We start from the raw sequence: 57,671 nt of genomic DNA on the forward strand, positions 1-57,671 counted from the left end.
GCACCACGATCCGCCGTGGAAAGCGCGACACCAGCCAGGCGAATAGCGGCGTGAGCACCAGCATGGCGGCAAACGAGGCGGCGAAGAACCAGGGCAATTGGGTGGAACCCACCGCGGCGGAGAGCTGCTCGCGCACCGGGCGCAGCATGTAATAGGCGGCCAGCACGCAGAAGAAGGCCAGGAACGACCAGCTCGCAGCGCGCCATTCGCCACCCTGCACCCGTTTTCCGGTCGATGGTTCCACGCCGTGCCCGCCTCATGTGCAGCGGGCACGGTAGCCGATCGGGATGTCCGTCGCCATGACGCGCACGATGCCCGGCGCCGTTCGCTGCTCACCGCCCCATCCAGGAAGCGCGCTGCCTCCGCGCCGGAGCATTTGCTCTACCCTCGCCGCCTACCTTCGCCCGACGGCGCTTCCGGAACAGGTCAGCAGTGGCTTTCGACTACATCATCATCGGCGCCGGCTCGGCCGGCTGTGTGCTCGCCAACCGCCTGTCCGAAGACTCCGACTGCAAGGTGCTGCTGCTCGAAGCCGGCCCGCGCGACCGCCACCCCTTTATCCACATGCCTGCCGGCCTGGCCAAGCTGGTCGGCAAAAAGGGCGTGAACTGGGATTACCACACCGCGCCCGAGCCGCAGCTGGACAACCGCACCCTGTGGTGGCCCCGGGGCAAGGTGCTGGGCGGTTCGAGTTCGATCAACGCCATGTGCTACATCCGTGGCGTGCCGCAGGATTACGACGAATGGGCTGCCCAGGGTGCCGACGGCTGGGACTGGGAAAGCGTCCTGCCATGGTTCAAGCGCAGCGAAGGCAACCAGCGCGTCCTTCGACAGGCTCACGATGAGCGTGAATTCGATGCGCTGCATGGCGGCGAAGGTCTGCTCACGGTGTCCGACCTGCGCTACGTCAACCCGCTTTCACATGCCTTCATCGAGGCGGGAACACAGGCGGGCTTCACACACAATGCCGACTTCAACGGACCCCGGCAGCACGGTGTCGGCCTGTACCAGGTCACCCAGCGCGACGGCGCGCGCTGTTCGGCCGCGACCGCCTACCTCGGTCCCGAGGTCAGGCAGCGGCCCAATCTGACCGTCCACACCGGTGCACTGGTCAACCGCATCACCTTCGAGAACGGCCGCCGCGCCAACGGCGTGACCTATTCGATGCTCGGCCAGGCCTTCCACCAGGAAGCCGTGCGGGAAGTGATCGCCTGCGGGGGCGCGATCAACTCGCCGCAGCTGCTGATGCTTTCGGGCATCGGCCCCACCGACGAACTCGCCCGCCACCGGATCCCCGTGATCGCAGCTTCGCCCAACGTGGGCCGCAACCTGCAGGATCACCTCGACATCTGCACCCTGCAGCACTGCGTGCGCGGCGTGAGCTACGACCGGGTCAGCGACCTGAAGATCGCGTTCGACTACTACCTGCGCGGCCGCCGCGGCCCAGGGACCAGCAACATCGCCGAGGCCGGTGGCTTCGTGCGCTCGCGCCTGGCGCCGGACCAGCGCGCCGACATCCAGTTCCATTTCGTACCGGCGATGCTCGACGACCACGGCCGCCATCGCCTGCGCGGCGACGGCTACACCCTGCACGCCTGCTTCCTGCGACCGCGCAGCCGCGGCCGCATCTCCCTGGTCAGCAACCGGGGCAGCGACAGGCCCCGGATCGAGGCCAACTACCTCAGCGATGCGGAAGGCTTCGACCTGCGGATGATGGTCGAATGCGCCAAGGCCTCGCGCGAGATATTCGCGCAGAAGGCCTTCGATCCGTACCGCGGCACGCCGATCTTCCCCGCCCGCAACGATCTGAGCGACGACGAGCTGGTCGAGTTCATCCGCGCCAAGGCCGAAACTGTGTACCACCCGGTCGGCAGCTGCCGCATGGGCGGCGATGATGAGTCGGTCGTCGACCCGCAACTGCGGGTACGCGGCGTGGAAGGCCTGCGCGTAGTTGACGCCTCGGTGATGCCGACCCTGATCGGTGGCAACACCAATGCTCCCACGATCATGATCGCCGAGCGCGCCGCACACCTGATCCGCAACCCATCCTGACCGGTTCAGCGAGGCGAATGGCCGCCGATCGTTCCCGCTTGCAGCCAGCGAAACTGAATACGGAGCGGCTGATCACGAACCTTTATGGCGCTTGGTCGAGAACCGTTTTCCTGTGACTAATCTGGCGCAAAATCGGCTCCCCGCTCTCCGCCATGAGGCTTATGCCGTGATCCGATCCATCCTGAGCTTCTCCCTGTTGTCCGCACTTTCCTTCGGCGCCCACGCCGCCAGCAACAAGCAGATCGGCGTGAACGTGCTGCTCAATACCGATGCCACGCCGGCGATCCTCGCCAAGCTCGGCAGCTACGGCACCGTGCGTGATGTCGTTGTCGAAATCGACGCAGTGACCGTGCGCACAACCGAAGCGGGCCTGGCAACCATCCGCACGCTTCCGTTCGTCGTCGCCGCCAGTCCGGACGCCGTGCGCAACGGTGCGCCGGTGGACACGGTCTCGGCAACCAATTTCAGCAATGGCATCAATACCTGGGACCTGGATGCGGTCGACGTCACCAACCGCGGCGTTGCCGGCCGCGTGACGCCCTACGACGGCAGCGGCGTCTACGTTGCGGTCCTGGATACCGGCCTGCTCGACAGCTGGCGCCAGTACTTCCCGCAGCAACGCATCGCCACCGAATTCGCCAAGGCCTTTGGCGGCGGCGGCGGCGAGGCGGGCAACGTGTCCGACCCCACCAACAAATGGGAACACGACCAGAACTCGCACGGCACCCATGTCACCAGCAGCATCCTGGGCTACAACCTCGGCGGCACCAGCGTCAACGGCGTGGCACCGGGCGCACGCGTGATCCCGGTCAAGGTGCTCAACCAGAATGGGTCGGGCTGGTCGTCGGTCATCGCGCGAGGCATCGTCTATGTCGCCGACCTGAAGGCCGACGGCGCACTGGGCCAATGGCCGGTGGTGATCAACATGAGCTTGGGCGGTTCGCGCCTGGATGCGGTGGAGAAGGCCGCGATCGACTATGCCATCGGCAAGGGCGTGGTGATCGTTGCCTCCGCCGGCAACTCCGGCACCGCGGGCATGGGCTATCCGGGCGCGTACGCGCCGGTGATCTCGGTCGCCGCCAGTGGCTGGAACGGGCAGTGGAAGCCGGGCAGCGACGGCAATCCGGGCAACTGGTGGAACGCCGACGATGTCGCCGATCCCACGACGGCCTCCGATTTCCATATCGCCGGCTTCTCCAGCCGCGCCAAGACCGGACAGGACCTGGACGTCGCCGCGCCGGGCTCGTGGGTCGTCGGCCCCTATCAGGTCAACAGCGGCCAGACGTCGTATTACTACCTCAGCGGCACCTCGATGGCCGCGCCACACGTGGCGGGCATCGCCGCGCTGATGCTGCAGAAATCGCCCGACCTGGTGCAATCCGACGTCGAAGGCCTGATGGAGGCGTCGGCGATCGCGCTGCCTGCCGGCTGCGCGATGCTTTCCCAGCCATCGGGACCGGCCACGCAGACCTGCTGGGGCGCCGATGCCACCGGTGCCGGCATCCTCACTGCGGAAGCCGCGCTCGCCAACACGCCCTGAGCGGGACCGCTCGATGAACGACCGCCCGGCGCAAGCCGGGCGGTTTCGTTTATGCGCCAAGCCGCGCGGAGCTCGGCATTCCGTAACCCACTGCGCTCGACACCGGGCATTTTTGCGAAAGACTGACGCGACTTCGTACGTCATCCCATATCGGGTGACCGTCCACTCCCTGTCGATCCCGTTGGGCCACCTGCTCACGGAGCACTTCGCCAGCACGGCCTCGCAACTGTCCAAAAACCCGCATCCTGCGCCGCTCCGGGCGCACACTGCCTGGCGTTGGCAGCCCCGACATGCGTGTTTCAGGCTGTGGACATCGAGTTCGATGGCATTGGGTGATCTCACGAGACGTCTGCTCTCGTGACCCCAACCAGGCGGCTTCACCGGACGAGCGCGCGCGTCCACTACCATCCAGGGTCCGATCCTGCCGACCACCCTGATGCCGCTTTCCCTGACGCGTGGCCTGCGCCGGTTCCTGAGGCGGCTGACGCTGCCCGAGGAGGGGGATCGTCAGGAACCCCCGCTGCGCTCCCAGCTGTTCAGCGCCGAGCAGATGCAGCGGCACGGCCGTGCGTTGGCCAAATCCCACTGCCTGCGCGAGGACACCGCGCGCGACCAGCTGCTGGCGCGGCTGGCCGACAACGCGCTGGTGCTCGACCGTGCCTCGGGCCTGCTCACCGGCGCGGTGCAGTCCGGCCGCAGCCTCACGCCCGCAGGTGAGTGGCTGCTCGACAACTACTATCTGATCGAAGAGCAGATCGGCATGGCGCGCCGGCACTTGCCGCCCCGTTACAGCCGCGAACTTCCGCAGCTTGCCAACGAGAACATGTCCGGCCTGCCGCGCGTCTACGACATCGCGCTCAATGCCATTTCCCACGGCGATGGGCGGGTCGATGCCCCCGGGCTGAGCCGTTACCTGACCGCTTACCAGACGGTGACACCGCTCACCCTGGGCGAATTGTGGGCGGTGCCGATCATGCTGCGGCTCGCCCTGATCGAAAATCTGCGGCGGATCGCCGTGCGCCTGATCGACGATCGCCACGACCGCAACCAGGCCGACCTGTGGGCGGACCGGTTGACCGCGGCCGCGGAGAGCGATCCCAAATCGCTCGTGCTGGTGATTGCGGACATGGTGCGCTCCGAACCGCCCCGCACCAGTTCGTTCGTCGCCGAGTTCGCGCGCCGCCTGCAGGGCAAGAGCGCCGCGCTTGCGTTGCCGCTCACCTGGGTGGAGCAGTGGCTGGACGATTTCGACCAGAGCATCGAACAGCTCGTCCAGGGCGAAAACCAGCAGCAGGCGGCGGCACAGGTGTCGATGAGCAATACCATCGGCAGCCTGCGGTTCCTCGCGACGATGGATTGGCGTGAATTCGTCGAAACCCTGAGCGTGGTCGAACAGACGCTGCGCCAGGATCCTTCCGGCACCCACGGCGAAATGGATTTCGCCACCCGCGACCACTACCGGCACATCGTCGAGCGGATCGCGCGCCGGGGCGGACTGAGCGAAATTGCGGTAGCCGAAAAGGTGGTGGAATTCGCGCAGGCGCGCGCGGCCCTTGCCGGAAAGGACGATCTGGCCGCACATGTGGGCTATTACCTGATCGACGACGGCCGGCCGGCGATCGAGCAGGCCCTGGGCCTGCGCGGCGCGTTGCCGAGAATCCGCCGCACCGCGCGCCGCGTGCCGTTGTTGGCCTACATCGCACCGGGCGTTGTGATCGTGGCGCTGTGCACGCTGGGACTGTTCACGCAGGCACCTACGGCGCTGGGCGCGGGCTGGCTGTGGCTGGTGGCGGTACTGTCGGTGGTGGCGTACAGCGACCTGGCAGTCGCGCTCGTCAACCGCGCTGCGACGATGTTCATGCCGCCTCGGGCATTGCCCCGGCTCGACTTCAGCGCGGGCATCCCCACGCAGATGCGCACCCTGGTCGCTGTGCCCACCCTGGTCGGCAGCGTCGAAGGCGTCGAAGCGCTGCTCGAGGCCCTGGAGGTGCGCTTCCTCGCCAATCGCGACGACAACCTGCACTTCGCCCTGCTCAGCGACTTCTTCGATGCCGACGCGGAAGTCCTTCCCGAAGACGCGGCGGTGCTGCTCGCCGCCGAGCAGGGTATCGCCTCGCTCAATACACGCTACGCGCCGGAGCACAGCGATCGGTTCTTCCTGTTCCACCGCGCACGCGAGTGGAATCCGCGCGAAGGAGTATGGATGGGATCCGAGCGCAAGCGCGGCAAGCTCGGGGCGCTCAACGCATATCTGCGCGGATCGCGGCGCGACCAACATGGACACCCCCTGTTCCTGCGCACCGCCGGCAACACCGAAGTGCTCGGCAACGTGCGCTACGTGATCACCCTGGATACCGACACCCAGCTTCCGCGCGATGTCGCGCGCGAACTGGTCGGCACCCTGGCGCATCCCCTCAACCGTGCCCGCTTCGACGAACGCCGCCGCATCGTCACCCGCGGTTACGGCATCCTGCAGCCGCGCGTCGGCGTGAGCATGAGCGGCCAACGCCGTTCCCTCTACGCCAGCCTGTACGGTAGCGAGCCGGGCATCGATCCCTACACGCGCGCGGTATCGGACGTCTACCAGGACCTCTTCGGCGAAGGTTCGTTCGTCGGCAAGGGCATCTACGACGTGGATGCCTTCGAGCATGCGCTGGAAGGCCGGATGCCGGACAACCGGATCCTCAGCCATGACCTGCTCGAGGGTTGTTACACGCGTGCGGGCCTGGTGAGCGACGTACAGCTCTACGAGGACTATCCCTCACGCTATGCGGTCGATGTGAAGCGCCGCCACCGGTGGATCCGCGGCGACTGGCAGCTGCTGCCGTGGCTGCTGCCGAGTGTGCCGCTCCGGCGTCCAGCGGATGCGGACGGGGCGCACGTCGCTGCCGGCCGCGCGCCGGGCCGCCGCCGCGAGCGCAATCCGCTGTCGCTGCTTTCGCGCGGCAAGATCTTCGACAACCTGCGACGCAGTCTGGTGCCGGCTTCGCTGACGACGCTGCTGGTCGTTGGCTGGGCCTTCGCGGCCGATCCGCTGGCATGGACGGCGTGGCTGCTGGCGATCGTGCTGGTACCACCGCTGCTGGCCTCGCTGATCGACCTGGCCAACCATCCCGCCGACATCCCGCTCGGAGCGCATCTGCGGCACGCAGCGAGGTCGGCTGGCCGCAACGTGGCGACGGCCCCGCTGGTCATCGCCTGCCTGCCCTACGAGGCGTTCTTCAGCCTGGATGCCATCGCGCGCACGGTGTGGCGGATGGGAGTCGTTCGGCGCCGGCTGCTGCAGTGGAGTCCGTCGAGCGAGGTCGAGCGCACGCTGGGCGATTCGCTGGCCGGATCGCTGCGGACGATGTGGTTCGCGCCTGCCTTCGGTTCGGCGGTCGCAGGCTGGCTCGCATGGATGCGGCCGGACGCCCTGTGGGTCGCCGCCCCGGTCCTGGCGCTGTGGCTGATCTCGCCGCCGTTGATGTGGTGGCTCGGGCGGCCCCGCCCGCGCGCGCATGCATTGCTGGACGACGCGCAGCAGCGTTTCCTCGGTCGGCTGGCACGCCGCACGTGGGCGTTCTTCGAAACCCATGTCACCGCGGACGACCACTGGCTGCCGCCCGACAACGTGCAGGAACACCCTACCCTGCTGGTGGCGCGACGCACGTCGCCGACCAACATCGGCCTGTCGCTGCTGGCCGACCTGGCCGCACTCGACTTCGGCTACCTGCCCGCAGGTGCGGCGATGCGGCGCAGCGCCAATGCGCTGGCCACGCTGGAAAAGCTGCAGCGTCACCGCGGGCATTTCCTCAACTGGTACGACACCCAGACCCTCGCGCCATTGCCGCCGCGCTATGTCTCGGCGGTGGACAGCGGCAACCTCGCGGCCCACCTGCTCACCCTTCGCCAGGGACTGCTGGCGATGCGTACAGCGCCGGTGATCAGCCACGACGTGTTCCGTGGCCTGTCCGACACGTTCGGGCTGGTGCGCGAAACGGCGCTGCCTGGAGCGCCAGACGATGCCATCGCGGGATTCGCGCAGGTACTGGAGGCGGCGTGCCTGCAGCGGCCGGTAGGCGCCAATGAGGTCATGCGGGCGCTGGCTGCGCTGCAGGCGCATGCCGAAGCGATCGCCGAGGCAATGCCCGCGGCCCAGGAAGAAGCGTGGTACTGGGCACAGGCCCTGGCCTCGCAATGCACCGCGTTCAGTGCCGATGTCCTGCACCTGGCACCATGGCTGGCGAACCCGGCGCCACACCCTCCCGCAGGTCTCGGCCCAGGCATCCCGACCCTGCAACAGCTCGCCCGCCTGGACGGACCGGAAGCCTCACCTGCGCGCGCGCGCATCCGCGAACTCGAGCGGCTGGCGCACGTGGCCGGCCAGTGCGCGCAGATGGACCACCGCTTCCTGTACGACGTCACGCGCCACCTGCTCTCGATCGGCTACAACGTGGACGAACAGCGCCTCGACGCGGGCTACTACGACCTGCTCGCCTCCGAGGCCCGCCTCGGCAACTTCGTCGCCATCGCGCAGGGGCAACTGCCGCAGGAGAGCTGGTTCGCGCTGGGACGCCTGCTGACCGAAGTCGACGGCGCGCCGACCCTGCTTTCGTGGAGCGGGTCCATGTTCGAGTACCTGATGCCGCAGCTGGTGATGCCCAGCTATCCCGGCACCCTGCTCGACGAGACGGCGCGGCATTCGGTCGAACGCCAGATGGAATACGGTCGCCAGCGCGACGTGCCGTGGGGCATTTCCGAATCCGGCTACAACCTGGTCGATGCGCGGATGAACTACCAGTACCGCGCTTTCGGCGTGCCCGGGCTCGGACTCAAGCGTGGACTCGCCCAGGACCTGGTGATCGCACCCTACGCCAGCATGATGGCGGTGATGGTGGCGCCCGAAGCGGCGTGCCAGAACCTGCAGCGGCTGTGGCAGGAAGGGTTCGGCGGACGGCTCGGCCTGTACGAGGCGATCGACTACACGCCCTCGCGCGTGCCACGCGGCCAGAGCTACGCGCTGGTGCGCTCCTACATGGCCCATCACCAGGGCATGGGGTTGCTCGCCCTCGCCTACCTGCTGCGCGACCAGCCGATGCAGCGCCGCTTCGCGGAGGATCCGGAGTTCCGCGCGACCCTGCTGCTGTTGCAGGAACGCATCCCGCGCACGGGCGTGTTCCATCCGCATTCGGCGGAAGTCGCCACCGCCGGTCCGGTCAGCGAGGTCGAAACCGCCCCGTTGCGGGTCTTCCGCAACGCCGACACGGTGCGACCCGCCGTACAGATCCTGTCCAACGGCCGCTACCACGTGATGCTGACCAATGCCGGCGGCGGATACAGCCGCCGTGGCGACATGGCGGTCACGCGCTGGCGCGAAGATGGCACCCGCGACGCATGGGGCCAGTTCTGCTTCCTGCGCGACGTGGACAGCGGCGAATTCTGGTCGACCGCGCTGCAACCCATCGGCATGGTCGTGCCCGGATACGAGGCGATCTTCTCGGATGCCAAAGCCGAATTCCGCGGCCGCCACCGCGGCTACGAATCGCATCTGGAAATCGCGGTTTCGCCCGAGGACGAGATCGAGCTGCGCAGGCTGCACATCTCCAATCGCAGCCGGATCGCGCGTACCATCGAGGTCACTACGTATGCCGAAGTCGTGCTGGCATCCGCGCTCTCCGACGAGCTGCACCCCGCCTTCAGCAACCTCTTCGTGCAGACCGCGCTGGTGCCGGCCAAGCAGGCCATCGTATGCACGCGCCGGCCGCGCGCGCATGACGATGCCGTGCCATGGATGTTCCACCTCGTGGCCGTACACGGCGCCGACATCGACGCGATCTCCTACGAAACCGACCGCGCGCGCTTCATCGGTCGTGGCAACACCTTGCGTGAACCGGATGCGCTGGTGCGCGAAGCGCAGCTGTCCAACTCCGAAGGTTCGGTGCTCGACCCGATCGTCGCCGCTCGCTGCCGCATCACCCTGGGTCCGGGGCAGACCGCGATCATCGACATGGTGACGGGCGTTGGCGATTCGCGCACGGACTGCGACGAACTGATCGACAAGTATCGCGACCGCAGGCTCGCCGACCGCGTGTTCGACCTCGCATGGACCCACAACCAGGTGGTGCGTCGCCAGATCGACGCGAGCGAGGCGGATGCGCAGCTGTACGAACGCCTCGCCGGGATGATGTTGTTCTCGCATCCCGCGCTGCGCGCGGAGCCGACGGTGCTGCTGCAGAACCGGCGCGGCCAGTCGGGACTTTGGGGACAGTCGATCTCCGGCGATCACCCGATCGCGCTGGTCCGCATTACCGATGCCGCCAATATCGGTCTGGTCCGGCAGATGGTCCAGGCGCATGCGTACTGGCGGCTCAAGGGTCTGCCCGTCGACCTCGTGATCTGGAACGAAGACCACGCCGGCTACCGCCAGCATCTGCAGGACCAGATCATGGGACTGGTGGCCGCAGGGGTGGAAGCGCACGTCATCGACCGCCCGGGTGGCATCTTCGTGCGCCAGGCGCAGCAGCTCTCGCAGGAGGACCGGATCCTGCTGCAATCAGTGGCGAGGGTGGTCATCGCCGACAACAACGGGAGTCTGACGGAACAGGTCGGGCGCCGATCCCCTCCGGCTGCGCTGCCGCCCCTGCTCTCCGCTGCCGCAGCGCCGACAGCGCTGCCGCCGGACGACCTCGCTGCACAGCCCGAGCCGCATGTCGACCCGAATGCCGGATCGCGCACGTCTGTGCCTGACGTTGCCGACGCAGATCCATGGCCGTTCGAGCATGCCGCGGCCGAACTGATCCTGGACAACGGTCTGGGCGGCTTCTCCGCGAACGGACGCGAGTACATCATCCGCAACGAGCCGGGCGAGTCGACTCCGGCACCCTGGTCCAACGTATTGGCGAACGCGCAGTTCGGCTGCGTGCTCAGCGACAGCACACCGGGCTATACCTGGTCCGAGAATGCGCACGAGTTCCGTCTCACGCCCTGGCACAACGACCCGATCGGCGACACTTCAGGTGAGGCGTTCTATCTGCGCGACGAGGACACCGGACGCGTCTGGTCGCCGATGCCGCTCCCGGCGCGCGGTAGCGGCGCGTACCGGACCCGCCATGGTTTCGGCTACAGCGTCTATGAACACGTCGAAGACGGCATCGAAAGCGAGCTGTGGATCTACGTGGATCTGAAGGAACCGGTGAAATACAGCGTGCTCAAGCTGCGCAACCGGTCCGGGCGCCCGCGCCGGATCTCCGCCACCGCTTACGTGGAATGGGTCCTGGGCGATCTGTATGGACGCACGCACATGTACCTGATCACCGAGGTGGATGGCGACAGCGACCTGCTGACCGCGCGCAATACCTACAACGCCGAGTTCGGGCAGCGCGTGGCGTTCCTGGACGCCGACGTGCATCAGCGAGCGCGCAGCTTCACCGGGGATCGGACCGAGTTCCTCGGCCGCAACGGCACGCTGCGGGCGCCGGCCGCCTTGTTGCGCGAACGGCTGTCGAACCGCACCGGGCCCGGTCTGGATCCGTGCGCGGCGATCCAGCTGCCGGTCGACCTGGACCCGGAGCAGTCGTTCGAAACGGTGTTCCGGCTCGGGGTGGGACGGGATTGGGGCGACGCCGTCGCCCTCGCGAAGCGATGCCGCGGTAGCGAGGCGGCGCACGATGCGCTCGACGCAGTGCGCCTGCACTGGACACGCACCCTGGGCACCGTGCAGGTGCAGACCTCCGACCCGGCGGTCGACGTTCTCGCCAACGGATGGCTGCTCTATCAGACCATCGCGTGCCGCTACCTGGCGCGGAGCGGCTACTACCAGTCGGGCGGCGCCTTCGGCTTCCGCGACCAGCTGCAGGACACCATGGCCATGGTGCACGCGCAGCCGACGCGTGCGCGCGAGCACCTGCTGCTCGCCGCGGCGCACCAGTTCCCCGAGGGCGACGTGCTGCACTGGTGGCATCCGCCGCTCGACCGCGGCGTGCGCACGCGGTGCTCGGACGATTTTCTGTGGCTGCCGCTGGCGGCGGCGCGCTATGTCGAGGTGACCGGCGATGCCGGCGTGCTGGATCAGCGCGTGCCGTACATCGAGGGGCGGCCGGTCGCGGCCGACGAGGAGTCCTATTACGACCTTCCCACCCGCTCGGCGCTGCGCGAAAGTCTGTACCGGCACTGCGTCCGCGCGCTGCAGCGCGGCATGTCGCGGTTGGGCGAGCGGGGTCTGCCGCTGATCGCCACCGGGGACTGGAACGACGGCATGAACCGGGTCGGAGAGGGCGGGCGCGGGGAAAGCGTGTGGCTGGGCTTCTTCCTGTTCGAGGTCCTCAACCGGTTCGCGCCGCTGGCGCGCGCGCGCGGCGAGATCGTGTTCGCAGAGACCTGCGAGGATGCCGCGGACGCGCTGCGCAGCAACCTTGAAGCCCACGCATGGGATGGCGCCTGGTACCGGCGCGGATGGTTCGACAACGGTGCGCCGCTGGGGTCGAGCGAAAGCGACGAATGCAACATCGATTCGATTGCCCAGAGCTGGTCGGTGCTTTCGGGTGCCGGGGATCCGCAGCGCACGCGCCAGGCCCTGGCCTCGCTGGACCAGCGGCTGGTGCGCCGCGAGGCTGGTCTGATCCAGTTGCTCGATCCGCCCTTCGACAAGACCGCGCAGGACCCGGGCTACATCCGCGGCTACCTTCCCGGCGTCCGCGAGAACGGCGGCCAGTACACCCATGCTGCCATCTGGGCCGTCATGGCATTCGCGCGCATCGGCGATGGCGACAAGGCCTGGGAGCTGCTGCGCATGATCAATCCGGTCAACCACGCGGCGGATGCCGATGCAGTCGCCACCTACAAGGTGGAGCCCTACGTGGTCGCGGCCGACGTCTATGCGGTCGCGCCGCATGTCGGGCGCGGCGGCTGGACCTGGTACACCGGGTCGGCAGGATGGATGTATCGCCTGGTCGTCGAATCCCTGCTCGGCCTGCAGCGGACCGGCCATCTCCTGCGCATCGCACCATGTCTGCCCGCAGAGTGCTCGGGTTACCGGATGCAGTACCGATACGGGGACACCACATACCGGATCGACGTGCGCCGCGATCGCGACGCGGCTGCGACACAGGTCATCCTCGATGGGCAGGAATGCGCATTCGGCGAGATCGCGCTCGTCGACGACCTGCGCGAGCATCAGGTCGACATCGTGCTCGGCCACTCGACGGCGAAGCGCCCTTAGTCCACCGGAGCGGTACATTGCCCGCAGTCGCTATGTCCGCTCCAGCATCGGCGGCAGCGGGCAATGCAGCGCGCCACAGACGGTGCGCAGCAGCTCGGCTTCGGCGATGGAAACGCGGCCGTCGTGGCCGATGGTTGCGACCAGGCCTTCCACCAGCGCCTGCTTGGCCAGCGGATCGAGCGCATCCAGTGGTTCCCACACCGCGTCCAATGCCAGTACGCCTTCGCGGCGCGGCTGGTACGGAAGATGATCGCTGGGCAGTACGCGCTGCATGCCGGCGAGATAGGCGTGGCGGGCGGCGTCGGCCCCGTCGTGACCCGACTGCGCCACCACGCATAGCAGGGTGGCCAGCTCGCTGCGCACGTCGTTGAGCCTGCGCCGGCCGAAGCGCGTGTACCGGCCGGGGTCCAGCGATTCGCGCACCTGCACCTGCAGCAGCCGTCCCAGGCAATATTCGAACAGCGAGACCTGGTTGTCGGCATGCACCAAGGCGAACACCGTGTCCATGAAGGTGTCCAGCTCCGGGCGGGGCCGCATCCGCAGCACCGGGAACGCCATCGCCGCCAGCGGCAGGCGCAGCATCGGATGAAGGTCTGCGGTCAGCTGCTGGTGGATCTCCAGCGCGTATTGCGCCAGCGACACGTCCAGGCGCGCGCGGATCTCAGCGACCTGTTTGTCCTGCACCTTGCCCTCGTTCGCCAGCAGCAGGCCGAGCAGCAGCGGAACCACCGTGTCGCGACGGCTCGCGAGTCCACGCAGCGCCTCGGGGACGCCCGCGGCAATCGCATCCGCGCGCCGGTAGTCGTCGCTGTTCGGATGCGCGACCTGGGCCACCACCATCGGCGGGGTCACGCTTACCTGGGCCGAGGAATCCGGCAGCGCTCCGGCAGCATGCCCGCGCAGGCCCATGCGCAGGTCCTCGTCGAGCCCGTCGGGCGGCGATGCGTACCACTGCGCGCGCAGGCGTTCGAGTTGCTCGCTGCGGAACTGCGGTTCCAGCGCCTGGATGCGCTTGAGCAGCGGAGGATGGGTGGCGAACCACCCAGCAAAGCCGACGCCGTCGCCGAACAGCATGTGGCTGACTTCCTCGGCGTTGCCGCGATCGGCCAGGCGCGAGCCTTCGTTCACCCCGCCGATCTTCTTCAGCGCGCCGGCCAGACCTTGCGTCTGCCGGGTGAATTGCACCGCCGAGGCGTCGGCCAGGGTTTCGCGGCTGCGGCTGACCCCGGCCTTGATCATGCGCCCGAAGAACAGCCCGACGTAGCCGACCACGGTCGCGATCAGCGCGGCGATCACGATCGCTCCCGCGCCCCTGCCGCGGCCGCCGACCCGGCCGTGCTGGAGGATCTTGCGGCCGATGATGCCGAGCATGAGGATGCCGAACAGCACGCCGATCAGGCGGATGTTCAGCCGCATGTCGCCGTTGAGGATATGGCTGAACTCGTGCGCGACGACGCCCTGCAGTTCGTCGCGATTGAGCCGCTCGAGCGCACCGCGGGTCACTGCGACCACCGCATCGGATGGCGAGTAGCCGGCGGCGAAGGCATTGATCGCCGCTTCGTGTTCCAGCACGTAGATCTTCGGCACCGGCACACCCGAGGCGATCGCGATTTCCTCCACCACGTTGCGCAGCCGGCGCAGGCCGAAATCGCGGGTGTCCTCGGGCACGGGCACGCCACCCATCTGCAGCGCCACCGGCTCGCCGCCTCCACGCAGGCTGGCGATGCGGTAGAGCGAGCCAATGCCGATGATCGCGGCGGTCACGATGCCGCCAAGCAGCAGCGCGCCCGGATTGGTGCCCCATACGACGGCAACGGCCAGGTCCACCGCGGCGATGATGCCGGCCACCGCCAGCGCGAAAAGCACCACCAGGCGCACCGACGTGCGCCGTGCCTCGGCCTGGCGTTCGAAGAAATTCATGTAAGGGCGGGATTCGGGATCAGGGATCAGGCATTCGGAATACGGCACCCGGGATGCAGGGCAATGTCCTGCGAATCCCGAATGCCGATTACCAAATCCCGGCTTCTCAGAACTCCACCTTCGGCGCCGCGCGCACCGCCGCCTGCTGGTCGGTCGGGATCTCCAGCAACGCGGCCTGTGCGAAGTTGAACATGCCGGCGACCACGCTGGACGGGAACACTTCGCGCTTGTTGTTGTAGGCCATGACCGAATCGTTGTAGGCCTGGCGGGCGAAGGCGACCTTGTTCTCGGTGCTGGTCAGCTCCTCGGTGAGCTGCATCATGTTCTGGTTGGCCTTGAGGTCGGGGTAGGCCTCGGCCACCACCAGCAGTCGGCCGAGCGCCCCATTGAGCGCGCCCTGGGCGTTGGCCAGTTCGGCCATGGCCGCCGGATCGCCGGGGTTGGCCTTGGCCGCTGCCAATCCGGAGACCGCGGCGCCACGGGCGGCGATCACCGCTTCCAGGGTCTCGCGTTCATGGGAGAGGTAGCCCTTGGCGGTCTCCACCAGGTTCGGGATCAGGTCGAAACGGCGCTGCAGCTGCACATCGATCTGGGCGAAGGCATTGCGGAAGGCATTCCGGGCCCGGACCAGGCCGTTGTAGACGCCCACCACCAGGAAGCCCACTACCACCACAATTGCGAGCAGGATCAAGAAACTAGACATGGAACCTCCCCTTGTTCATGCAAAGACCGGATCACTGGGTTTAGTATCCGGGCAACGAGACGGCACGAAGCCGCAGCATACGAAGGGGGATGACCGATGGAAAGCCGACACCGCGGTTTTCGCAGCCTGATGCGCCCGACCCTTCTTGCCACGCTGCTGACACTGACCCTGGGATCCGCTGCGCAGACACCGGTGCAGTGGCAATCGCCTTCGGCCGCGCGCACCACGGCGGGCACGCCCGCGCCACCGCGCACCTTCGTCAACACCGCACAGCGCGCGCCGGTCGTCGACCACGGTCTCGCCTATGCCCCGCCACCCGCTCAGGTCCAGCCGCTGGGCGTGGGCTTCGATGTACGCCGCTTTGAACTCATGGCCCAGGCACTGGTCGCCAACCAGCGGATCCCCGGCCTTGCGGTAGCGATCGTGCAGAACGGACAGATCTTGTCCGCGCGCGGTTATGGCATCACCGACGTCCGCGCCGCCGAGCCGGTCGATGCCCATACCGTGTTCCGTCTGGCATCGCTGTCCAAATCCTTCGCCGGCACGCTCACCGGCATGCTGGTGTCCGAAGGCGCATTGCGCTGGGACAGCAAGGTCGCCGACTTCATGCCGAACCTGCGCTTCGCCGACCCGGCAGCGGCGCAGCAACTGACGGTCGCTGAGGTGCTGAGCCACCGGGTGGGCCTGACCCACAACGCGTTCGACCGCGACATCGAAGGCTATGCCGACTATCGCGACGTGGTGCAGCGCTTCGCCAACGCGCCGATGAAGTGCCGGCCCGGCGAATGCTATGCCTACCAGAACGTCGCCTTCAGCCTGATCGGCGATGTCGTCTATGCCTCCAGTGGGCAGTTCTACAACGAGGCCGTCGCCAGCCGCATCTTCAAGCCCCTGGGCATGAACGACGCAAGCGTCGGGCTGGAAGGCATCCAGGCCAGCGCACGCTGGGCCAGGCCGCATGTGCGCGGTCGCGGCGGATGGGCGTCGTTGGCGCCGAAGCCGACGTACTACCGCGTCTCGCCCGCCGCCGGCGTCAACGCCAGCATCAGCGACATGGCGCAGTGGCTGCTGGCCCAGACTGGCCATCGCCCCGACGTGCTGCCGCAGCCGCTGCTGGCCACGCTGCATGCGCCGGTGGTGACCACGCCGGGCGAACTGCGCGGTTCGGCCTGGCGGCGTGAACGGCTCAACGGCGCAGGCTATGGCCTGGGCTGGCGCGTCTACGACTATGCGGGACATCGCGTGGTGTTCCATGGCGGCGCCGTGCAGGGCTATCGCGGCGCGGTGGCGCTGCTGCCAGGACGTGACCTGGGAATCGCGATCCTGTGGAACAGCGAGAGCTCGCTGCCCTCGGGCCTGGTGCCGACTATCCTCGACAGTGCGATCGGTCTGCCCTATCAGGCATGGCTGGATCTCGACCTGCCCGAACAGATCGATCGGCCCGAGACGATGTATGCCGGCCAGACGCCGGCCAGCGGCATTGACGGCTCGACCGCCACCGCCGCTCCCGAATAAATCGCTGGCGCTGGCGCGTCGCGCTTCCTCGCCGACGACCCGGCGCGACCTGTGATGGGTCGATATGAGTGCTCGTTGCGGGTTGTGCGCCAAGTCGGGCACGCGAACCGTCGGGACGGCAGCGCGAAAGCCCTACAAGCTCGCCAGGCGAGTACCCATGCCCCGCTGCGGCGCGCTGGGTTGGCATCGCGCCCGGCCTAGGCAGCGGCGCCCCATAAAAAAACTCCTTCTCCGCCTGGGCAACGCGGAGAAGGAGCTTGATACGGCTAATCGGGTTTTTCTTGTTGTTACATCATCGGTGCGGGGGCCGAAGGCATGGCGACTGGCGCCGCCTTCTTTGCCCGCTTTGCCGACTTTTTAGCTACTTTTTTTTTAGCAGCCTTCTTCGCCGCCTTCTTGGCCGGACGCTTCTTGGCGGCCTTCTTCGCCGCCTTCTTGGCTGGACGCTTCTTGGCTGCCTTCTTCGCAGTCTTCTTCTTGGCGACCTTCTTCTTGGCGGCCTTCTTGGCAGGACGCTTCTTGGCTGCCTTACGCACGGCCTTCTTGGCTACGCGCTTCTTGGCGACCTTCTTCTTGGCGACCTTCTTCTTTGCGACCTTCTTGGCCGCCGTCTTGCGCTTGGCGACCTTCTTCTTCGCCGCCTTCTTGGCGGCGGGGCGTTTCTTTGCAGCTTTCTTCATGGCCATTTGATGGCACTCCTCGTCAGTGGACTTCAGGTACAGCAGCCCAGTGAAAACCCCCGCGGGTATCGGACCCGCGGACAACCGCCAACGCGCCAGGCGCGTCGGTGCGGATGCAGTACGCCGGCCTGGAGACCGGCGGATTCTGATGGCGCCTACCCCGGCTCGGGAGCCGGTGCTGGCGCATGAAAAAGCCCGCATCGCCAGGCGATGCGGGCCGGTGTCCGTGAGTGTGCCGCGCTTTTTCGAGGGAGACGACGCCTGAGTCCACCGTTGAATCCATCCGGGCGGAGCACGTTGTTATGCGGTGCGCTGTCTGTTTGATCGAACCCACTCGTTGAGGCGGTTACCCGTTTATGGGGCGAAACCTAATCACGGTTTTTTCCACTGTCAACACTTTGGCGCAAATATTTTTACGGTACCGAACGCGCGTCTGCCGGCCCCAGCCCGGTGCGCGTCGGCGCCGACGTCGGGCGTGCGCACCGCGCCATGCCGCGCACGCATGCACATGCGCGACGCAAACGGCTTGTTTTAAGCAGTTTTTCCGACACGCATGCGCGCGCGTCGTGCACACCGCTCGCCGCGCAAGCACGGCAACCTTGCGTCGACGGCGCGCCATCGCGCGACGTCGACGTGCCTGAATCCGGTCCGCAGCCGGCCGGGTTTTTCGCGCCGCACAAGCGCCGATTGCGCGGAACTGCGCAGGATTTCGGGTCGTGTGCAGACGCCACGAACCCGGCTGTGACGCGTCGTGCGAGCGTTTTCGCCGGCTCGCAATCGGCAGATCTGCACGGCTACGAAGCCTGGCGGCTTCGACCAGAACACGCCGACGCGGCGGTGGCGTCAAAACAAAACCGGCCGCACGTGGCGGCCGGTCGGCAATTCGCAGCAAGCGACGCGGGGCGTCAGTGATCGTCGTCCTCGAGCAGCTCGGCGTAGTCGTCCGGTCCGAGCAGTTCGTTGAGCTGGTCGGGCTCTTCCGCCTCCACCACGAAGATCCAGCCATCGCCGTAGGCGTCCTCGTTGATGGTCTCGGGCTTGTCGGCCAGCGCCGAGTTGACCTCCACCACCGTTCCGCTGATCGGCGCGTATACGTCTGAAGCCGCCTTCACCGACTCCACCACGGCGCAGGCGTTGCCGGCTTCGACCCGGTCGCCGACGTTGGGCAGTTCGACGTAGACCAGGTCGCCGAGCAGGCCCTGTGCGTGGTCGGAGATGCCGACTGTGACCTTGCCATCGCCTTCGACGCGCGCCCACTCGTGGGATTTGAGGAATTTCAGATCGCCGGGAATATCGCTCATCGTGGGCTCCGGAAGTGCAGGCAGGGAAGGCGTGGATAGTGTATCCAAGCGCGGCGGGTACGGATCAAGCGCATGGCGATCAAACGCCGTCCTGCACCCTGCCCTCGCGGACGAACGGGAACTTCACCAGGCGCACCGGCACTTCGCGGCCGCGGATGTCGACCCGCACATCGCCGGTGGCGCCGGCGGGAATGCGCGCGAAGGCGATCGCCTTGCCGATGGTCGGGGAAAACGTGCCGGACAGGATCTCGCCTTCGCCCGCATCGGTCAGCACTTTCTGGCCATGGCGCAGCACGCCCTTGTCGTCCATCACCAGGCCGACCATCTGTCGCGGGGCGCCATCGGCGTGCTGGCGTTCGAGCGCTTCGCGGCCAATGAATGCGCGCGGTCCGGATTCCGGGCCGCCATCCAGCGCCACGGTCCAGCCGAGCGCGGCTTCGTAGGGCGATACGGTTTCGTCCATGTCCTGGCCGTACAGGTTCATGCCCGCCTCGAGCCGCAAGGTATCGCGCGCGCCCAGCCCGGCCGGCTTCACCCCCGCCTGCAGCAGCCCATTCCACAGCGCGACCGCGTGCGGCTGCGCGACGACGATCTCGAAGCCGTCCTCGCCGGTGTAGCCGGTGCGGGCGACGAACAGCGGCGTGCCGTCGCGGGTCATGGCTTCCGCCGCCGAAAACCGGGTGAGCTTGCCGGCGGCCTTGGCGCCTGCCGCATCGAGCAGGCCAAGCACGCGCTCACGCGCGTTCGGACCCTGCACCGCGATCATCGCCAGCTCGCTGCGCTCGGTAACGTTGACATCGAAGGGCTTCGCCTGCGCCTCGATCCATGCCAGGTCCTTGTCGCGGGTGGCCGCGTTCACGATCAGGCGGAACTTGTCGCCGTGCCGTCCGCCCTGCTCGAGGAAATAGACGATCAGGTCGTCGATCACCCCGCCCTGGGCATTGAGCATGCAGGTATAGAGCGCCTTGCCGGGCTTGACCAGCTTGTCGACCGAGTTCGCCACCAGGCTGCGCAGGAACTCGCGGGTACGTGGCCCTTCCAGGTCGACCACGGTCATGTGGCTGACGTCGAACATGCCCGCGTCGCGCCGGACCTGGTGATGCTCCTCGACCTGCGAGCCGTAATGCAGGGGCATGTCCCAACCGCCGAAGTCGACCATGCGGGCGCCGAGTGCGCGGTGGGCTTCGTTGAGGACGGTCTTCTGGGTCATCGGGACGGCCTGTGCGTGCGGAAAGCGGCCATTATCCCGCGCCGCGCAATTCCCCGCTCGTCATGGACACCCAACGCCCGGCACGCGCCGCGGCGGTGCGTTCAAGGGACGAAGTCGAGTGCTGCTTCCGGTCGTCCGCTGCGCACCCTCAACCGTCGTAGCCGTAGCCCTCGTTGAGGCAACGCACGCCGGTGGGGGCAATCGGCTGGAAGCGGCCGCTCTCGTCCAGCCGCCACACACCGTCGAAGCGGGTGTACCACTCGGTGTCCACGTCCGGGCGGATGACCGCCACGATGCGGCTGTCCGGCTGCGCGTCGCTCTGGCACAACCCGATCGACACGTCGTTGCGCGCATCGTCCAGCGCCTCGGGCTCGAGCGCGTCGGTCACCAGCCCCAGCGGCCTGTCGCCGCCGACCGCGCTGCCGTCGAAGTGATGGAGCCGGCGCATTGCGACGACGGTCCGCGTGCCGCTCTGCTCGTCCTTGAGCACGGCGACCGAGACCGCACACATCGCATCGCCGGAAGTGCCCTGGCCGATGCAGCTTCCGCCCAGTTCGTGCACCCCACTGGGATACGGTGGCACCACCACGTCACGCCACTCCGCGGCCGATTGCGCCTGCGCCATCGGCACCGCGCCCACCACTGCGCAAACCAGTACCCCTGCCGTGATCGTGCGCATCTTCATTGTCCTCAGGCCGGTTCCACCAGCAGCGTCATGCCCTCTGCCCCGGTAATGCGCACCGGCGTACCGGCGGGCAGCTCCGGGCCGCTCACATCCCAGAACGCATCGGCGATCTGCACCCGTCCCCGGCCCTGCACGATCCCATGGTCGAGCCGCACCACGCGTCCGACCAGGGCCGCGGTACGGCGATTGAGCGCCGGCTGGTCGCTCTGGCGCTCGCGTCCGCGAAACCATTTCCGGTACACCTGGATGGAGATGAAGCTGAGCACGATGAAGGCCGCCGCCTGCGCCAGCACCGGAATCCCCGGCACCAGCAGCACCGCCAGGAACACCGCGACCGCGGCGAACCCCAGCCACAGCATGAACGCGCCCGGGGCGAGCGCTTCGGCTGCGAACAGCAGCAGCGCGATCGCAGCCCAGGCGAACACGTCCCAGCGCATGGCTCAGGCTCCCCCGCTCTTGGATGGACTGGTCGGCGTGGTCGCCAGCACCCGGCCGCCGCCCGACTGCCGCTCCAGCGCTTCCTTCGCCAGCTCGGCGATGCCGCCGAGCGAGCCGATCACGCCGGCGGATTCCATCGGCATCATCACGAACTTCTGGTTCGGCGCCTCGGCCAGGGCCTTGAACGCTTCTATGTATTTCTGCGCCACGAAGTAGTTGATCGCCTGCACGTTGCCGGCCGAGATCGCATCCGAAACCATCTGGGTCGCCTTGGCTTCGGCTTCGGCCAGTCGTTCGCGCGCCTCGGCTTCGCGGAACGCGGCCTCGCGCTGGCCTTCGGCTTCCAGGATCACCGACTGCTTCTCGCCCTCGGCCTTGAGGATCGCCGCCTGGCGGAAGCCTTCGGCCTCGAGGATGTTGGCGCGCTTCTCGCGCTCGGCCTTCATCTGTCGCGCCATCGAGTCGACCAGGTCGCGCGGCGGCTGGATGTCCTTGAGCTCGATGCGGTTGACCTTGATTCCCCACGGATGGGTCGCCTGGTCGACGGCCACCAGCACCTTGGCGTTGATCTCGTCTCGCTTGGACAGCGATTCGTCCAGGTCCATCGAGCCGATCGCGGTGCGGATGTTGGTCATCACCAGGTTGAGGGTGGCGATCTCCAGCTGTGCGACCTCGTAGGCGGCCTTGGCCGCGTCGAGCACCTGGAAATAGACCACGCCGTCGACCTTGACCACGGCGTTGTCCTTGGTGATGACGTCCTGACTCGGCACGTCCATCACCTGCTCCATCATGTTGATCTTGCGGCCCACGCCGTAGACCACCGGCACCAGGAAGTGCAGTCCCGGGGTCATGGTGTGGGTGTACTTGCCGAAGCGTTCCACCGTCCACTCGTAGCCCTGCGGCACCATGCGCACGGTCTTGAACAGGATGACGATGCCGGCGACCAGCAGGACCGCGGCGAGCAGTGTTCCAGGCATCTTGGTGTCCTCCCCTGACGATGAACGGAGTATAGGGGGGCGCGGGCCCGTCGGCCCCAACGGAGTTGTCGCGCAACCCGCACGGCCGGCGGCGTAAAAATGACACCGCCGCTGCGACCCTTTCCCCGCCTGCGACATCCAGAGGTAGGAATGCCCGCCACCTCGAGCCCTTCGACTTCGCCTTCGACGTCGCCTGCGGCGCCTGCTCCGCTCAGGACAGGCTTCGCGATCGATGTTCCGGCCACCCTGCTCGCACGTGCGCGGGCGGGCGACCGCGCCGCGTTCGAGCAGCTCTACCGCTGGTTCGAGCGGCCGGTGTTCACCCTGGCCCTGCGCATGCTCGGCGGCAGGCACGGCAACGGGCGGGACGAAGCCCACGAAGTCTTGCAGGACACGATGCTCAAGGTGATCGACAGGATCGGGGAATTCCGGGGCGAGGGCGCCGGCGGGCAGAGCCCGTTCTGGGCGTGGCTGCGCAAGATCGCCATCAACGAGGCGCTGATGCGGCTGCGCCGCGGGCGCCGGCTCGAGGCCGAGGTGTGCACCGGCGATGAAGCCGATTTCGCCGAGGACCACGGCCCGCTGCCGCCGGCCGCTGCCGACGCCGCGCTGCTGCAGAGGGCGCTGGCGGCGCTGCCCGCCACCACCCGCAGCGTGCTGTGGCTGTACCACGCCGAAGGCCACACGCATGAGGAGATCGCGACCCTGATGCACAGGACCCCGAGTTTCTCCAAGTCGCAGCTGGCGCGCGGCACCCGCCGCCTGCGCGGCCTGCTCGATCCACAACAGCTCATGGAACGCGAGGTAGCCAATGCCTGATGACCGCAGTCCGTCGCCCGCACCGCCGGCCAGCTGGAGCGAGGCCTTCGCCGCGCTGCCGCTGGAAACGCCCGATGCCGGCGGCTGGCAACGCATCGAGCGCGCGCGTCCGCGACCGAAACGGGCCCGCTGGCCGGCATGGACGGCGGCCATCGCCGCGGCGCTGGCGGTCATCGCACTGTTGCCCATGCAGCTGTCGCGGCAGGAGCGGTCTGTCGGTCCTCAGCAGGTTGCGCCATCGCCCAGGCACATGACATCGGTGGTGCGGAGCGAATCTGCAGACGCAACCGGCGACCAGGCGGCGATCCGCACAACTCCCGTCGAGTCGCGTGCCGCAACCGTTCCCGCGCAGCAGTCCGGAGCGACGAGTCCTGCACGCCGTGTGGACGCCGGCTCGCGCGCCAGCGAAACCACGACATCCGCAACCGGTACGGAGGCGGCGATCGCTAGCGCCCAGGACAGCGCGGAGACATCGACCAGCCAGCCGGCGGTCAGTGCCGGCAGCGCGACCCAGACGGCCGCCACGGACGAACTCGAGCGGCTGTATGCCGAATCGGCGCAATTGGAGGCGTTGCTGAGTCTGGCGCGCGACGAACGCGTCTCGAGCGGCACCGCGGCGGCGCTGGCCAGCGACTTCGACGCACAGGTCGCGGGCATCGATGCGGAGTTGGTCCAGCCGGGGATCACCCGGGATCGACGCACGCAATTGTGGCGCGAGCGCGTCGACGCCCTGCGCCAGCTGACCGCCTTCGAATCCACCCAACGCCTGCTCGCCGCGCAAGGCGAACGCTACGACGCCAGGCTGGTCAGCATCGACTGACCGGCCCCCACCACACAGCAGCCTCCGAGGAACATCTGATGAAATCCCTTCGTTACCAGGCCCTCGCCCTTGCGGTGCTTGCCGGCCTCTCCCTTGCCGGCGTCGTCGTCGCGCAATCCGCCGCCCCGACACCCGCGCAGCAGAAGGAACTCGATGCCGCCCGCGCCGAACTCGACCGCGCGGCGAAGCGCTACGGCGAACTGGCGCGCAAGTATCGCGGCCTCGACGGCAAGCCGATGAATATCGAACACCATCTGCTGCGCAGGCCGGTGCTGGGGGTGTTGCTGGCACCGGACGCGACCGCCGGCGTGCGCATCGCCGGCGTGACGCCCGAAAGCGCGGCTGCGGAAGCCGGGCTGAAGAGCGGCGATCGGCTGTTGGCCATCGACGGCAGGCAGATCCTCGGCAGCGATGCCGAACTGCGCGTCGACAATGCACGCAGCTTGCTGCGCGACCTCGAGTCCGGAAAGCAGGTGAAGCTGGACTACCAGCGCGGCTCGGGCAAGGCCAGCGTGAGCGTCGCCCCGCGGCCTGGCAGCCGCATGCTGTTGCTCCCAGAGGGAGATGCCAGGGACCTGGCCATGGGGCAGTTCGACGTCGAGATCGATCACGAGGCGATTCGCAATGGCGTGGACGACGCCATGCGCATGGTGTCGATGCAGGGGCCGCATCTCGACAAGGAGCTCTTGCGGCTGGGCCAATGCAAGGACAAGGACGGTGATTGCGACTTCCCAGTGCTGACCGAGGCCTTCCGCTGGAGCGGGCTGAATCTGTCCTCGCTCGATCCGGAGCTGGGCCGTTACTTCGGCACCGACGATGGCGTGCTGGTGCTGAGCGCCGGCGACGAACTGCAAGGCCTGCGCGCCGGCGACGTGGTGCAGAAGATCGATGGCAGGAAGGTGGAAACGCCGCGCGAGGCAATGGCCGCGCTGCGCGCCAGGCCCGCCGACAGCAGCGTGCGCGTGGATTATCTGCGCGACCGCAAGCCGGGCACCGCGCAGGTCAAGGTGCCCAAGGTCACGCCGTTCCGCATCCCCATGCCACCTGCTCCTCCCGCGCCGCCCGCACCGCCCGCCGCTCCACCGTCACCCTCGACATCGGCCATACCGCCTGCGCCGCCCGCCGCACCGCCACCGCCCGACGCACCACGGGCCATGCAGCAGCGCCAGATCGTGTTGCTCGACGATGAAGCCATGGCCGGGCGCGAGGTCGAAATGCGACGCATGGTCTTCGTCGATCGCGACGGTAAGACCACGGTGCTGGAAGGCGACGATGCGCCACCGCCACCTCCAGCGCCCGCACCGCCTCCGCCACCGCCCGCGCCTCCAGTCCTGGACTGAAGCTGGCGAATACGCTGCGGTGGACGTCGTGGGCAGTCACTCTCCTGCGAATTCTCCGGCGCGCAACGTCTCCGCCTGGCGTCTGACCCAGGCGGTGACCTCGGTGTCGGGCACCAGGCCCCGGCCGTCGGCGACGTACTCCAATCCCTGCAGCACCTCGGCATACGGGCCGAAACCCTGTACGCGGAAGGGAATCACGATCGCGCGCCCGCCTTCGCTGGCCGCACGTTGCACGTAGCTGCGGATCCGGGCGGTGGCCGCCGCGCGCTTGTCAGGCCAGTCCTCGCGCAAGGTCATGACCTGGAGGCGCCGGAACGGCAGCGCTTCGCGCACCGCATTGGCGCGCGCGTCGATCCGCGCCAGCCAGCGCTCGTTCTCGGCATCGTCCTCCGGGCCATGCGCCAGCACCAGCACGTCCTCCTGCCCGGGATCGCGGCTGAGCGCGCGGGCACGCTCCACCAGCACGGCGCCCATCTCGGGCGCGTCGGCCAGGCCATCCCTGCTGACAGCGAAACTGGCGTCGCTGTCCAGCCGCCACAACGCCATGCTGTGTCCGCCGTGCTGCGCATGCGCCGCATCGTCCGCTTGCGGCTTCGGCGGTGCGCCGGGCTCCAGGCCCAAGATCTGCCGGGTGCGCTGGTACCAGCTCTCGCCGCTGATGAACAACCGCACCACGCCGATCCGCTTCACGCCCTGCCGCTCCAGCGCATCGACTCCCGCCTGCAGACTCGCCGCATCCGCCATACCGAAGGCGATCCACATCGGAAACTCGGCCTGCAGCGGAGCCAGGGCCTGGGTGACTTCGCTGTTCCAGGTGTCGCCGCCCCCATGCGCCATCACCAGCACACCGTATTCGTCTGTCTCAGCTGTGGCCGGTAGGACGGCCGCATCGGTCGCACGGGGAGCGGACGCACAGGCGCCTAGCATCGCCGCACCAGCCAGTGCGAGCAGGGCGCCGCGCATGCGCGATGCGCTCGCAGGTCGTCGCCTATCTGAAGTCATGAGGTTCTCCTGCCCGGATGACAGCCGGGGTTGGTGGATGGGCGGTGGGTACGGGATCGATGCCAGGCTGATCATTTGTCGTCACCACTCCACCGCGACGCTGAGCGCGAGATTGCGTCCCGCTGCGGTGTAGCGATCCAGCTGGACGCTGTCCGCAGCCACCAGCGGCACGTCGCCGGCATAGAAGTATTTGCGGTCGCCAAGATTGAACAGGCCGGCATCCAGGCGCACACCGGGCGCAAAGCGCCAATGCGCATACAGGTCGAGCACGACGTAACCCGGGCTTTCGAACGCGCGCACCGGTTCCGCACCCGGTTGCGGATCGGACGCCGACGGCAGGCGATCGCGGCGACCCACGAACCGCGCTGCCAGCTCCGCACCCCAGGCTTCGCGCTGGAAGGCGATGCCCAGCGAGGCGGTCGGCGGCTCGACTCCATCCAGCGGCACGTCCTCGGTCTCGTTGTCGCCACGCGACCAGGCCGCCGCGCCACGCAGCGACCAACCCTGCAGCGCGCCCGACAGCGCACCCAGATCGAGACCGGCCCTGGCCTCCGCGCCGTAGATCGTCGCTTCGGCGACGTTGCGCGACTGGAACACGAGCAGCTGGCGTACCGGATCGAAGCCGACCACGGCCATCGACTCGATGAAGTCGTCGTAACGGTTGTAGTACCCGGTCAGTTCGGCGAAGAGGACGCGGCTACCGTAGCGCAGCCCCGCTTCCAAGCCGTCGCTGGTTTCCGGACGCAGGTCGGGGTTGGCGATCGCCGTGTAGCCGAACTGCACATTAGTGAAGCCGATGTTGACATCGTTGTACGGCGGTGCGCGGAAACCGCGCGCATAGCCGCCGAACAGCGACCAGCCGGGCGCGAAGCGCCAGACCGCGCCGAGCTTGGGCGACACGCTGGTCTGGCTGATTTCCGCGACCGCGACACCGGGATTGTCCTCGGCGAGATCGCGTCGACCTCGGGCTGCAGCTGGTAGTGATCGATGCGCAGCGCCGGGATCAGGCGGAACGCGCCGCCTGCGAACCCGACTTCGTCCTGCAGGTACAGCGCCGCATTGCTGGTTTCGCTGATCGGGAAATCGCGCACCGGAAACGCGTCCGGCAGCATCACCGGCGTGGTCGCGCCGGTGTCGAGGAAGGTGCGCAGGCCATCGCGCTTCTGCCGTATGCGCGTGCGCGACAGATCGATGCCATAGGCCAGGTCGTGACGCACGGCGCCTTCGAAGGCCTTGCGGAAATTCGCCTGCAGCCCGTACACGCGCTGATCGAAATTGAAGCGGCGGTCGCGCCGGTCGCGCAGCGCCGGCGAGAACAGCGATGCGGGCACCTCGCGCACTTCGCTGGTGTCCTGGGTGGTCTCGCTGTCCTGGCGATAGACCTGCCAGTCCAGGCTGTCGGCGAAGCCGGCGTCGACCATGTCCATTTCGTGCACCACGGCTACGCGGGCGCGCGTCTGGTGGTCGTCTGCGGTCACCGACAGGTTGTTCACGCCGGTCATCGGCTGCAACCCGCGCAGGGTCAGCAGGTCGGTATCGGCGCCGTCCTCGTTGCCTTCGACGACCAGCTTGAAGCGCTGGCCTTGGTCCGGTGCGTACACCAGCTTCGACAGCAGGCTGCGCCCGTCGCGCTGCTGCGGATTGGGTCGGGTGCGCGCGGCGCCGCTGCTCCCGACTTCGCCCTGGTTCTCGGTCTCGGTGCCCTGGCGATGGCCCACCGCCACCAGACCGGACCAGCGTTCGCCACCGAGGGCCGCGGTGGCGCCGCCGAACAGGCCGTTCCAGTCGCTCTCGAAGCCGAGCTTGAAGTCGAAGTAGGCGTCCTTGCCGTCCTTCAGATAGTCCGAAGGGTCCTTGGTCAGAAACGAGACCACGCCGCCGAGCGCGTCCGAGCCGTACAGCGAGCTGGTCGGACCGCGCACCACCTCGACCCGCTTCAATGTGTCGAGGTCGACGAAGTTGCGGCTGGCATTCGAGAAGCTGCCGATGGCGAAGGCATCGGGCACGGCGATGCCATCGGTCTGGATGCGTACCCGGTTTCCGCCCAGGCCGCGAATGCGGATGTCGCCGATGCCGAAGCGGCCGATGCTGCTGCCCACACTGATGCCCGGTTCGTGGCGGAACAGATCCTTGAGATCGCGCACGAGCAGCTCGTCCATGCGCTCCCGACTGAAGATGTCGACGGTATTGGGCACGTCGGCGAGCGCCCGCTCGGTCCGCGTGGCGGTGACCGTGATGCGGTCGAATTCGGTGGCCGTGGAATCGGACGGATCCGGATCCGGCGATCCTGCATGCACGGGCAGCAGCCCGGTCAATGCCAGCGACAGGGCGGCACAGAGCAGTGTGGGACGCATGGAAGACTCGACGAAAGAAGAAGGCTTTCGGCGGGCTGGCTTCCGGTGCGACCGGGACGGCTGGCAGCCGGGAGAGAGGGTGCGGTCCGACTATTGGCCGGGCCGGATTACTTGGTGAGGATCAGCTTGTCGTTGCGGGTATGACGCAGCCGGTAGCACTCGCCGCCATGACGGATGAGCAGTTCGCGCTGGCCTTGCAGGAGCCGGGTACTGTCGACTTCGGCAACGCGGGCATCCGCTGATCCGACGCTCGACCGGACGGCCACGCGATCGTCGGAGAATGAATTGGACGGGACATGCAGCATCGCGGCGGGCTCCGGTGTCGACTGGATCAAATGATATTGATTCTCATTTGAAAGTCAATCGCATCTAGCCATCGGCGCAGGCCATGCCGCCGTCTCCCTATAATGTCCGCCACCCCTCCTCCGGGGAGTAGCCCGAAGCGGATTCGCCGAATCCACCGGTGGCGCGTCAACACACTTGGCCGGCAGGCCATGGCGCGCGAACGGCCGCACAGCGGCCGTGGGCAAGACCGAAGGCAGGCACTGCGCAACCCGGGCCGGGCGACGCAGCGCCTTGCTTTCGCGTCCACCGCTCGTCCGGCCCCGGAATCCCCAATGCTCGACCTGTTGGCAGGACGCGACTTCCCCTTGGCCGCGGCCCTGGTGTCGGCCGGCGCCGTCGCGCTGGCGGAGATCGGCGACAAGACCCAGCTGCTCGCGCTGCTGCTGGCTGCCCGCTTCCGTCGCCCGTGGCCCATCATCGCCGGCATCCTGGTCGCCACCCTGCTCAACCATGCGCTGGCCGGATGGCTCGGCGCGCTGGTCGCGGATTGGCTGACACCGGGCGTGCTGCGCTGGATCGTCGCGGGCAGCTTCGCGGCCATCGCGCTATGGACGCTGATGCCCGACCGGATCGACGAGCAGCAGCCATTGCCCGCACGCGGCGCCTTCATCGCCACCACATTGGCCTTCTTCGTGGCCGAGATCGGCGACAAGACCCAGGTCGCGACGGTGTTGCTGGCCGCGAAATACAGCCCGCTGTGGGAGGTGGTCGTCGGCACCACCGCAGGAATGCTGTTGGCGAATGTACCGGTGGTCCTGCTGGGCAGCCGTTTCGCGGATCGCCTGCCGCTGAGCACTGCGAGAGTGGTGGCGGCTGTGGTGTTTGCGGCCCTGGCAGTCTGGGTGGCACTGCGTGGGGTGGGATGAGCCACGCGCGGGTGTCGAGTCAGTGAGGACGTTGCCGGCGATCGTGCGCCACCGGCGCGGACAGGCCCTACACTGCGCCCGGACCCGATCAGGGATAGCCGATGCGGTGGTTGTCGATGCAATGGCTGCGCGAACTCTATGCGCGTGCGCTCGCACGCCCGGACGAGTTGATGCTGCAGGTCGGCGCGGATGGGGAGCTGCTGGTGGCGCGCGTGCGCGCGCTGCTGTCCGCCCTGATCCTGCTGCTGCCACTGGTACACGGCCTGAGCGGCGGCAAGACCAGCGAGATGCTGATCGGTCTCGGCGCAGCGGTAGTCGTGAACATCGCGGCCCAGATCTGGCTGGCGCTGGCACGGCGACGGCGCATGTACCGCTGGTTGCCGTACGCCACTGGCACCTACGATGTGACCGTCACCACCGGGGTGCTGGTGTTGCTGGCCTTCGGCGACCGCGCCGCGGGGCTCAACAGCATGGTCGTGTGGGGCTTCTACCTGCTCGCGATCGCGATGACCGCGCTGCGCAACGACGGGCGCCTGACCGTCTACGTGGGCGGGCTAGCCATCGCCCAGTTCGGCCTGCTGGCCCTGGTCGTGCTGCAGGGCGCGCAATCGCCCGAACAGCTGATGTCGATCGATTACGGAACCGCATCCGCTTCCAACGTACTGCAGCGCCTGATCCTGCTGCTGCTGATGACCCTGCTGACCGGCGCCGTCGTGTTCCGGATGCAGCGATTGATCGAGCTCTCCGGCAACGATGGCCTCACCGGGCTCCCCAACCGCTCGTGGTTGCTGCAGCGCATGCCCGGCCTGTACGAATCGCTGCGCAGGGACGGCGGATCGTTAACCCTGGCGCTGCTGGACATCGACAACTTCCGCCGCGTCAACGACGCCGCCGGGCATCTCGATGGCGATCGCGCCATTCGCCACGTCGCCGCGCTGCTGCGCGGCATGCTGCAGGAAGACGAGCACGTGGTGCGCCTGGGTGGCCAGGAATTCGTGCTGGTCCTGCGCTGCCCGATCGGCAGTGCCTGGGAACGCGTGGAGCGAACCAGGCGCGAACTGGCGACCAAACCGTTCGCAGTGGAACGCGGCAACGACAGCTTTACCCTGACCTACAGCGGCGGTCTGGCCAGCTGGCCGCAGGACGGCAGCGACACGGCAGCGCTGCTCGGTACCGCCGACCGGCGCCTGCAGGGGGCCAAACATGCCGGCCGCAACCGGGTGCTGGCGCGCGATCTCTGATCGTGCGCGCGGACTGGGCCGCGACGGTCGCGCCCGCTTCCGGCTGAAGGTCAAGAGCAGGCGCGGCGCCCGCTCCCCACACACGTCTGCAGCCCCAGCCGCGCAGCGGAGGCGGAAAGCGCGTCGCGCGCGGTTGCCCGCCTTGGACGGGTGCCCTACCCTGCGCCGGACTACGACGAACCGGCAGGCGGGGATCGATGGAAGCTCTTGGACGGATCGGCTTCGGCCTGTTCGGATTGGCGGTGCTGCTCGGCATCGCCTGGTTGTTCTCGAACAACAAGCGTGCGGTCGACTGGAAGCTGGTCATTGTCGGGGTCACCCTGCAGGTCGCCTTCGCCGCGCTGGTGCTGCTGGTGCCGGGCGGACGCGAAGTCTTCGACGCGCTCGGGCGCGGCTTCGTCAAGCTGCTCGAGTTCACCGGCGTCGGCACGGCGCTGGTGTTCGGCGACCTGTCATTGCCGGCGAAGTTCGGCTTCATCTTCGCCTTCCAGGTGCTGCCGACGATCATCTTCTTCGCCGCCCTGATGGGCATCCTCTACCACCTGGGCGTGATGCAGTGGATCGTGCGTGGCATGGCCTGGGCGATCACCAAGGTGATGCGCGTATCAGGCGCGGAAACCACCAGCGTGTGCGCCAGCATCTTTATCGGCCAGACCGAGGCGCCGCTCACCATCCGGCCCTATATCGGACGCATGACCCAGTCGGAACTGCTGACGATCATGGTCGGCGGCATGGCCCATATCGCGGGCGGCGTGCTGGCCGCCTACGTGGGCATGCTCGGCGGCACCGACCCGGTGCAGCAGGCGTATTACGCCAAGCATCTGCTGACCGCATCGATCATGGCCGCGCCGGCGACGCTGGTGATCTCGAAGATCCTGGTCCCGGAAACCCAGGAACCGCTGACCCGCGGCCAGGTCAAGATGGAAGTCGAGAAGACGACCGCGAACGTGATCGACGCCGCAGCGGGCGGGGCCAGCGACGGGCTCAGGCTCGCGCTCAACGTCGGCGCCATGCTGCTCGCCTTCACCGCACTGATCGCACTGATCAACGCGCCGCTGATCTGGCTGGGAGATATCACCGGCATCGCCGCGATGCTCGGCCGGCCAACGGATCTGGGCAGCCTGCTGGGCTACGTGCTGGCGCCGCTGGCCTGGGTGATCGGAGTGCCCTGGCAGGATGCGACGGTGGTCGGCGGGCTGATCGGACAGAAGATCGTGCTCAACGAATTCATCGCCTACCTGCAGCTGTCCGACATCATCCAGGGCAAGGTGGCGGGCGTGACCCTGAGCGAGCACGGGCGGCTGGTCGCGGCGTATGCGCTGTGCGGGTTCGCGAACTTTTCCTCGATTGCGATCCAGATCGGCGGCATCGGCGGCCTCGCCCCCGAACGCCGGCACGATCTGGCCAAGTTCGGGCTGAAGGCGGTACTGGGCGGATCGATCGCCACGTTCATGACCGCCACCATCGCCGGCGTGCTGAGCCGCTTCGGGGCCTGACGCCATGGGCGGGCGCGTGGTCATCGTCGGTTCGTTCAACGTCGACCATGTCTGGCGCTGCCAGGCGCTGCCTCAGCCGGGCGAGACCGTGAGCGGTGCGTACGCGACCGGACCGGGCGGCAAGGGCTTCAACCAGGCCATCGCCGCGCAGCGCGCGGGCGCGCCCACCTCATTCCTGTGCGCGCTCGGCGAAGATGCCGGCGCACAGCTGGCACGTTCTCTCGCCGAAGCCGACGGGCTGGACCTGCGCGACCGTCGCAGCCACGCGCCGACCGGCAGCGCCGGGATCTATGTCGATGCGCAGGGCCGCAACAGCATCGTCATCGGGCCGGGAGCGAACGATGACCTGGATCCGGCATTCATCGCCGACAGCGCGACGTTGCTCGCGTCCGCGTCGGTGGTCCTCGCCCAGCTCGAAGTTCCCGCTTCCACGGTGCTGGCCGCGTTGCGCGCGGCGCGCGATGGCGGGGCGACCACGGTACTCAATCCCGCACCGGCCAACGTCGCCTGCGATGCGCAGCTGCTGGCGCTGGCCGACGTGCTGACGCCCAACGAGACCGAATTCGCCGCGCTCGCACGCGTCCACCTGTCCGAACCGCTCCAGGCGGACGCGGTCGCAGGCCTGCCCGGCGCGCAGCTGCACGCGCTGTGCCGCGCGTTGCTTCCCGCCGGCAGCGTGGTCCTGACCCTGGGCGCGGCGGGCAGTTTCGTATCCCACGCGCCGGACCGCACGCATGGCGACGATGCGCCCTGGTACCGGGTGCCGGCCGAACGGGTGGCGACGGTCGACACCACGGGTGCGGGCGATGCCTTCAACGGTGCGCTTGCGGCTTCCTGGGCGACCCGCGCACAGGCATTCGCCGAACACGTGCGCTTCGCCGGGCGTTTTGCCGCGCTGTCGACGGAATTGCACGGCGCCGCGGCCGCCATGCCGCGCAGGGCCGAGGTCGAGGCGCGCTTCCCTGGCTGACGGACCGTGCGCTCCGGCCCGAGTCCGGCCTCGGTTCAATTGTGAATGCGAATAATTCGCATTAACATGACGGGCTTTCCGAACAACCCTGGCCCATGCCCCGTATCCGCCTGCTTGCCGCTGCCATCCTCGGCACCTTCGCCCTGCCCGCCCTCGCCGACGACCCCGTCAACACCCTCGACAGGGTGACGGTCTCGGCCAGTACCAGCCGCATACCGAATTCGGCATCGGCGCTGCCCAGTACCATCACCGTGATCGACCAGGAACAGCTGCAGCAGCAGCTCGCGGTGACCCAGGACATCTCGCAGGTGCTGGCGAACCTGGTGCCTTCGTTCGCGCCATCGCGGCAGAAGCTTACGAACAGCGGCGAAACCCTGCGCGGTCGCAAGCCGCTATACCTGGTCGACGGCGTGCCGCAGTCCACGCCGCTGCGCGACGGCGGCCGCGACGGCCACACCCTCGATCCGGCGATGATCGAGCGCATCGAAGTCATCCACGGCGCCAATGCGCTGCAGGGCCTGGGCGCGTCCGGCGGCATCATCAACATCATCACCAAGCGTGCGCCTCGCCAGGATGGCAACAGCTTCCAGGACGTGAGCATCGCCGCCAGCACGCCACTGCCGCACGAGAGCGACAGCACTGGCTATCGCGCCTCGTACCTGTTCGGCACCCGCAGCGGGGCATTCGACTTCGTCGGCGGCGCGTCCTACGCCAGCGAGGGCCTGTACTACGACGGAGACGGCAAACCGCTGGCCATCAACGCCGTGCAGGGCGACCTGATGGACTCGCGCAGCTACAACCTGTTCGCCAAGGGCGGCTGGAACATCGACGCAGACCGTCGCCTGCAACTCACCGCCAACCGTTACCAGCTGCAGGGCAACAACGATTACGTCGTGGTCGAAGGCGATGCCGTCAACGGCATCCCCGCCAGCTCCGAACGCGGCGATCCGGAAGGCGAAGGCCCGCGCAACCGCACCACCTCGGTGGTGCTGGACTACACCGACAAGTCGCTCGCCGGCGGTTACCTGCAGGCGCAGGTGTACTGGGTCGACTTCGCGGCGCTGTACGGCGACAGCGACTGGGGCGACTTCTGGGGCGACGGACGCGACCCGGATTGGCACGACCAGTCGCAGAACCTGTCGGAAAAGACCGGCGGGAAGTTCAGCTGGTCGCGCGGCGATCTGTTCGGCCTGCGCCTGCGCGCGACGCTGGGCCTGGACCTGGCCCGCGACACCACATCGCAGGAACTGATCCGCGCAGGCCTGGACTGGGTGCCGGAAACCACCTACGAATCCTGGTCGCCATTCGTGCAGGCCGAGTGGTGGCTGACCGACACGCTGATGCTGACCGGCGGACTGCGCCACGAGCGCGGCAAGCTGCAGGTCGACGACTACACCACGATCCCGGCCAACGCCGGCGGCAGCCGCTTCGTCGAGGGCGGTTCCCCGACCACCAGCGAAACCCTGCCCAACATCGGCCTGGTCTGGGAGGCCACCGATGCGCTGAAGCTGTATGCATCGTATTCGGAGGGCTATACCGTCGCGGACATCGGCCGCGTGCTGCGCGCAATCAACCAGCCCGATCAGCGCGTCGACAGCCTGGTCGACCTGTCTCCGGTGGTTGCCGACAATCGTGAGATCGGCCTGGACTACGGCGATGACCGTTGGCTCGCCCACCTCGCCGCCTACTGGTCGGATTCCGACCTCGGCTCGCGCCTGGCCTTCGATCCGGCGACCGCGACCTACAACGTCGCGCGCGAGCGCACCGAAATCCGCGGCATCGAAGGCAATCTTGCGTTCCGCTTCTCCGAAGCCGGGCGCATCGGTCTGGGCTACGCCACCACCCACGCCCGCTACGACAGCGATGGCGACGGCCACGTCGACAGCGATCTGCCCGGCATCAACGTCAGTCCCGACCGCGTGACCGCGTTCTGGACCCAGGCCTGGACGCCCGGATTCGATACCCGGCTGCAGGCCGGTCGTGCGTTCGATCGTGATTTCGACAGCTCCGACAACGACTTCGACGGCTACACCACGGTCGACCTGCTCGGCCGCTTCAGGCTGCCGCTGGGCACGCTCAGCATCGGCATCGAGAATCTGCTCGGCGAGCAGTACATCGCATACAACTCGCAGACCACGCCGCCGCGCGACGACACCTATACCGCCGGGCGCGGCCGGGTGCTGACGCTGGGCTGGTCGCACCGGTTCTGATCCGGGACGCCATGCGCGCATGACGGCATCCGCATCGCCCCGATCCCCGCGCCGCCGCCTGCGGGCGGCGTTGTCATGGCTGCACCTGTGGTGCGGGCTGGTGGTCGGCAGCGTGTTCGCGCTGGTCGCGCTGGCGGGCACGGTGTTGGTGTTCCATGTCGAGCTGCTGCGTCTGCAGCATCCGCAGATCACCGCTCACCAGCCAGTCGCCGACGGCCGGGTATTGGCGCGCATCGTCGAGGAGTGGCGGCCGCACGGCCTGCGCTCGCTCGACCTGCCGCGCACGGAACTACCGGTCTGGCAGGGCTATTTCGAGGATGGACACCGCGGCTACTTCTCGCCTGAGGACGGCAGCCTGCTGCTGGCGCGCAGTCACCGCGACGACTGGCTGCTGTGGCTGCACGAGCTGCATGTCGAACTGCTCGGCGGTGAGGCCGGCAAGGAGGTGCTCGGCATCGCCGGCTGGATCGCGCTCGGCCTGCTGCTGACCGGCCTGTATCTGTGGTGGCCGAAGCGCAACTGGCTGGCGCAGCTGAAATTCCATGCCGGCCCGCCGACCCGACGCTGGCTCAGCTGGCACCGCAGCAGCGGCGTGGTGCTGTTGCCGCTGGTGCTGCTGATCGCGCTGACCGGGGTCGGCATGGTCTATTCGCAGGGTTTCCGCACGGCGCTTACCGCGCTGTTCGGCGGCGCGACCCACGACGCACCCCTTGCCGTCGGTACTGCCCACGCGCCCGATTGGAGCCGGGTGCTTGGCGAAGTCCAGGCCGCGCTGCCCGGCGCCCAGGTGAATCGCCTGTCGGTACCCGCCCGCGGCGACGGGGTTGTCGGCTTCCGGGCCCGCGCCGCCGGCGAATGGCACCCGGTCGGCCGCAGCGAGATCCACCTAGATGCGACGGGATCGATCCTGCAGGTCGTCGACGCCACCGCCCACCCGTTGGGCACGCGCATGCACCAGGCGATCTATCCCCTGCACATCGGCGCGGTTGGTGGCTGGCTGTACCGGATCGCGGTTGCGATCTCGGGACTGGCGCCGGCGTTTCTGCTGTGCACCGGCTTCCTGTTCTGGCGCCGCCGCCGCGGCAAGCACTGAGCCAGTACGCGTTCGTCAATCCGACAGCGGTATGGACGACTGCGCGAAGCTGTACTGCCAACCCGTCGGCGTGCACAGGTATACATCGCTGAACCAGAGCCGGTAGTCCACAGGCTGCCCGCGTTCACGGCCCTTGACATGCAGCAGCGCGCTGATTACGGCGATCTCTCCGATGAAGCGCACGCTCTGTTGCTTGTCGTGCTGACGTTCGTAGTGTGCGGCCTGGGTGCGCGCCTCCATGACCAGGTCGGCCTTGCGCACCTGCTTGCCACGACCGGTGACCAGGGCGAAGTCGTCGGGCAGCAGCCGTTCGATCGAATCGGCATCGTTGCGTAACACGGCATCCTGGTACTGCCGGTCCAGTTCGATGATGACCGCGGCGTCGCGTGGACACCCGGCCACCGCCTGCGCGGTCCATAGCACGGCCATGGCCGCGGCGATTAAGCGTTGAGGCATCACGATGCTCCCGATCCATATCGGCGCCAGCCTGCCTCGTGGGAGCAGCGAATGCTCGCTGTTTTCGGACTCCGTAGGCAGATCCGAACCGATGTTTCGCACGCGGGCCGTGATGGCGCGCATTGCCGATCGGCCGCCTCTACAATGCGCAGCATGCGCATCGGCACCTATCGCATTGAGCCCAGAGTGATCCTCGCGCCCATGGCGGGCGTCACCGACAAGCCGTTCCGGCAGCTGTGCAAGCAGCTGGGCGCGGGGCTGGCCGTGTCGGAGATGACCACCAGCGACCCGCGCTTCTGGAACACGCGCAAATCGCTGCACCGTATGGATCACGCCGGCGAACCGGATCCGGTCAGCGTGCAGATCGCCGGCACCGTGCCCACCGTCATGGCCGCGGCCGCGCGCTACAACGTGGAGCACGGCGCACAGCTGATCGACATCAACATGGGCTGTCCGGCGAAGAAGGTCTGCAACGCCTGGGCCGGCTCGGCGCTGATGCGCGATGAAGCGTTGGTGGCGCGGATCGTCTCGGCGGTCGTGGCTGCGGTGGACGTGCCGGTCACGCTGAAGATCCGCACCGGCTGGGACACCGACCACCGCAACGCGCCGTGCATCGCGCGTATCGCCGAAGACTGCGGCATCGCCGCGCTCGCGGTGCATGGACGCACGCGCGACCAGCAGTACACGGGGACCGCCGAGTACGACACCATCGCCCGGATCAAATCCGAACTGTGTATTCCGGTCATCGCCAACGGCGACATCGGTTCGCCGGAGAAAGCTGCGTTCGTACTGCACCACACCGGCGCCGACGCCGTGATGGTGGGCCGCGCCGCGCAGGGAAGGCCGTGGATCTTCCGCGAGATCGCGCATTTCCTCGCCACCGGCGAGCACCTGCCCCCGATCGCCGCGGCCGAAGTGCGCGACATCCTGCTCGGCCATCTGCGCGCGCTGCACGCGTTCTACGGCGAGCCGGCGGGTGTGCGCATCGCCCGCAAGCATCTGGGCTGGTACGCCAAGCAAGCGGAAGGCCCTGTCGATCAGCAGATGGCCTTTCGCAACGTGGTGAACCGCGCCGACAGTGCGCAGGCGCAGCTTGAACTGACGCGGCATTACTTCGACGGTCTGATCGCCGGCGACCACGGCCTCCGGGCGGCCGCGTGATCGCAGCGATGCTGCCACGGCGCCTCTGGTCGCGTTACCCCAACGCATGAAGGAACACTGCATGGCCCGGTCTTCCCGCCCCGTCTTCCGCGCGGGCATTTCGCTGCTGCTGGCATTCCTGAGCCCCGCGTTCGCGCAGGGACAGAACGTTGCGCCTGCTGCGCCCGAAGCGCGGGCGGCGACGCTGGTCGCCCGCATGACCCGCGAGGAAAAGATCTCGCAGCTGGTCAACGCCGCGCCGGCGATCCCGCGACTGGGCATCCCCGCCTACGAATGGTGGAACGAGGGTCTGCACGGCATCGCGCGCAACGGCCATGCCACGGTGTTCCCGCAGGCGGTCGCGCTCGCAGCCACCTGGAACCGCGACCTGATCCAGCAAGTCGGCACCGTCGTGTCGACCGAGGCGCGCGCCAAGTTCAACCTGGCCGGCGGACCGGGCAAGGATCACCGCCGTTACGAAGGCCTGACCATCTGGTCTCCCAATATCAACATCTTCCGCGATCCGCGCTGGGGCCGTGGGCAGGAAACCTACGGTGAGGATCCGTACCTCACCGGACAGCTGGGGGTGGCGTTCGTGCGCGGCCTGCAGGGCGCCGATCCGCCGCATCCACGCACGATCGCGACGCCCAAGCACTTCGCGGTGCATAGCGGTCCGGAACCGGGCCGGCATGGCTTCAGCGTCGCCGTCTCACCGCACGATCTGGAGGCGACCTACACCCCTGCATTCCGCGCCGCGGTCATCGAAGGCGGCGCCGGCTCGGTGATGTGCGCCTACAACGCCCTGCACGGCACGCCTGCGTGCGCGGCCGAGTGGTTGCTCGACGGGCGCCTGCGCGGCGACTGGGGTTTCACCGGGTACGTCGTGTCCGACTGCGATGCGGTCAGCGACATGACGGCATTCCACTACTTCAGGCCCGACAACGCGGCGTCGGCCGCGGCGGCGCTGCAGGCCGGACTGGATCTCAACTGCGGTTCAGCCTACCGCGCGCTGGGCGAGGCGCTCGCACGCGGCGACATTGCCGAAGCGCTGCTGGACCGGGCCCTGGTGCGGCTGTTCACCGCGCGCTACCGGCTGGGTGAGCTCGATCCACAACAACCCGATCCGTATGCCGCACTCGGAGCCGCCGACATCGACAGCCCCGCGCACCGCGCGCTCGCGCTGCAGGCGGCCGTGCAGTCGATGGTGCTGCTGAAGAACGACGGCGATACGCTGCCGCTGCGTCCGGAGACGCGCATCGCCGTGATCGGACCCAACGCCGACGCACTGGCGGTGCTGGAAGCCAATTACCAGGGCACCTCCCGCGACCCGGTCACCCCGCTGCGCGGCCTGCGCGAGCGCTTCGGCGACGCGCGGGTCCGTTACGCGCAAGGCGCGCCGCTGGCCGCCGGCGTGCCGACCACCATCCCCGAAACCGCGCTGCGCCACGGCGATGCCACCGGACTGAAGGGCGAGTACTTCGCCAATCCCGACCTGCGCGGCACCCCGGCACTCGTGCGACAGGATCGCGTGGTCGGCTTCAACTGGGACCGGGTCGCGCCGGCCGACGGCCTTCCGAGATCCGGATATTCGGTGCGCTGGACCGGCAAGCTGCTCCCGCCCGGGCCGGGCGAATACACGCTTGCGGTGCGGATGGCGCGCTGCTTCGACTGCAGCGGGCACGACCCGGTCAGGCTGTACGTCGACGACAGGCTCGTCATGGCCGGCGACGCCAATGGCAAGCGCACCACGGCCGTCGCCCACGACACCGGCGAGCAGAGCCTGGAGACGGTGCTGCGGTTCGACGACACGCGCCCCCGGAACATCCGCCTGGAGCTGGAACATCGCGGCGAGGACCAAGGCCTGCGTCTGGAGTGGATCGCGCCGCCCGAGCCGCAGCTGGCCGAGGCCGAACGCGCGGTGGCGCAGGCCGACACGGTGGTCGCGTTCGTCGGCCTGTCGCCGGATGTGGAAGGCGAAGCGCTGCAGATCGACGTGCCCGGCTTCGACGGCGGCGACCGCAACGACATTGCACTGCCGGCGCCGCAACGCGCGCTGCTCGAGCGCGCCAAAGCCAGCGGCAAACCGCTGGTGGTGGTGCTGATGAGCGGCAGCGCGGTGGCCCTGACCTGGGCGCAGCAACATGCCGATGCGATCCTGGCCGCGTGGTATCCAGGCCAGGCCGGCGGCACGGCGATCGCGCGCGTGCTGGCGGGCGACGACAATCCGGGCGGACGTCTGCCGGTGACGTTCTACCGGTCCACCCGCGATCTGCCGCCCTATGTCAGTTACGACATGAAGGGCCGGACCTACCGCTACTTCACCGGCAAACCGCTGTATCCGTTCGGCCACGGCCTGGCCTATACGCAGTTCGCCTACGAGGAGCCGCGCCTTTCCATATCGGCGCTGAAGGCCGGCGACACGTTGCGCGTAAGCGCCCGGGTGCGCAACGCCGGCGCGCGCGCGGGCGACGAAGTAGTGCAGGTCTATCTGGAATACCCCGACCGGCCGCTGTCGCCCAGGCGCGCACTGGTCGACTTCGCCCGGGTCAGCCTGCAGCCGGGCGAATCGCGCGAGCTGAACTTCGAACTGGATGCACGCCGTCTCAGCGACGTCGACCGTGCGGGCAAGCGCGCGGTGATGCCGGGCGACTATCGCGTGTTCGTCGGTGGCGGCCAGCCGGGAACCACCGCGCCTGGCGGCATGGGGGCGTTCTCGATCACCGGCGAGGTGACGTTGCCACGCTAACCAAAACCAAGCCGGCGCAGGTGCGCGAGTCCTTTCATGCTCGGCCATCTGCAGACGCTGGACGACGCCGACCCGGGACTGCTTCGATGCGCTGATCGCACGCGTCGTATCGGAGCTTCGCATCGCATAAAGCACGGACGCAGTTCTCGCCCGCGCTCTAATGCGAACGCGGGGCAAGCAAGGCGCGGACCACCTCTTGTCGGAAAGGCGCCAGGACAGGCAAAAAAGCATGTCGAAAGTCATCGCATCCAATGGGCGATGCGCGAATCCTTCTCACACGCTGCAATGCATCTCGCCGGATGCACCCGAGTCGATGCAAGTCTTTGCAACCGCCGTCGCCGCCTGCCGTAAGTCATCAGTACCGACGACACGGCCGCCTCCCGGCCCGCACCGGCATCCACTGAGGAGAACGCCATGAACCCCCGACATGCTCTTGCCCTCATCCTGTCGTGCGTTGCCGCCCCGGCCGTTGCTGGCGACGACACGCTCCAGGCCCTCGCCCACCACTCCGGACTGACCGAACACAAGGTCGCCATCGTCCTTGGCCAACCGATGTCGCAGCTCGACCAGCGCTACGTCTACAAGGAAGCGAAGCATCGCCTGGAACGCGCGATCGGCCGCGACACGGTCCGTCAACTGCAGGATGGCGAAACTGTGGCGATCCGGCTCCCGACCGAAGGTCGGGTCGGCGAAGTCATCCCGATCGCAGCGCGTTGAGCCGCGCTGCGACACGGTCTCCGTCGGATGTCCATTCGGGCCGCCGCTGCGGCCCGGGACACGGACTCGGCTCGGACAAAATCCGGCCCTCAGGCCTGCGTCGCGCCCATGCGCGCTCCTACGGCGGCGTGGCCGACTGGCTCCAGATCCGGGTCCAGGTCACGCTCCATAGCGCGCCGGCATCGCGCGCGGCCGGCAGCTGGCGTGGCGGGATCGCTCGCCAGCCGCTGCCGTGCCGTGCCACCGCGAAACGAAAAAAGTAATCCGGCTCGCTGCCCATGCGCAGATCGCTGAGCACGAGCTCGTTGCCGACAACGCGCGCCTGCTGGAAGCCGTGGTTGAACCAGGACAGGCGGCGCACGGCCGGCACGTGCCCGGCCTCGGCCAGGGCCTGCGTGTTCGAGGCGTAGCCGCGGAACCGTATGGTGCCGCGATCGGCCGCCAGCGAGCGATAGCCTTCGATATAGCCACCCGGCGTCATTGCCACCACTCGCCAGAGCAGCGTATTGAGCGGCATCGGCACGGAGAAGCGCGGCGCGCCCTGCAGCCCCATCGCCGCCAGGGCGCGATCGGCCTCGCGTTCGACCATCGACTTCGCCAGCAGCGACCAGCCCAGGTAGGCCGTGCTCAGCACGAGGCCCGCGACCAGTGCGCGCTGCGCCGCGATCCGCTCGCGCAGGAAGAACGCCGCGATGCAGGCCAGCAGCAGCCAGAGCGTGTACAGCGGATCGATGATGAACACGCTCGACCACATCACCGGCCGCAGCGGCAGCGGCCATAGCAGCTGGGTGCCGTAGACGGTGAAGGCGTCCAGCAGTGGATGGGTCATCAATGCCAGCAGGATCGCCCACCACCAGCGTCGCGGCGCCTGCGCAACCCGTTTGCCGCGCGACCGGCACCACGCCCAGATCGCCCACGCCAGCAGCGGCAGGACCAGCAGCGAATGGCTGGCGCTGCGGTGCCAGGTCATCAGTGCGACCGGATCATCCGTGAGCAGCGCGATCGGGATCGAATCCAGGTCGGGCAGCGTGCCGAGCACCGCGCCCGCCGCCAGCGCCGCACGCCGATGGCGCGCAGGCGCGATCGCAGCCGTCACAGCCGCACCGAGCAGGATCTGGGTCAGTGAGTCCATCGGCCGATGCTAGCAGCCCATGCGGGCGCACCTGGGGCGCGATGCGCTTCGCAACCGACGTAAGCGGCGCGCGGAGCAGCGCTCGTGCAACCCGTCAGGCCGCGCGACGCACTGCGTCCTGCTGCACCAACCGCAACCGCGGAGGCACGTCCGCCAGGGTTTCGCCCCGATGCGACAGCAAACGCAGACCGCCGTCGTGGCCTTCGGCCAGCGCGGTCAGGCTTTCGACCCAGTCGCCGTCGTTGGCATAGACCAGGCCGTCACGCTGGATCAGCGCAGCGCGATGGATATGACCGCAGACGATGCCGTCGAGTCCGCGCTGCTTCGCATCGTCGAGCCCGGCCTGCACATAGCGCGCGATGTAGCGCTCGGCCGCACCGCTGCGGCGCTTGAGGAACTCGGCCAGCGACCAGTAGCGCTGGCCCAGGCGCTGGCGCAGCAGGTTGAGCCAGCGGTTGCCGCTGAGGATGCGGTAGTAAAGCCAGTCGCCGAACCGCTCCTGCAGGCTGCCGAAATGGGTGATGGCGTCGTAGTCGTCGCCATGCGTCACCAGCAGGCGGCGACCATCGGCAGTGGTGTGGACCGCGCGTCTGCGCACGCGCATCGCCGGCAGTACCAGGCCGCAGAAGCGGCGGATCGGGCGGTCGTGGTTGCCCGGAACATAGACGATGACGGTGCCGGCGCGGCGCAACGCATGCAGCGCCTCGACCACGCGGTTCTGCGCCTGTCCCCAAGCCGCGCGCCGCTGCGCCATGTACCACAGGTCGACGATGTCGCCCACCAGGTACAGGCGCTCGCACGACGTCGCTTCCAGGAAGCCTGCGAGCTCGGCCGCGTGGCAATGGCGCGAACCCAGGTGGATGTCGGAGAGAAACAGCGTCCGGTGCTGTTTCGTGCTCATGCCAGGGTCGCTCCGGGTTCCAGATAGCGCCTGCGCTTGCGCGGCTGCAGACGCCCGAGGTCGACTTCGATCAGGCCGTCGATGCTGTCGCTGAAGGCCGGATCCACGCCGAAGGCGAGGAAGCGCGCGCCTCCGGGCTCGCACAGCTCGGTGTATTGCTTGTAGAGCATCGGCACCGCCGTACCGAGCGCGGCCAGGTTCGCTTTCAGCACGTCGAAAGCAGTCCCGGCATCCATGTCGCCAAAGCGCGTCAGGGCGGCGAAATAGGCGAACGGACGCAGCGCGCTGGCGTAAACCGCCTCGCAGCCGTAGTAGCGCTGGTAGTAGGCGACGATCTGCTCGCGCGCCTGCGCCGGCAATGCCGCGCTGATCGAGACCGCGCCGAACAGGTAGCGCACGCCCGGGTAGCGGCGAAGATAGGCGCCAATGCCCTGCCACAGGTAGTCCAGGCTGCGGCTGCCCCAGTAATCGGGAGCGACGAAACTGCGGCCCAGTTCCATGCCCTGCGCGATGCGTGGAATCGCGTCATCGGCGTAGCGGAACAGAGAGGCGGTGTACAGCCCCGCCAGGCCGCTACGCGCCAGCACCCGCGCACCACGCGCGAGGCGATAGGCGCCGGCGATGCGACCTGCGTCTGCGTCCCAGACCAGCACGTGCTGGTAGTGCTGGTCGTAGACGTCGAGGTCGCGGCTGCGTCCGGTGCCCTCGCCGACCTTGCGGAACGCGTATTCGCGCAGTCGCCCCAATTCCTGCAGCAGGGCTTCGCCCAGCTCCGGCGCGCAGGCTTCGGGGTCCAGCAGCCGGATCTGCTTGCCGTCGCTGGTCCCGCCCAGCAGTTCGGTCGCCGCGATGGCCCGCCGCAGGATCCGGTCCTGGATCGCATCTGCGATCGGTTCGGGCCAGGTCGTCTGCCGCTGTCCTAGGCCCAGCCGATACAGCGCCTGACGGACGCTGCGGACCGCTGTCGCGATGTCGGCTCCATCCTCGAGCCTCATCGGCTTGCCGATATGCAGACGCAGGGGCCGGTTGCGGCGCGCGAACATTTCCCGTGCCAGCAGCGCGGTGCCCGCAGGCTTGAAGATCGCCGACGTGCCGTAGAACAGGGCCGAATTGCGCGCTGCGATCCGCACCGGCAGGACCGGCGCGCCGGTCCTGCGCGCGAAATGGGCGAAGCCCTTGCGCCAGCGACGGTCGCGCACGCCGCCCGGCCCCAGCCGCGAGACTTCGCCCGCGGGGAACACGATCACGCATTGCCCGTCGTGCAGCGCCTGCTCGACCGCGCGCAGGCTGTCCGGATCGGCGCGCCCGCCGAACACCCGCACCGGCAGCATCAGGCCGGCCATCGGCGCCAGCATCGACAGGACGTCGTTGGCGACGATGCGCACATCCCGCCGCACGCGGCCGACCGCATGCAGCAGGGCCAGGGCGTCGAGCGCGCCGGACGGATGGTTGGCGACGATCAGCAGGCGTCCGCGGGTCGGAATGGCCGCCAGGGCCGTCGGGTCCACCTCATAGCGCAGCTGCAGAAAATCGAGGGCGGCATCGAGGAAGGCGGCGTCGCGCAGATGCCCCGTCCGCTGCAGGAAGGCTTCGATCGCGTCGAACCTCGACCAGCGCGCGACCCCGCGCAGCAACGGCCCGGCCATCCTGCCGCGATGGCCGCGAAACCAGTGCGGGAAGCGCTGTTGCAGACGGTCTTCGAGCAACGGCATGGCTAGGGCCTGTCCGGCGTACTCCAATAGCGTTAAGAGGCCTTGTGGGTCGGCCCCGGTTGGCCGGCAGCCTGCGCCGGCCCGGCGACAGGTCCGTTGCGAAATTCGGGCAGTTACGTGACAGGCCCGGCGCTTGTGGGAGCGGCTTCAGGCGCGAATGCAGTTCACCGGAAGTCGGCCCGGGGCATTCGAAACCAGGAACCTGCCCAGGACTTGATTCGGGGCGCTCCCTACCAGACAGCGCATTCGCGACCGAGGTCGCTCCCACAGCCCGGTCGCGCGAGGGTTTAACCGCCCGGAAACGGGCGGGCCGGCACTATGCGAGCCCTGCCTCGGCCTGTATCATTCGCGGCCATCTTTTCATCCAGATTGAAGGATATAGCCGATGTCCAGCTACCTGTTCACCTCCGAATCGGTGTCGGAAGGCCATCCGGACAAGATCGCCGACCAGATCTCCGATGCCGTGCTCGACGCGATCCTGGCCCAGGACAAGCGCGCGCGCGTGGCCTGCGAGACGATGGTGAAGACGGGCGCTGCGATCGTCGCCGGCGAGGTCACCACCAATGCCTGGGTCGACATCGAAGAGCTGACCCGCAAGGTCATCAACGACATCGGCTACGACAATTCGCGCGTCGGTTTCGACGGCCATACCTGCGCCATCATCAATATGCTCGGCAAGCAGTCGCCGGACATCGCCGCCGGCGTGGACGGCACCAGCAAGAAGGCCAAGAAGCCCGAGGAACAGGGTGCAGGCGACCAGGGCCTGATGTTCGGCTATGCCTGCAACGAGGCGCCCGAGTACATGCCGGCGCCGATCTATTACAGCCACCGCCTGGTCGAACAGCAGGCCAAGGTGCGCAAGAACGGCAAGCTCAAGTGGCTGCGCCCGGATGCCAAGAGCCAGGTGACGCTGCGCTACAACGACACCGGCAATACCATCGTCGGCCTGGACGCGGTGGTGCTGTCGACCCAGCACGATGCGGACATCAAGCAGAAGGACCTGATCGAGGCGGTGCGCGAGCACATCCTCAAGCCGGTGCTGCCGAAGAAGTGGTACGAGTCGCTGCCCAAGAACAAGGTGCACATCAACCCGACCGGCATCTTCGTAATCGGCGGCCCGGTGGGCGACTGCGGCCTGACCGGGCGCAAGATCATCGTCGACACCTACGGCGGCATGGCCCGCCACGGTGGCGGCGCATTCTCGGGCAAGGATCCGTCGAAGGTCGACCGCTCGGCTGCCTACGCCGCGCGCTACGTGGCCAAGAACATCGTCGCCGCCGGCCTGGCCGACAAGTGCGAGGTGCAGGTGTCGTACGCCATCGGCGTCGCCGAGCCGACCTCGATCTCGGTCACCACCTTCGGCACCGGCCATATCCCGGACGACCAGATCGAGAAGCTGATCCGCAAGCACTTCGACCTGCGCCCGTACGGCATCGTCAAGATGCTCGACCTGATCCACCCGATCTACCAGCGCACCGCCAGCTATGGCCACTTCGGGCGCAAGCCGCAGGAAGTCAGCTACACCGACGGCTCCGGCAAGAAGCACACCGCCACCGCGTTCTCGTGGGAGAAGACCGACAAGGCAGACGAGCTGCGCAAGGCGGCGAAGTTGAAGTAAGCGTAGGGCGGGCCCAGGCCCGCCATGCGTGCGTAATGAAACAGCGTCGGGCCCAGGCCCGACCTACGCCCGTCGAGGGGCGCTGCAACTCCGGGGCCATCGCGTTCCGGAACCAGGCTCGGCGAGGTCGACGCACCAACGGCGCCCGTTAATGCAAGTCCCCGATGCGCGGACTTCCAACAACGGAGCAACACTGATGAACGCACAGCTGAAGACCTTCTCCCAGGACGGCGACTACAAGGTTGCCGACATCTCCCTGGCCGACTGGGGCCGCAAGGAAATCGACATCGCCGAGCACGAGATGCCCGGCCTGATGTCGATCCGCCGCAAGCACGCCGCCGCCAAGCCGCTCAAGGGCGTGCGCGTGACCGGCTCGCTGCACATGACCATCCAGACCGCGGTGCTGATCGAGACGTTGAAGGACATCGGCGCCGACGTGCGCTGGGCCTCTTGCAACATCTTCTCGACCCAGGACCACGCCGCCGCCGCGATCGCCGCCTCCGGCACGCCCGTGTTCGCATGGAAGGGCGAGTCACTGGAGGAATACTGGGACTGCACGCTCGACGCGGTGACCTTCCCCGGTGGCAAGGGCCCGGAGCTGGTCGTCGACGACGGCGGCGACGTGACCTTGCTGATCCACAAGGGCTACGAGCTGGAACAAGGCTCGAAGTGGGTGGATGAGCCGGCCGCCTCGCACGAGGAAGGCGTGATCAAGGCCCTGCTCAAGCGCGTCGCCAAGGAACGCCCCGGCTTCTGGACCAATGTGGTCAAGGACTGGAAGGGCGTGTCGGAAGAAACCACCACCGGCGTGCATCGCCTGTACCAGATCGCCGAGCAGGGCAAGCTGCTGGTGCCGGCAATCAACGTCAACGATTCGGTCACCAAGTCGAAGTTCGACAACCTCTACGGCTGCCGCGAGTCGCTGGCCGATGGCCTGAAGCGGGCGATGGACGTGATGCTGGCCGGCAAGGTCGCGGTCGTGTGCGGCTATGGCGACGTCGGCAAGGGTTCGGCGCATTCGCTCAGGGCCTACGGTGCGCGCGTGATCGTCACCGAGATCGATCCGATCTGCGCGCTGCAGGCGGCGATGGAGGGCTTCGAGGTCAAGACCGTCGAGGACACCCTGGGCACCGCCGACATCTACGTCACCACCACCGGCAACAAGGATGTCCTTACCTTGCAGCACATGCAGGCGATGAAGGACCAGGCGATCGTCTGCAACATCGGCCACTTCGACAACGAAATCCAGGTCGATGCGCTGAACGCGTCGGGCGCCACGCGGCTCAACATCAAGCCGCAGGTCGACAAGTACACCTTCGCGGCCCCTGATGGGAGTGCAGGTAACTCGATCTTCCTGCTGGCCGAAGGCCGATTGGTCAATCTGGGCTGCGCCACCGGCCATCCCAGCTTCGTCATGTCCAACAGCTTCTCGAACCAAACGCTGGCCCAGATCGACCTGTGGGCGAACAAGGACAAGTACGAGAAGACCGTGTACCGACTGCCCAAGGCGCTGGACGAGGAAGTCGCACGGCTGCACCTTGAAAAGATCGGGGTGAAGCTCACCAGGCTCACCAGTGAGCAGGCCGATTACCTCGGCGTGGCGGTGGAAGGCCCGTACAAGCCGGATCACTACCGCTACTGAGTCACGCCTCGGCAGGGGCCGTTGCCTGCAACGACTCCGCGGCCGCCGGGACCGCCTCGACGCGGTTCCGGCCGCCGACCTTGGCCCGGTACAGGGCCGCATCGACATCGCGATACAGCGCGTCGCCATCGGCATGGCGTCCTGGGTCGAACGCCCCACAGCCGATGCTGACCGTCACCGCGGCTTGCCCCCCTTCCGGCAGCGGCAGCGGCACACGCTCCAGGTCATGGCGGAAGCGTTCGCCCCGCACGCACGCGGCGGCTCCGTCGGCTTCCATCACCACACCGAACTCCTCGCCGCCCAGACGCACGCATAGGTCGCCATCGCTGGCGAAATGCTGGCGCAGCCTGTTCGCCACCGCGACCAGGCAGGCGTCGCCGGCGTGATGGCCGAGGCTGTCGTTGATCCGCTTGAAGTGGTCGATATCCATGATCAGCAGCGACACTGCCCGCTGGCCAGCGCGTTCGACTCCGCGCGCCAGCGTGTCGGCGAATTCGCGACGGTTCGCCAGGCCGGTCAAGCCGTCGATGCGGCTCTGTTTCTCGAACAGGTCGCGCTGCTGGCGCAGGTCCTCTTCCAGTTCCAGGCGCGTGCGGTACTCGCCGTGGCTGCGACGCATGACCAGCAGCATGTACGCGGTATAGACCGCCCACATGCCCGCCACGCTGGGCGCGACATCGCGCCATAACAGCACCAGGCTGGGCAGCATCACGCTGGCGATGGCCAGCACGGCGGGCAGGCGCCGCATGCACAGCGTATGCGCGACCGCCATGCCGAACGCGCCTGAGAACAGCAGCGCCACCAGCGGCGCAGGCTCGGGCAGCTTCGCGGAGGCCCAGACGCTGAAGATGCCCCAGGCGATGGTGGTCGCCAGAACGACTGACCAGATCTTGCGCAGGCCGTGAAGGCTTGCGGCTTCGTCGCTGGATGCGGGCGCTCGTACTGCAACGCGCAGCAGCGCAAGCGCCACAAACGCCGCAGTCGCCACCATCGCCGCGACGCCATGCCCAGGCCCGCCGGCGATGAAGGTCAGCGCGACCGCGACCGGATAGAAGAACCCGCCCAGCCGGGCGCGCTGCCGCGTTTCCAGCGTCTCCTGTGCGAGCAGGTTGCGCGAACGCAGCGCGGCGCGGGCCTGGATGAATGCATCGAGTGGCATCGTGAAAGAACAGAGCGTGGTCGGTGGCCTGTGAACCAAAGCAAGAACCACGCCAAGGCCTCACTCCCTGCCCGCGCAGGGTGCGGACGCAGGCCGCTGAAGTGTTTCTATTCATCGCGATGAAGAGATAGACTATGGCCATATTCCGGGCAAGGCGCCTGCATGATCCCGATCAGTTTCGAGTTCTTCCCGCCCAAGACCGATGAACAGCGCGCCCAGCTCGACAAGGTGGCGCAGAAGCTCAAATCGATCGGGCCCGAATACGTCTCCTGCACATTCGGCGCCGGCGGCTCGACCCTGGACTACACCCCCGAGACCATCGACCGCCTGCACAACCAACACGGCCTGGACGCAGCGCCGCATATCTCCTGCGTGGGCGGTACCCGCGCCGAGCTGGGCGCGCTGCTCGACCGCTACCGGCAGATGGGATGCCGGCGCCTCGTCGCGCTGCGCGGCGACCTGCCGTCGGGCATGGGTCATGCGGGGGAATTCCGCTATGCCAGCGAGCTGGTGAGCTTCATCCGCAAGGAGCACGACGGCTACTTCCACATCGAGGTCGGCGCCTATCCGGAGACGCATCCGCAGGCCGAACACGCGATGGCGGACCTGCAGGCGTTCAAGGCCAAGGTCGATGCCGGTGCCGATGGAGCGATCACCCAGTACTTCTACAACGCCGATGCCTACTTCCGCTTCGTCGACGACGCACGCAAGCTGGGCGTGGCCATCCCGATCGTTCCCGGGATCATGCCCATCTCCAACTTCAGCCAGCTGCGTCGCTTCTCGGAAGCCTGCGGCGCCGAGATCCCGCGCTGGATCGGCAAGCGCATGCAGGCCTACGGCGATGATGTCGATGCCATCCGCGAGTTCGCCGCCGACTTCGTCGCCCAGCTGTGCCAGCGGCTGATCGACGGCGGTGCACCTTCCCTGCACTTCTACACCCTGAACATGTCGAAGCCGACGCTGAACGTCCTGACGCGACTGGGCTGAATCGTGGCGCGAGGCGCCTGCGACGCCTACTTCCTCTGCCGAAGCCGCGGCGCTAGGCTGCGGCAATGCCGCCACCGGAACTTCTGCTGCGCAGCCTGCTGCTGCCCTTGCTGCTGGCGGGAGCGTTGTGGCCCGCGCATGCACACGCCCAGGTACGCCGCTGTGCAGGCCAGACGGGCGAGGCGATCTATACCGACCGCAACTGCACCGATATCGGCGCCGTCGATCGCCTGATGCGCGCACCCGGCGCAGGCTATGCGCCCAGCGCCTATCGCGGCGGCTGCTCACGACGGCTAAACGAACTCGTCTACGGCCTGAGCAGCGCGATCGATGCGAAGGACGTCAACCGCCTGGCCCTGCTGTACGACTGGGCGGGCATGTCCACGCGCCAGGGCTACGCCGTCATGGGGCGGCTGGAAGGGATCGTGAGACGCCCCTTGGTCGACATCCTGCCGATCTATCCACGGCCGCCGCCGATCATGGCCGAAGACGGCACGGTGTTCGACACCAACGCCGATGGCTATTTCCCGCAAACCAGGACACACCAGGCACCAGTCGGCCTGCGGCTGGAACAGACCTTCGGCAATGGCGTCACGCCATCGCGCACCGTATTCGGCCTGCGCAAGCGGCTGGGGTGCTGGTGGCTCAGCCTGTAGCGCACGCTCACAGCAGGGACACCAGCCGGTCGAGCGCTACCTGCGTCTCCTTGCGCTCGAGATGGGCCTCGGCAGTGCGGTGCAGACCCATGAGGTTGGTCTGGTCGACGCTGTCGAAGTCATCGTAGCCGCGGGTGAGCGGTGTCTGCAGGCGGAAGTAGGCCCCGTTGCCGAGAATCTGGCCGGCGATGTAGTCGACCGAATCGGCCGAACCGTCGAACAGCACGTCGATGATCGGGATCGCCCATTCCAGCGGCCCCCAGCTCGTCGCCTCGCGCTCGGAAATCGGCCGCGTGGCCTGCCCGGTACCCACGGACAGCAAGACGATGTCCTTGAGGCTGGCGTCGTCGTTCAACCGCACCGCCTCGGCAATGGCGCAGGCGGTCGGGTTGTTGGCGACCACGCCGCCGTCGATCAGTGCACGCCGCCTGCGTTCGATCGTGGCTAGGTGCGCGGGAAAGTAGGTCGGTGCGGCGGTCGCGGCGCGACACACTTCCCACAACGGAATGTCCGCATGCTCAGGCTTGAAACTCTTGAAGAACAGCGGAGTGCGCGCGACCGTGTCGTAGGCAATGGCCATCGCGCGCGGGGCGACGCTACCAAGGGTGCGATCGGAGAACACCCGCTTGAGCACCCGTTCCAGGCCCTTTGGTGAATAACGTGGCGCGGATAGGCCCTGGGTAAAGCTGCGGGTCACGCGCGACCACAGGCGTTCGGCAGCGCCGGGGAACACGTCGTCGCCGAAGTGCTCGTAAAGCGTCGTGATGTCCTTTGCAGGCATGCCGCTCGCCAGGCCCATCGCGATCAGGGCACCCGTCGAAGAGCCGGCGATGAGGTCGAAATGTTCGTGCAAGGCCCCCTTGCCTGCCGCGTGCAGTTTCGCCTGCAGCGCCTCCAGCCAGATCGCGCTGACCAGGCCGCGGATGCCACCGCCATCGAGGGTCAGGATGCGTTGCACGCGCATCGTCGGGGTTCCGGCTTGCGTCGTTTCCGGGGTTCCGGCTTGCATCTTTTCCATGGATTCGAGTCTAGGGCTCGGCCGACGCACGGACTGAGACGCAAGCTAGAATGTCGCGCTCACGTGAGGAGGCTCCATGGCCCAGCCCTACCCCGAGAAGATCTGGCATAACGGCTCGATCAAGCCGTGGGCGGAGGCCACCACCCATGTGATGGCGCACGCGCTGCATTATGGCTCGTCGGTGTTCGAGGGGATCCGCTGCTACCAGACGCCAGAAGGCCCGGCGATCTTCCGGCTCAGCGACCACAACCGGCGCCTGTTCGCCTCGGCGAAGATCTACGACATGGCGATCCCCTATTCGCTCGACGAGGTCAACGCCGCCTGCCGCGAAGTGCTCAGGGCCAACGACTTCAGCACCGACTACCTGCGCCCGGTGGCATTTCGCGGACTGGGCGGATTCGGACTTTCCGCCGATACACCCACCGACGTTGCGGTGGCCACCTGGAAAATGGGTCAGTACCTGGGCGCCGGCGTGCTGGAGGAAGGCATCGACGCCTGCGTCTCGAGCTGGCAGCGCTTCGCACCCAATACGATTCCGGCGGGTGCCAAGGCCGGCGGCAACTATCTGTCCGGGCAACTGGTCGCGCGCGAGGCCCGCCGACTCGGCTTCGGGGAAGGCATCGCGCTGGCCTCGACCGGACTGCTGAGCGAAGGCGCCGGCGAGAACCTGTTCCTGGTATTCGACGGCGCACTGCACACCACGCCGGTCAGCGCGGCCCTGCTCAACGGCATCACCCGCAACAGCATCATCGCGCTGGCGCGCGACGCCGGCATCGAGGTGATCGAACGCGACCTGCCGCGCGAATACCTGTACCTGTGCGAGGAATTGTTCATGTGCGGCACGGCGGCCGAGATCACCCCGATCCGCTCTGTCGACGGGCGCCAGGTCGGCGCCGGCCGGGCCGGGCCGGTGACCCAGCAGCTGCAGCGGCTGTTCTTCGGTCTGTTCGACGGTACGACGCCGGACAGGCATGGCTGGTTGGAACCGGTCTAAACCGCTTCTCGAGGTCCGTGATTCGGTAGGTCCGAGGTTGCTCCGCTCTGACGATCGTGCCACTGGAGATCTGAGGCTTTCGCCTTACGGCGCCCTGCTCTCTTTGCTGGTGCACTGCGCCGAAGGCGCAAACGGCGAAGCCGGGCCGAAGGACGAGCACCGCAAGTGCGTCAAGAAAGTAGGCAAAGAAATCCGGCGGCCAAAGACGTAACTCTGCGCTTACGAAACCAGCACAATTCGGCCTTCGGGCTAAGAGCTTTCGCCTGAAGGCGACCTACTTTCTTTGCTGGTGCCAAGAAAGTAGGCAAAGAAGGCACCCAGTGGATCCAGGACGCTCAAGGGATGTGGATGCCGAAGGAATTTTCGGACTCGCCATCCTGGCCCGATCCGAAAACGGCGGCCATCCATGGCCGCCGCCCCTCCGGGGTTTCGAACGTTAGTGGCGACTGGCGGAGCAAGAAAGTCAAAGGCTGAAGAGCCGAAACGACTCGCTCATCAAAACGCGCCTGCGGCTCATGGCTCTACCATGCTTTTGACCTTCCCAACGCTGCGCATGCGACCCGCATCCGAACACCCGGAGGGCGGCCGGCATGGATGCCGGCCGTTTTCGGATCGAGCCATGGATGGCGAGTCCGAAAATGGCGATGGGTTCCGGCCGGCTTGAATGAAGTGGATCCACCTGGGTGCTTTCTTTGGTTACTTTCTTTGCACCAGCAAAGAAAGCAACTCGCCTTCAGGCGAAAGCTCTTGCGATGCTCAACTCGCTGTCCCTGAAACAGGCTTCGCCTTTCACTTCAACTGAAACCTGTTGAGCCGGGCAGGGAACCAAGGCACGCCACAATTCCCTCGCTCCCCTCACGTACGGCGCCTTCCGGCTCACGTCTCCGGCGTGAACGACAACGTCGCCACCACGCCTTGTTCTTCGCCCGGCACCACACGCACGTTCCAGTCGTAGAGCGCACACAGGCGGCGCACGATCGACAGGCCGATGCCGCCGCCCTGCGTGTGTTCGGCATGGGTGCCGCGGTAGCCGCGCTCGAACAGCTTGGCCGCATCCTCCGCCGACAGCCCGGGGCCGGAATCGATCACCTCGACCGCGTTGTCGCGCAGGCGCACGACCACCTCGCCGTGGTTGGTGTACTTGACCGCGTTGCCGACCAGGTTGCCCAGGGCCACGGTCACCGCGGCTTCGGGAGCATCCACGATCACCTTGCCCGGCTCACCCTCCAGCCGCAGCACCAGCGGCTTGCCGCCGAGCTGCCCGCGGTGCGCGTCGAGCTGCTGTTCGGCGATCCTGGCGATATCGGTCGCGCCATGGCCGCGCTCGTTGCGCGAGAGCAGCAGCAGCGCGCTGATCAGATCGGTGCACTGGCGTTCGGCGCGCTGGATCCGCTCCAGCCGCATCCGCGTCTTGTCGTCCAGGTCGGCTTTGGACAGCAGCAGTTCGACCGCGCCCTTGATCACCGCCAGCGGCGTGCGCAATTCGTGGCTGACGTCGGCGTTGAACTCGCGATCGCGCTTGACCACCTCGGTCAGGCGCGTGGCGTAGTCGTCGAGCGCGCGCGCGAGCTCGCCGACCTCGTCCTCGGCGAAATGCGGCGCCAGTCCCTCGGGCTGGCTGGTATCGCCCGAGCGGCGCAGGCGCTGCGCGAGTTCGGAAACCGGGCTCATCACCCGCGACGCGGCCCACCAGCCCACGAGCAGCGAGAACAACGAGAACACCAGCACCGAGCCATAGATCGCGCGCTGGAATTGCGCCTCGCCACGGGCGGCCTGGGTCATGTCGTAGGCGAGGAAGAACCATTCGTTGGGCGTCTTGCGCACCGCCAGCTTGTAGGCGAACGAACTGCCGTCCGGGTTGGTGCCGCGGATGCTGTGGATGCCGTCTGGCAGCTCGTACCAGTCGGGCTGCTCGATCCGCAGCTCATCGAAGCGATCGCGCCTGACCACGCGCCCCAACATCTGCTGCACGCCGAACTCCGGCTTGCGCTCGGGGTCGGTGAAGTACTGGCGCGCGTACTCGGTGATGTTGCGGTTCATCACGTCTTCCACCAGCTGGTCCTCCACCCGGTTGCGGGTCCAGTTGGTGGCGAACGCGAACAGCAGGGTCAGCCCGGTGCCGAGCAGCAGGAAAGACAGAATGATGCGGCTGCGCAGCCGCCGCCGGTATTGCGGTCTTCGGCGCGAGGCGCCTCTGGCGTCGGCTGACATCAGGCCCTAGGCGTTCGCATCGGGCGCGGCGATGCGATAGCCGATGCCGTGGCGGGTCTGGATCAGCTGCGTGGGAAAGGGCTTGTCGACCACGGCGCGCAGGCCGTGGATGTGCACGCGCAGCGAGTCCGAATCCGGCAGCTCCTCGCCCCAGACGCGGGTTTCGAGCTCCTGCCGGGTCACCACCGCGGGCGAGGCTTCCATCAGCGCCTGCAGGATCTTCAGCGCGGTTGGATTGAGCTGCAGCAGCCTGCCCTCACGCCGGACTTCCAGGGTATCAAGGTTGTATTGCAGGTCGGCGACATCCAGCACCCGCGTCTGCACGCCCTTGCCGCGGCGCGACAGGGCGTTGAGCCGCACTTCCACTTCCTGCAACGCGAACGGCTTGATCAGGTAGTCGTCGGCCCCCGAATCGAAACCGGCCAGTTTGTTGTCCAGGGTGTCGCGCGCGGTCAGCATCAGCACCGGAGTCTGCTTGCGCGCCTCGTTGCGCAACTTGCGGCAGACCTCCAGTCCGTCCATGCCCGGCAGGTTGAGGTCCAGCACGATCGCGTCGAACTCATGTACCACCGCCAGATGAAGCCCGGTCACGCCGTCGGCCGCGAAATCGACCGTGTGGCCGCGGTCCTCGAGATAGTCGCCAAGATTGGCGGCGATGTCCTGGTTGTCTTCGATCACGAGGATGCGCATCGGCGGTTCCTGTCTGGGTACGGGGGGCGGGTGGCCAGCGAAGGGCTCGCATGAGACCGGACCACGTTGCGGCAGTTCCATTGCAGCCGCGTCGTAAGGATTCTGGCACAGCGGCAGGGGCAGACGCGCGAGCGTACGGCCAAAACAAAGACCCAAGCGAGAAGCCCGCTTGGGCCAAGGGAATTGCCCCGATTGACCGTGTCTGCACGCCTTGCGGCGGGTACCACTGGAGAGAGCGCAGAACTCGGTCCAGACAGACTACGCAGGCTGCGATTAAACCCCTGTTAAACCGGCCGTGAAGACCTGGTTAAGTGCGGCGCTGCCAGCGCCTCCCCACGTGCCGAACCTCGGCGGATGCGGCCAGGTGGTCGATGATCCGGCCCGCGATGTCCACGCCGCTGGCCTCCTCGATGCCCTCCAGCCCCGGCGATGCGTTCACCTCCAGCACCAGAGGGCCGCGCCGTGACCGGATGAGGTCCACGCCGGCAATGCCCAGCCCTAGTACGGCCGCTGCACGCACGGCGGTATCCCGTTCGGCGTCGCTGGCCTGCACCGCCTTGGCGGTCCCACCCCGATGCAGGTTAGAGCGGAAATCGCCTTTGGGCGCCTGCCGGCGCATCGTGGCCACCACGTCGCGGCCCACGACGAAGCAGCGCAGGTCCGCACCCCTGGCCTCGGCCACGAATTCCTGCACCAGGAAATTGGCGTAGAGCCCGCGCAGCGCCTCGATCACGCTGCGCGAGGCCGACGGTTTCTCGGTCAGCATGACCCCGGCGCCCTGGGTACCTTCATTGAGCTTGATCACGTGCGGCGGCGGCCCGAGCATCGCCAGCAGGTCGGCGGTGTCGTCCGGGTTGTCGCCGAACACCGTCGCCGGCAGGCCGATGCCCTGCGCCGCCAGCAGCTGATGGCAGCGCAGCTTGTCGCGCGCGCGCGCGATCGCATCCGATGGATTGGGCGTGTAGCTGCCCATCAGCTCGAACTGGTGCACCACCGCGCAGCCGTAGCGCGTGATCGAGGCACCGATTCTCGGAATCACCGCGGTATAGCCGGAGATCGCCTGCCCCTTGTAGCGCATGGCGAACCCGCTGGAGGCGATATGCATATAGCAACGCA

General features: G+C 67.6%; 43 protein-coding genes, 1 pseudogene and 1 riboswitch (2 of these 45 cut by a window edge). Of the genes and pseudogenes, 22 read left to right on the forward strand and 22 right to left on the reverse strand.

Features of this window, described 5'->3' with window-relative positions; genetic code table 11:
- A protein-coding gene (locus tag MC375_RS00240) for an MFS transporter (protein WP_242101282.1) crosses the window boundary here: on the reverse strand, window positions 1–244 show its start. 1,082 nt of this gene lie to the left of the window's left edge; only the first 244 of its 1,326 coding nucleotides appear in the window; the start codon lies at window positions 242–244; its stop codon lies off the left edge, out of view.
- A 188-nt stretch (window positions 245–432) separates the two neighbouring features.
- Here MC375_RS00240 and MC375_RS00245 point away from each other — a divergent pair, with 188 nt between their 5' ends.
- The 3 genes from MC375_RS00245 to MC375_RS00255 all read left to right on the forward strand — a co-directional run bounded on the left by MC375_RS00245 (window position 433) and on the right by MC375_RS00255 (window position 12,791).
- The gene (locus MC375_RS00245) at window positions 433–2,052 is read left to right on the forward strand and encodes a choline dehydrogenase (RefSeq protein WP_242101283.1); all 1,620 of its coding nucleotides are present in this window, start codon (window positions 433–435) and stop codon (window positions 2,050–2,052) included.
- Between the two features lie 166 nt (window positions 2,053–2,218).
- Window positions 2,219–3,592 carry a S8 family serine peptidase gene (locus MC375_RS00250; RefSeq protein WP_242101284.1) on the forward strand — a complete coding sequence of 458 codons (1,374 nt, stop codon included), beginning with the start codon at window positions 2,219–2,221 and terminating at the stop codon, window positions 3,590–3,592.
- Window positions 3,593–4,028: 436 nt separating this feature from the next.
- The gene (locus tag MC375_RS00255) at window positions 4,029–12,791 is read left to right on the forward strand and encodes a glycoside hydrolase family 94 protein (RefSeq protein ID WP_242101285.1); all 8,763 of its coding nucleotides are present in this window, start codon (window positions 4,029–4,031) and stop codon (window positions 12,789–12,791) included.
- A 30-nt stretch (window positions 12,792–12,821) separates the two neighbouring features.
- On the opposite strand, the gene MC375_RS00260 is transcribed toward MC375_RS00255, so the two are convergent.
- Entirely contained in the window at window positions 12,822–14,711 is a 1,890-nt protein-coding gene (locus MC375_RS00260) for a M48 family metallopeptidase (RefSeq protein WP_242101286.1), read from the reverse strand.
- Window positions 14,712–14,817: 106 nt separating this feature from the next.
- On the reverse strand, window positions 14,818–15,414 hold the full coding sequence (locus tag MC375_RS00265) for a LemA family protein (RefSeq protein ID WP_242101287.1): 597 nt from the start codon (window positions 15,412–15,414) through the stop codon (window positions 14,818–14,820).
- 96 nt (window positions 15,415–15,510) lie between these two features.
- On the opposite strand from MC375_RS00265, the gene MC375_RS00270 reads away from it, so the two are divergent.
- A complete protein-coding gene (locus MC375_RS00270; RefSeq protein ID WP_242101288.1) occupies window positions 15,511–16,929 on the forward strand; it encodes a serine hydrolase domain-containing protein in 1,419 nt (472 codons plus the stop codon).
- 287 nt (window positions 16,930–17,216) lie between these two features.
- Here the strand turns inward: MC375_RS00270 and MC375_RS00275 are convergent, their stop codons facing one another.
- The gene (locus MC375_RS00275) at window positions 17,217–17,615 is read right to left on the reverse strand and encodes a hypothetical protein (RefSeq protein WP_242102996.1); all 399 of its coding nucleotides are present in this window, start codon (window positions 17,613–17,615) and stop codon (window positions 17,217–17,219) included.
- Between the two features lie 483 nt (window positions 17,616–18,098).
- Here MC375_RS00275 and MC375_RS00280 point away from each other — a divergent pair, with 483 nt between their 5' ends.
- The gene (locus tag MC375_RS00280) at window positions 18,099–18,521 is read left to right on the forward strand and encodes a hypothetical protein (RefSeq protein ID WP_242101289.1); all 423 of its coding nucleotides are present in this window, start codon (window positions 18,099–18,101) and stop codon (window positions 18,519–18,521) included.
- Here the strand turns inward: MC375_RS00280 and gcvH are convergent.
- The 5 genes from gcvH to MC375_RS00305 form a co-directional block, all read right to left on the reverse strand.
- Window positions 18,515–18,910, reverse strand: a complete 396-nt coding sequence (gene gcvH / locus MC375_RS00285) for a glycine cleavage system protein GcvH (protein ID WP_242101290.1) — start codon at window positions 18,908–18,910, stop codon at window positions 18,515–18,517. The two genes, MC375_RS00280 and gcvH, sit on opposite strands and share 7 nt — an antisense overlap.
- A 79-nt stretch (window positions 18,911–18,989) precedes the next feature.
- On the reverse strand, window positions 18,990–20,120 hold the full coding sequence (gene gcvT, locus MC375_RS00290; protein ID WP_242101291.1) for a glycine cleavage system aminomethyltransferase GcvT: 1,131 nt from the start codon (window positions 20,118–20,120) through the stop codon (window positions 18,990–18,992).
- 148 nt (window positions 20,121–20,268) lie between these two features.
- Window positions 20,269–20,799, reverse strand: coding sequence for a hypothetical protein (locus MC375_RS00295; protein WP_242101292.1), 531 nt, complete (start codon window positions 20,797–20,799; stop codon window positions 20,269–20,271).
- A gap of 11 nt (window positions 20,800–20,810) precedes the next feature.
- Window positions 20,811–21,242: an NfeD family protein gene (locus MC375_RS00300; protein ID WP_242101293.1), complete on the reverse strand. Its 432-nt coding sequence runs from the start codon at window positions 21,240–21,242 to the stop codon at window positions 20,811–20,813.
- Between the two features lie 3 nt (window positions 21,243–21,245).
- Entirely contained in the window at window positions 21,246–22,220 is a 975-nt protein-coding gene (locus MC375_RS00305) for an SPFH domain-containing protein (RefSeq protein ID WP_242101294.1), read from the reverse strand.
- Window positions 22,221–22,370: 150 nt separating this feature from the next.
- Here MC375_RS00305 and MC375_RS00310 point away from each other — a divergent pair, with 150 nt between their 5' ends.
- From MC375_RS00310 to MC375_RS00320, 3 genes are read left to right on the forward strand one after another with little or no spacing between them, the layout of a single operon-like run.
- Entirely contained in the window at window positions 22,371–23,039 is a 669-nt protein-coding gene (locus MC375_RS00310; RefSeq protein WP_242101295.1) for a sigma-70 family RNA polymerase sigma factor, read from the forward strand.
- The gene (locus tag MC375_RS00315; RefSeq protein WP_242101296.1) at window positions 23,032–23,859 is read left to right on the forward strand and encodes a hypothetical protein; all 828 of its coding nucleotides are present in this window, start codon (window positions 23,032–23,034) and stop codon (window positions 23,857–23,859) included. The genes MC375_RS00310 and MC375_RS00315 overlap by 8 nt, the downstream gene beginning before the upstream one ends.
- Before the next feature lie 38 nt (window positions 23,860–23,897).
- The gene (locus tag MC375_RS00320) at window positions 23,898–25,199 is read left to right on the forward strand and encodes a PDZ domain-containing protein (RefSeq protein ID WP_242101297.1); all 1,302 of its coding nucleotides are present in this window, start codon (window positions 23,898–23,900) and stop codon (window positions 25,197–25,199) included.
- Window positions 25,200–25,235: 36 nt separating this feature from the next.
- Here MC375_RS00320 and MC375_RS00325 read toward each other — a convergent pair whose 3' ends face one another.
- From MC375_RS00325 to MC375_RS00340, 4 genes and pseudogenes are all read right to left on the reverse strand, one after another.
- Entirely contained in the window at window positions 25,236–26,201 is a 966-nt protein-coding gene (locus tag MC375_RS00325) for a hypothetical protein (RefSeq protein ID WP_242101298.1), read from the reverse strand.
- Window positions 26,202–26,282: 81 nt separating this feature from the next.
- Window positions 26,283–27,101 carry a TonB-dependent receptor gene (locus tag MC375_RS17760; protein ID WP_242101299.1) on the reverse strand — a complete coding sequence of 273 codons (819 nt, stop codon included), beginning with the start codon at window positions 27,099–27,101 and terminating at the stop codon, window positions 26,283–26,285.
- A 1,031-nt stretch (window positions 27,102–28,132) separates the two neighbouring features.
- A pseudogene (locus MC375_RS17765) lies at window positions 28,133–28,555 on the reverse strand (TonB-dependent receptor plug domain-containing protein); the annotation flags it as partial.
- Window positions 28,556–28,662: 107 nt separating this feature from the next.
- Window positions 28,663–28,860, reverse strand: a complete 198-nt coding sequence (locus tag MC375_RS00340; protein WP_242101300.1) for a hemin uptake protein HemP — start codon at window positions 28,858–28,860, stop codon at window positions 28,663–28,665.
- Between the two features lie 312 nt (window positions 28,861–29,172).
- On the opposite strand from MC375_RS00340, the gene MC375_RS00345 reads away from it, so the two are divergent.
- From MC375_RS00345 to MC375_RS00375, 6 genes are all read left to right on the forward strand, one after another.
- On the forward strand, window positions 29,173–29,766 hold the full coding sequence (locus MC375_RS00345) for a TMEM165/GDT1 family protein (protein ID WP_242101301.1): 594 nt from the start codon (window positions 29,173–29,175) through the stop codon (window positions 29,764–29,766).
- 101 nt (window positions 29,767–29,867) lie between these two features.
- Window positions 29,868–31,007 (forward strand): GGDEF domain-containing protein, encoded by a 1,140-nt coding sequence (locus tag MC375_RS00350; RefSeq protein ID WP_242101302.1) that lies wholly within the window; start codon window positions 29,868–29,870, stop codon window positions 31,005–31,007.
- Between the two features lie 197 nt (window positions 31,008–31,204).
- Window positions 31,205–32,503 carry a nucleoside transporter C-terminal domain-containing protein gene (locus tag MC375_RS00355; RefSeq protein WP_242101303.1) on the forward strand — a complete coding sequence of 433 codons (1,299 nt, stop codon included), beginning with the start codon at window positions 31,205–31,207 and terminating at the stop codon, window positions 32,501–32,503.
- A 4-nt stretch (window positions 32,504–32,507) separates the two neighbouring features.
- Window positions 32,508–33,473 carry a ribokinase gene (locus MC375_RS00360; protein WP_242101304.1) on the forward strand — a complete coding sequence of 322 codons (966 nt, stop codon included), beginning with the start codon at window positions 32,508–32,510 and terminating at the stop codon, window positions 33,471–33,473.
- A 95-nt stretch (window positions 33,474–33,568) separates the two neighbouring features.
- Window positions 33,569–35,683 (forward strand): TonB-dependent receptor, encoded by a 2,115-nt coding sequence (locus tag MC375_RS00370; RefSeq protein ID WP_277929260.1) that lies wholly within the window; start codon window positions 33,569–33,571, stop codon window positions 35,681–35,683.
- A gap of 19 nt (window positions 35,684–35,702) precedes the next feature.
- Window positions 35,703–36,776, forward strand: coding sequence for a PepSY-associated TM helix domain-containing protein (locus tag MC375_RS00375; protein ID WP_242101305.1), 1,074 nt, complete (start codon window positions 35,703–35,705; stop codon window positions 36,774–36,776).
- Between the two features lie 15 nt (window positions 36,777–36,791).
- On the opposite strand, the gene MC375_RS00380 is transcribed toward MC375_RS00375, so the two are convergent.
- A complete protein-coding gene (locus tag MC375_RS00380) occupies window positions 36,792–37,232 on the reverse strand; it encodes a nuclear transport factor 2 family protein (RefSeq protein WP_242101306.1) in 441 nt (146 codons plus the stop codon).
- A gap of 153 nt (window positions 37,233–37,385) precedes the next feature.
- Here MC375_RS00380 and dusB point away from each other — a divergent pair, with 153 nt between their 5' ends.
- The 3 genes from dusB to MC375_RS00395 all read left to right on the forward strand — a co-directional run bounded on the left by dusB (window position 37,386) and on the right by MC375_RS00395 (window position 41,835).
- Window positions 37,386–38,393 carry a tRNA dihydrouridine synthase DusB gene (gene dusB, locus MC375_RS00385; RefSeq protein WP_242101307.1) on the forward strand — a complete coding sequence of 336 codons (1,008 nt, stop codon included), beginning with the start codon at window positions 37,386–37,388 and terminating at the stop codon, window positions 38,391–38,393.
- 118 nt (window positions 38,394–38,511) lie between these two features.
- Complete coding sequence (locus MC375_RS00390; RefSeq protein WP_345779266.1) at window positions 38,512–41,118, forward strand: glycoside hydrolase family 3 C-terminal domain-containing protein; 2,607 nt, start codon at window positions 38,512–38,514, stop codon at window positions 41,116–41,118.
- A gap of 414 nt (window positions 41,119–41,532) precedes the next feature.
- On the forward strand, window positions 41,533–41,835 hold the full coding sequence (locus MC375_RS00395; RefSeq protein WP_242101309.1) for a hypothetical protein: 303 nt from the start codon (window positions 41,533–41,535) through the stop codon (window positions 41,833–41,835).
- 118 nt (window positions 41,836–41,953) lie between these two features.
- Here MC375_RS00395 and MC375_RS00400 read toward each other — a convergent pair whose 3' ends face one another.
- From MC375_RS00400 to MC375_RS00410, 3 genes are all read right to left on the reverse strand, one after another.
- A complete protein-coding gene (locus tag MC375_RS00400) occupies window positions 41,954–42,967 on the reverse strand; it encodes a metal-dependent hydrolase (protein WP_242101310.1) in 1,014 nt (337 codons plus the stop codon).
- 94 nt (window positions 42,968–43,061) lie between these two features.
- Window positions 43,062–43,868: a UDP-2,3-diacylglucosamine diphosphatase gene (locus MC375_RS00405; protein ID WP_242101311.1), complete on the reverse strand. Its 807-nt coding sequence runs from the start codon at window positions 43,866–43,868 to the stop codon at window positions 43,062–43,064.
- Complete coding sequence (locus MC375_RS00410; protein ID WP_242101312.1) at window positions 43,865–45,580, reverse strand: GNAT family N-acyltransferase; 1,716 nt, start codon at window positions 45,578–45,580, stop codon at window positions 43,865–43,867. Before MC375_RS00410 ends, MC375_RS00405 begins: the two co-directional genes overlap by 4 nt.
- A 385-nt stretch (window positions 45,581–45,965) precedes the next feature.
- On the opposite strand from MC375_RS00410, the gene metK reads away from it, so the two are divergent.
- Together metK and ahcY are read left to right on the forward strand one after the other, a co-directional pair.
- On the forward strand, window positions 45,966–47,198 hold the full coding sequence (metK, locus tag MC375_RS00415; RefSeq protein ID WP_242101313.1) for a methionine adenosyltransferase: 1,233 nt from the start codon (window positions 45,966–45,968) through the stop codon (window positions 47,196–47,198).
- 68 nt (window positions 47,199–47,266) lie between these two features.
- Window positions 47,267–47,352: riboswitch (S-adenosyl-L-homocysteine riboswitch) on the forward strand.
- A 42-nt stretch (window positions 47,353–47,394) separates the two neighbouring features.
- Complete coding sequence (ahcY, locus tag MC375_RS00420) at window positions 47,395–48,840, forward strand: adenosylhomocysteinase (RefSeq protein WP_242101314.1); 1,446 nt, start codon at window positions 47,395–47,397, stop codon at window positions 48,838–48,840.
- A gap of 1 nt (window position 48,841) precedes the next feature.
- Here ahcY and MC375_RS00425 read toward each other — a convergent pair whose 3' ends face one another.
- Window positions 48,842–49,999: a GGDEF domain-containing protein gene (locus tag MC375_RS00425; protein WP_242101315.1), complete on the reverse strand. Its 1,158-nt coding sequence runs from the start codon at window positions 49,997–49,999 to the stop codon at window positions 48,842–48,844.
- A gap of 162 nt (window positions 50,000–50,161) precedes the next feature.
- On the opposite strand from MC375_RS00425, the gene metF reads away from it, so the two are divergent.
- Window positions 50,162–50,986 (forward strand): methylenetetrahydrofolate reductase [NAD(P)H], encoded by an 825-nt coding sequence (metF, locus tag MC375_RS00430; RefSeq protein WP_242101316.1) that lies wholly within the window; start codon window positions 50,162–50,164, stop codon window positions 50,984–50,986.
- A 65-nt stretch (window positions 50,987–51,051) separates the two neighbouring features.
- Window positions 51,052–51,642, forward strand: coding sequence for a hypothetical protein (locus tag MC375_RS00435; protein WP_242101317.1), 591 nt, complete (start codon window positions 51,052–51,054; stop codon window positions 51,640–51,642).
- A 7-nt stretch (window positions 51,643–51,649) separates the two neighbouring features.
- Here MC375_RS00435 and MC375_RS00440 read toward each other — a convergent pair whose 3' ends face one another.
- Window positions 51,650–52,606, reverse strand: coding sequence for a patatin-like phospholipase family protein (locus MC375_RS00440; RefSeq protein WP_242101318.1), 957 nt, complete (start codon window positions 52,604–52,606; stop codon window positions 51,650–51,652).
- Window positions 52,607–52,736: 130 nt separating this feature from the next.
- Between MC375_RS00440 and MC375_RS00445 the strand changes: the two genes are divergently transcribed.
- On the forward strand, window positions 52,737–53,654 hold the full coding sequence (locus tag MC375_RS00445) for a branched-chain amino acid transaminase (RefSeq protein WP_242101319.1): 918 nt from the start codon (window positions 52,737–52,739) through the stop codon (window positions 53,652–53,654).
- An 876-nt stretch (window positions 53,655–54,530) separates the two neighbouring features.
- On the opposite strand, the gene MC375_RS00450 is transcribed toward MC375_RS00445, so the two are convergent.
- The 3 genes from MC375_RS00450 to rimK form a co-directional block, all read right to left on the reverse strand.
- Window positions 54,531–55,865 carry a HAMP domain-containing sensor histidine kinase gene (locus MC375_RS00450; protein ID WP_242101320.1) on the reverse strand — a complete coding sequence of 445 codons (1,335 nt, stop codon included), beginning with the start codon at window positions 55,863–55,865 and terminating at the stop codon, window positions 54,531–54,533.
- A gap of 6 nt (window positions 55,866–55,871) precedes the next feature.
- Window positions 55,872–56,555 carry a response regulator transcription factor gene (locus MC375_RS00455; protein WP_242101321.1) on the reverse strand — a complete coding sequence of 228 codons (684 nt, stop codon included), beginning with the start codon at window positions 56,553–56,555 and terminating at the stop codon, window positions 55,872–55,874.
- A gap of 307 nt (window positions 56,556–56,862) precedes the next feature.
- Window positions 56,863–57,671 carry the 3' portion of a 30S ribosomal protein S6--L-glutamate ligase gene (gene rimK / locus MC375_RS00460; protein WP_242101322.1) on the reverse strand. Its footprint extends 103 nt past the window's final position, so only the last 809 of its 912 coding nucleotides appear in the window; the start codon falls outside the window, past its right edge; the stop codon is at window positions 56,863–56,865.

The sequence above is a fragment of the Lysobacter sp. M2-1 genome, from assembly GCF_022662495.1.
GTDB lineage: Bacteria > Pseudomonadota > Gammaproteobacteria > Xanthomonadales > Xanthomonadaceae > JAKPBU01.

Excerpts from the sequence above, each read along its gene's own strand:
- MC375_RS00255 (WP_242101285.1), top strand. The coding sequence starts at position 4,029 with ATGCCGCTTTCCCTGACGCGTGGCCTGCGCCGGTTCCTGAGGCGGCTG.
- MC375_RS00260 (WP_242101286.1), bottom strand. The coding sequence starts at position 14,711 with ATGAATTTCTTCGAACGCCAGGCCGAGGCACGGCGCACGTCGGTGCGC.
- MC375_RS00265 (WP_242101287.1), bottom strand. The coding sequence starts at position 15,414 with ATGTCTAGTTTCTTGATCCTGCTCGCAATTGTGGTGGTAGTGGGCTTC.
- MC375_RS00270 (WP_242101288.1), top strand. The coding sequence starts at position 15,511 with ATGGAAAGCCGACACCGCGGTTTTCGCAGCCTGATGCGCCCGACCCTT.
- MC375_RS00275 (WP_242102996.1), bottom strand. The coding sequence starts at position 17,615 with ATGGCCATGAAGAAAGCTGCAAAGAAACGCCCCGCCGCCAAGAAGGCG.
- MC375_RS00280 (WP_242101289.1), top strand. The coding sequence starts at position 18,099 with ATGCCGCGCACGCATGCACATGCGCGACGCAAACGGCTTGTTTTAAGC.
- gcvH (WP_242101290.1), bottom strand. The coding sequence starts at position 18,910 with ATGAGCGATATTCCCGGCGATCTGAAATTCCTCAAATCCCACGAGTGG.
- gcvT (WP_242101291.1), bottom strand. The coding sequence starts at position 20,120 with ATGACCCAGAAGACCGTCCTCAACGAAGCCCACCGCGCACTCGGCGCC.
- MC375_RS00295 (WP_242101292.1), bottom strand. The coding sequence starts at position 20,799 with ATGCGCACGATCACGGCAGGGGTACTGGTTTGCGCAGTGGTGGGCGCG.
- MC375_RS00300 (WP_242101293.1), bottom strand. The coding sequence starts at position 21,242 with ATGCGCTGGGACGTGTTCGCCTGGGCTGCGATCGCGCTGCTGCTGTTC.
- MC375_RS00305 (WP_242101294.1), bottom strand. The coding sequence starts at position 22,220 with ATGCCTGGAACACTGCTCGCCGCGGTCCTGCTGGTCGCCGGCATCGTC.
- MC375_RS00310 (WP_242101295.1), top strand. The coding sequence starts at position 22,371 with ATGCCCGCCACCTCGAGCCCTTCGACTTCGCCTTCGACGTCGCCTGCG.
- MC375_RS00315 (WP_242101296.1), top strand. The coding sequence starts at position 23,032 with ATGCCTGATGACCGCAGTCCGTCGCCCGCACCGCCGGCCAGCTGGAGC.
- MC375_RS00320 (WP_242101297.1), top strand. The coding sequence starts at position 23,898 with ATGAAATCCCTTCGTTACCAGGCCCTCGCCCTTGCGGTGCTTGCCGGC.
- MC375_RS00325 (WP_242101298.1), bottom strand. The coding sequence starts at position 26,201 with ATGACTTCAGATAGGCGACGACCTGCGAGCGCATCGCGCATGCGCGGC.
- MC375_RS00340 (WP_242101300.1), bottom strand. The coding sequence starts at position 28,860 with ATGCTGCATGTCCCGTCCAATTCATTCTCCGACGATCGCGTGGCCGTC.
- MC375_RS00345 (WP_242101301.1), top strand. The coding sequence starts at position 29,173 with ATGCTCGACCTGTTGGCAGGACGCGACTTCCCCTTGGCCGCGGCCCTG.
- MC375_RS00350 (WP_242101302.1), top strand. The coding sequence starts at position 29,868 with ATGCGGTGGTTGTCGATGCAATGGCTGCGCGAACTCTATGCGCGTGCG.
- MC375_RS00355 (WP_242101303.1), top strand. The coding sequence starts at position 31,205 with ATGGAAGCTCTTGGACGGATCGGCTTCGGCCTGTTCGGATTGGCGGTG.
- MC375_RS00360 (WP_242101304.1), top strand. The coding sequence starts at position 32,508 with ATGGGCGGGCGCGTGGTCATCGTCGGTTCGTTCAACGTCGACCATGTC.
- MC375_RS00370 (WP_277929260.1), top strand. The coding sequence starts at position 33,569 with ATGCCCCGTATCCGCCTGCTTGCCGCTGCCATCCTCGGCACCTTCGCC.
- MC375_RS00375 (WP_242101305.1), top strand. The coding sequence starts at position 35,703 with ATGACGGCATCCGCATCGCCCCGATCCCCGCGCCGCCGCCTGCGGGCG.
- MC375_RS00380 (WP_242101306.1), bottom strand. The coding sequence starts at position 37,232 with ATGCCTCAACGCTTAATCGCCGCGGCCATGGCCGTGCTATGGACCGCG.
- dusB (WP_242101307.1), top strand. The coding sequence starts at position 37,386 with ATGCGCATCGGCACCTATCGCATTGAGCCCAGAGTGATCCTCGCGCCC.
- MC375_RS00395 (WP_242101309.1), top strand. The coding sequence starts at position 41,533 with ATGAACCCCCGACATGCTCTTGCCCTCATCCTGTCGTGCGTTGCCGCC.
- MC375_RS00400 (WP_242101310.1), bottom strand. The coding sequence starts at position 42,967 with ATGGACTCACTGACCCAGATCCTGCTCGGTGCGGCTGTGACGGCTGCG.
- MC375_RS00405 (WP_242101311.1), bottom strand. The coding sequence starts at position 43,868 with ATGAGCACGAAACAGCACCGGACGCTGTTTCTCTCCGACATCCACCTG.
- MC375_RS00410 (WP_242101312.1), bottom strand. The coding sequence starts at position 45,580 with ATGCCGTTGCTCGAAGACCGTCTGCAACAGCGCTTCCCGCACTGGTTT.
- metK (WP_242101313.1), top strand. The coding sequence starts at position 45,966 with ATGTCCAGCTACCTGTTCACCTCCGAATCGGTGTCGGAAGGCCATCCG.
- ahcY (WP_242101314.1), top strand. The coding sequence starts at position 47,395 with ATGAACGCACAGCTGAAGACCTTCTCCCAGGACGGCGACTACAAGGTT.
- MC375_RS00425 (WP_242101315.1), bottom strand. The coding sequence starts at position 49,999 with ATGCCACTCGATGCATTCATCCAGGCCCGCGCCGCGCTGCGTTCGCGC.
- metF (WP_242101316.1), top strand. The coding sequence starts at position 50,162 with ATGATCCCGATCAGTTTCGAGTTCTTCCCGCCCAAGACCGATGAACAG.
- MC375_RS00435 (WP_242101317.1), top strand. The coding sequence starts at position 51,052 with ATGCCGCCACCGGAACTTCTGCTGCGCAGCCTGCTGCTGCCCTTGCTG.
- MC375_RS00440 (WP_242101318.1), bottom strand. The coding sequence starts at position 52,606 with ATGCGCGTGCAACGCATCCTGACCCTCGATGGCGGTGGCATCCGCGGC.
- MC375_RS00445 (WP_242101319.1), top strand. The coding sequence starts at position 52,737 with ATGGCCCAGCCCTACCCCGAGAAGATCTGGCATAACGGCTCGATCAAG.
- MC375_RS00450 (WP_242101320.1), bottom strand. The coding sequence starts at position 55,865 with ATGTCAGCCGACGCCAGAGGCGCCTCGCGCCGAAGACCGCAATACCGG.
- MC375_RS00455 (WP_242101321.1), bottom strand. The coding sequence starts at position 56,555 with ATGCGCATCCTCGTGATCGAAGACAACCAGGACATCGCCGCCAATCTT.